A 54,917-nucleotide genomic window follows, 5' to 3' on the forward strand; every position below is an offset into this window, starting at 1 on the left:
CCGCGTGGGCCGCCGCGCCGCTCGCCCGCGCGCAGCTCGATGCGCGCCTCACCGAACTGCTCGCGATGCCGGACGGCGCGGCCGCGCCGTCCGAGGAGCAACTGAAGCGCGCGCTGCGGCAACTGCGCGCCGAGGCGTTCGGCGCGGTCGCGGAGCGCGACCTGCGCGGGCTGGCGGACGTCGCCGAGGTGACGGGCGCGATGACCGATCTCGCCGAAGTGGCCGTGCAGCGCTCGCTGGCGCTGCTGTCGGCCGAACTCGAGGCGCAGTACGGCGAGCCGCGCGGCGCCGACGGCCAACGCGTCGTGCTCGGTGTAGTCGGGATGGGCAAGCTCGGCGGCCGCGAGCTGAACGTGTCGTCGGACATCGACCTGATCTTCGTGTACGAGGACGACGGCGAGACGACCGGCGGCGCGCGCGCGCCGCTGTCCACGCAGGAATACTTCACGCGGCTCGGCCGGCGCCTGATCGGCGTGCTGTCCGAGGTCACCGCCGACGGCTACGTGTTTCGCGTCGACATGCGGCTGCGCCCGAACGGCGATTCGGGGCCGCTCGTGTGCAGCATCGGGATGCTCGAGGAATATTTCTACGTGCAGGGGCGCGAGTGGGAGCGCTATGCGTGGATCAAGGGGCGGCTCGTGTCGGAAGGCGACAGCGATGCGGCGCGGCGGCTGGAGTCGCAGCTCGAGTCGATCGTCAAGCCGTTCGTGTACCGCCGCTATCTCGATTTCGGCGTGATCGGCGCGATCCGTTCGCTGCACCAGCAGATTCGGCAGGAAGCCGCGCGCCGTGCGTCGATGCGCCCCGACAAGGCCGACGACATCAAGCTCGGCCGCGGCGGGATTCGCGAGATCGAGTTCAGCGCGCAGGTGTTCCAGCTGATCCGCGGCGGCCAGGATGCGGAATTCCGCGTGCGGCCGACGCTCGCGGTGCTGCGCCATGCGCAGGCGCGCGGGCTGATCGGCGAGGACGTGTGCGCACGCCTGACCGACGCTTACCAATTCCTGCGTACGCTCGAGCACCGGCTGCAGTACCGCAACGACGCGCAGACGCACGCGATGCCGGTCGAGCCCGACGAACGCGCGGCATTGGCCGCGTCGCTCGGCTTTGCCGACTATGCGGCGCTGATGACGGTGCTGGACGAGTACCGGAACTTCGTCGAGGCGCAGTTCGACCAGATCTTCGCGGACAAGGTGAACGGCGCGCCCTGCGGCGCAGGCGAAGAGACGGCCGCCGCGTGGATCTGGAGCGGCGCGCTCGCCGACGACGGCGAGGACGACGCGCTCGCGGCCCGCCTCGACGGCCTCGGCTTCGCCGATCCGGCGGCGGTGCTCGCGCGGCTGCGCGCGGTCTGGCAATCGTCGCGCTACACGGGCCTGCCGGAAAAGAGCCGGCACCGCTTCGACCGCGTTGCCCAACGCGCGCTGGAGGCCGCGCCGCGGATCGACGCCGCGCGCCGCGACGACACGATCGTGCGCCTGTTCGACCTGCTCGAGACGGTCAGCCGGCGGGGCGTCTATCTCGCGCTGCTGACCGAATATCCGGCCGCGCTCGACCGCGTGCTGTCGGTGCTCGGCGCGACGCGCTGGGGCGGCGGTTACCTGATCCGCCACCCGCAACTGCTCGACGAACTGCTCGACGACGAGGCGATCGCGAGCCCGTTCGACTGGCCCGCGTTCAAGGACGCGCTGCGCGCGCGCCTCGCGGCGGCCGACGGCCCCGAGCAACAGATGGACCTGCTGCGGCACGCGCAGCACGCGGAGGTGTTCCGGATCCTGCTGATCGATCTTGCCGGGCAACTGTCGGTCGAGCACGTGAGCGACCGGCTGTCCGAGCTGGCCGATGCGGTGCTCGACGTGACGATCGAGGTCGTCTGGTCGCAGCTCGCGAAGCGCCATCGCGACGTGCCGAAATTCGCGGTGATCGCGTACGGCAAGCTGGGCGGCAAGGAGCTCGGCTACGCCTCGGATCTCGACCTGATCTTCCTGTACGACGACCCCGACGAGCGCTCGGCGGACGTCTACACGACCTTCACGCGGCGGCTCATCACGTGGCTCACGACGGCGACCGGCGCGGGCGCGCTGTTCGACATCGACCTGCGGCTGCGGCCGAACGGCGAGGCCGGGCTGCTCGTCACCGATCTCGACGCGTTCCGCCGCTACCAGCTGCGCGAGGGCGACGCCGCGAACACCGCGTGGGTATGGGAGCACCAGGCGCTGACGCGCGCCCGCTACAGCGCGGGCGACGCGCAGATCGGCGCGGACTTCGAGGCGATCCGCCAGCAGGTGCTGACGACGCCGCGCGACGGCGGCGTGCTCGCGAAGGAGATCGTCGACATGCGCGGCAAGGTGTTTGCCGGTCACCCGAACCAGACCGAGCTGTTCGACCTGAAGCACGATCGCGGCGGGATGGTCGACATCGAGTTCATCGTCCAGTACTGGGTGCTGCTGCACGCGTCGAGCGACGCCGAGCTGATCCGCAACACCGGCAACATCGCGCTGCTGCGCGAGGTCGCGCGCTTCGGGCTGATGGGCGAGGACGAGGCCGAACGCGTCGGCGCGGCCTACCGCAAGTACCGGAAGCTGCAGCACAAGCTGCGACTCGACGGGATGGAGAAGGCGCGCGTCGATCCGGCCGTGGTGGCAGACGAGCGGGCGGCCGTGACGGCGCTGTGGACGCGTGTGTTCGGGGCGGTTGAAACGAACGTTTGAACGAGGGGCGGGGCGGGTTGCGGGCGCTCCGTCCGCAGGCGCTTTGCCGTGAAAGCCGAACGGTGCGAGCCCGTTCGGCGTGGACGGGACAGTGGGGCAGCCCGACGGCCGCGTCAGGCCGCCAGCATTTCCTTCGCGTGCTTGCGCGTCGTCGCCGTGATCTCGAGCCCACCGAGCATCCGCGCGACTTCCTCGATCCGGTTGGCGCGGTCGAGCGCGACGACCGTCGACACCGTGCCGCCGCGGTCGTCGGCGCCCTTCGCGACCTGGAAGTGGTGGTCGCCGCGCGCAGCGACCTGCGGCAGGTGCGTCACGCACAGCACCTGGCGGTCGCGCCCGAGCTGGTGCAGCAGGCGGCCGACCACTTCGGCGACGCCGCCGCCGATCCCCGTATCGACTTCGTCGAAGATCAGCGTCGGCGTCGGGCTCGCCGCGCTCGCGATCACGGCGAGCGCGAGGCTGATCCGCGCGAGCTCGCCACCCGACGCGACCTTCGCGAGCGGCCGCAGCGGCACGCCGGCGTGCCCGGCGACCCGGAACTCGACCTGCTCGAGCCCGTGCGGGCCGCCGTCGGCGAGCGGCACGAGCGCGACTTCGAAACTTCCGCCCGCCATCGACAGTTCCTGCATGCCGGCCGTGACGGCCGTGCCCAGTGCCTTGGCGGCCTGCGCGCGCGCCTTCGACAGGTGTTTCGCGTCGGCGAGATAGGCTTCCCGCGCCTTGGCCTGCGCCGCCTCGAGCGCGCCGAGATCGGCGGCCGCGTCGAGCGCGGCGAGCTGCGCGCGGCGAGCCGCATGTTCTTCGTGCAGCGTGTCGGGCGGCAGCCGGAACTTGCGGGCGGTCGAGTGCAGCGCATCGAGACGCGTTTCGACCTGCGCGAGCCGCTCGGGATCGAGATCGACGCGCTGCGCATAGTGCGATAGCGAATAGACGGCTTCCTGCAGCTGGATTTCGGCCGGTTCGAGCGACGCGAGCGCGTCGCCGAGCGCGGTGTCGTAGTCGGCGAGGCTGCGCAGCTTCGACACGATCGCGCCGAGCTGCGCGAGCATCGCGTCGTCGGACTCGGACAGCGCGTTGAGCGCGCCACGCACGCCTTCGATCAGGTTCGCCGAATGCGACAGGCGCTTGTGCTCGTTGCTGACTTCGTCCCATTCGCCGGCTTGCGGCGCGAGCTTGTCTAGCTCGGCGAGCTGCCACGCGAGCTTTTCGCGTTCGAGCTGCAGCTCGCGCTCGTGCGCCTTCGCGGCGTCGATCGCCTGCGTCGCGTCGCGCCAGACGCGCCACGCGCGCGCGACGTTCGCGGCATCGGCGACGAGCCCCGCGTGCGTGTCGAACAGCTCGCGCTGCGCATCGGGCCGCATCAGCAGCTGGTGCGCGTGCTGGCCGTGGATGTCGACGAGCATCTCGCCGAGTTCGCGCAGTTGCGCGAGCGTCGCGCTGGTGCCGTTGATGAACGCGCGCGAACGGCCGTTCGCGTCGATCACGCGGCGCAGCATCACGGTGTCCTCGGCGTCGAACGCGTGTTCGTCGAGCCAGCGCGCGACACGATCGTGCGGCGTGAATTCGGCCGTGATGTCGGCGCGGCCGCAGCCGGTGCGCACGACGCTCGCGTCGGCACGTTCGCCGAGCGCGAGGGCGAGGGCGTCGATCAGGATCGATTTCCCGGCGCCGGTTTCGCCGGAAAAGACGGAAAAGCCGCTGTCGAATTCGAGATCGAGCGCGGCCACGATGACGAAGTCGCGGATCGAGAGGTGGCGGAGCATGGTGTCGGGCGGTGGGGCGTCAGGACGCTGCGTCGTCGTCTTCGTTCGACGCGTGTTCGTTCCAGTGCAGCTTCTTGCGCAGCGTCGCGTAGTAGCTGTAGCCGATCGGGTGCAGGAACGGCACCGTGTGCTTCGAGCGGCGCACCTCGATCGTGTCGTTCAGTTCGAGCGAGGTGAACGACTGCATGTCGAAGTTCACGTTGACGTCGCGCCCGCCGACGATCTGGATCGCGATCTTCGAATCGTCGGGCAGCACGATCGGCCGGTTCGACAGCGCGTGCGGCGCGATCGGCACGAGCACGATGCCCTGAAGCTGCGGATGGAGGATCGGGCCGGCCGACGACAGCGCGTACGCGGTCGAGCCCGTCGGCGTGGCGACGATCAGGCCGTCCGAACGCTGGTTGTACATGTACCGGCCGTCGACCGACGCGCGCAGCTCGACCATCCCGGAGAAGCCGCTGCGGTTCACGACGACGTCGTTGAACGCGAGCGCGTGGTAGATCGGTTCGCCGTCGCGCACGATCCTGGCCTCGAGCAGCGAGCGCTCCTCGCGCTCGAACTTGCCCGCCAGCATCACGGGGACGAGCGCGTGCATGTCGGCCGCCGCGATGTCCGTGATGAAGCCGAGCCGCCCGTGGTTGATCCCGATCAGCGGTGTCCGGTACGGCGCAAGCTGGCGGCCGATGCCGAGCATCGTGCCGTCGCCGCCCAGCACGACCGCCACGTCCGCGCGCGCCCCGATTTCGGCCGGGGTGAGCGCCGGATAGCCGGCGATGCCGAACTCGCGCGCGGTATCGCCTTCGAAGACGACCTCGAAGCCCAGCTTCGCCAGGCTGGCAGCCAGGGTGGCGAGCGGCTCGGCGATGCCGGGCGTGTTGCTCCGGCCGACGAGCGCGACGGTGTTGAACTGATTACCGGTTTTCATGCCGGCATTACACCATAGCTCGTTGACGAAAAGAACCGGATGTGCGCGGACGGGGCCGGATCGGGCCGGCCCGCGCAACGGTGGCCGACGCCACTCGCCGCGGTCGCGTGGTTGCGCTAAAATTTTCCACCATGCTAGATCCTCGCGCACGAACCCTCCTGAAAACCCTGATCGAACGGTATATCGCCGACGGTCAGCCAGTCGGATCGCGCACGTTGTCCCGTTATTCCGGGCTCGAGCTGAGCCCGGCGACGATCCGCAACGTGATGTCCGACCTGGAGGAACTCGGCCTCGTGTCGAGCCCGCACACGTCGGCCGGCCGCGTGCCGACGCCGCGCGGCTACCGGCTGTTCGTCGACACGATGCTGACGGTCGAGGCGCCGATCGACGCCGAGGCCGTCGCGCGGCAGGTGCAGAACACGCTGCAGGCCGGCGAGCCGCAGCAGCGGGTGGTGGCCGCCGCCGCGAGCGTGCTGTCGAACCTGTCGCAGTTCGCGGGCGTCGTGCTGACGCCGCGCCGTAGCCACGTGTTCAAGCAGATCGAGTTCATGCGCCTGTCGGACAAGCGCATCCTGCTGATCATCGTCACGCCCGAGGGCGACGTGCAGAACCGGATGCTCGCGACGCCGCGCGACTATTCGCCGTCGCAGCTGACCGAGGCGTCCAACTACATCAACGCGCATTTCGCCGGCCTGTCGTTCGACGAGGTGCGCCGCCGCCTGCGCGACGAGATCGACCAGTTGCGCGGCGACATGACCACGCTGATGCATGCGGCCGTGACGGCCAGCACCGAGGTGCCCGATACCGAGGACACCGTGCTGATTTCCGGCGAGCGCAACCTGCTCGAGGTGGCGGATCTTTCCTCCGACATGGCGCGGCTGCGCAAGCTGTTCGACGTGTTCGACCAAAAGACGGGCCTCCTGCAACTGCTCGACGTGTCGAGCCACGCCCAGGGCGTGCAGATCTTCATCGGCGGCGAATCGACGCTCGTGCCGATCGAGGAAATGAGCGTCGTCACCGCGCCTTACGAGGTGAACGGGCAGATCGTCGGCACGCTCGGCGTGATCGGCCCGACCCGCATGGCGTACAACCGCGTGATACCGATCGTCGACATCACCGCGCGCCTGCTGTCGCTCACGCTGAGCCAGCAGTAGCCGGCAGTAGCCAGCGGTAACCAGCCCGATCCCGCCCCGTCATCGTGCCGCGGCGCCGCCTGCGCCGACAGTCGGCCGAACGGCACGGGGCGGCCCGCTATAATTGAGAGCCGTCCGGTCCCGTGCCCCGAGCACGTTCTTGCCCATGCGTTTCGATCTTGAGCCGCCTTCGAGCACCGCGGCCGCCCATCGTATCGGCGTGCTGCTGATCAATCTCGGCACGCCCGACGCCCCCACGCCGCGCGCGGTGCGGCGCTATCTGGCCGAATTCCTGTCGGATCCGCGGGTCGTCGAAATCCCGCAGGCCGTCTGGCAGGTGCTGCTGCGCACGCTGATCCTGCCGCTGCGCGGCCGCGCGTCCGCGAAGAAATACGCGGCCGTATGGATGCCCGAGGGCTCGCCGCTGCGCGTGCACACCGAGCGCCAGACCGACGGCGTGCGGCATCTGCTCGTGTCGAACGGCTATCACGTGCTGGTCGATTACGCGATGCGCTACGGCAGCCCGAACATTGCGCACGCGCTCGCGCAGTTCAAGCGCTCGGGTGTCGAGCGCGTGCTGCTGATGCCGATGTATCCGCAATACTCGGCATCGACCACGGCCACCGCGTTCGATGCCGCATTCGGCGCGCTCGCGCGCATGCGCAACCAGCCGGAGGTGCGCACGGTGCGGCACTACGCCGACCATCCGGCCTACATCCATGCGCTTGCCGAACAGGTGCGCCAGTACTGGGCGCAGCACGGCCGGCCCGACTTCGCGGCCGGCGACAAGCTCGTGCTGAGCTTTCACGGCGTGCCGAAGCGCACGCTCGACCTCGGCGACCCCTATCACGACCAGTGCCAGCAGACGGGCGCGCTGCTGATGGCCGCGCTCGGGCTGTCGACGACCGAATGCCGCGTCACCTTCCAGTCGCGCTTCGGCAAGGCCGAATGGCTGCAGCCGTATACCGCGCCGACGTTGCGCGAGTTCGGCGAGGCCGGCGTGCGGCGGGCCGACGTGTTCTGCCCTGGCTTCACGGCCGATTGCCTGGAGACGATCGAGGAGATCGGGATGGAAGTACGCGACGAATTCCTCGCCGGCGGCGGCAAGGCATTCCACCGCATTCCATGCCTGAACGGCGCGCCCGCGTGGCTCGGCGCGATCGGCGAGATCGTCGCCGAGAACCTGCAGGGCTGGCCCGTCAGGGCCGCGCAGCCCGAAGCGGTGAGCTGACATGGAACGAATCGCGCGCTCGCTTCATTCGCTGCGCCCCGGGGAGGCGGTCGGCCTCCTTGTGGCGGCCCGGCGGAGGCTGACGTGAAACGCCCCCCACGCTCTCTTTGTTCGCTGCCCCCCGAGGGGGCGGTCAGCCTCCTTGGGGCGGCCCGGCGGAGGCTGACATGAACTACAAGATTTCCACGCAACCGGGCGCGAAGCTGCGCATCGACAAATGGCTGTGGGCGGCCCGGTTCTTCAAGACGCGCTCGCTCGCGACCGATGCGGTCGACAAGGGGCACGTGAAGATCGGCGGCGCGGCGGTCAAGCCCGCGAAGGAGGTGCGCGTCGGCGACGAGGTCGAGATTGCGATCGACGGCATCGTCTGGCACATTGCCGTGCTGGGCGTGTGCGACGTGCGCGGACCGGCGAGCGTCGCGCAGACGCTTTACGAGGAAACGGAAGCGGGGCGGGCCGCGCGGCTCGCCGAACTGGAGCGGCGCCGCACGTATCGCGAGCCGGCGGCCGAACTGCACGGCCGGCCGACGAAGCGCGATCGGCGCATCATCGACAGATTTTCTGGTGGGAGCTGAACATCTGGTCGAAGGTCGCCCGCGCGCTTCCGTATTCGGTCGTGCGGTCGGTAACGGCTCCCGACAGGCAGATGGTGGTGGTGCCGGCAATGAGTACCAGCGCGACCAACGATATCGCAAAGGTCAGTTTCACGGTACTCCCCCTCGAAAGAAGGGTAAAAGCGGCGCCAGGTGGATGTAAGGCGACGGTCAGCTAGGGTAAACACGCTTTTCCGACGCTTGAGTGGAGTGTAGTGCAGCGGGCCTGTGCCAAGCTAGTAGTTGCCACGTAAGCGTTGTTACAGGCCGTTTCGCCCGATCTGGCGGACTATGCGAGGCCTGCACCGGCGGAGCGAGCGGTTGTTTCGCGGTATTGGAGAATGCCGGCGAATAACCGTCTTGAAATCGCAGTTTTCGTCCTTATTTGCACCAACGATGTGCGGTGCCGCCGGGTATACGATCCGGCGGTTGCCGATTTGGCTTCAACCTCTAATCGACTTTCAGCGACATGGAAAATACGCAAGAGAACCCGGCTACCCAATCGGCCGAAGACATCGGCAGCGAGAAGCAGGCGGCGCAAGGCGCTGCTCCCGCCGCCGAAGCAGCCGACGCGGCGCTCGCGGAGGCTCAAGCCAAGGTCGCCGAGCTGCAGGAGAGCTTCCTGCGGGCGAAGGCCGAGACCGAGAACGTGCGCCGCCGCGCGCAGGACGACGTCTCGAAGGCGCACAAGTTCGCGATCGAGAGCTTCGCGGAACACCTGCTGCCCGTGCTGGACAGCCTGGAAGCGGCCGTCAGCGATACGTCCGGCGACATCGCGAAGGTGCGCGAAGGCGTCGAACTGACGCTGCGCCAGCTGACGAGCGCGCTCGAGAAGGGCCGCGTCGTCGCGATCAACCCGGTCGGCGAGAAGTTCGATCCGCACCAGCACCAGGCGATTTCGATGGTGCCGGCCGAGCAGGAGCCGAACACCGTTGTCACGGTGCTGCAAAAGGGCTATACGATCGCCGACCGCGTGCTGCGTCCGGCGCTCGTCACCGTCGCGCAGCCGAAGTAAGGCTGCAGCGATGGTTCCCGCCGGCGTCGATCCGGCCGCGTTCGACGCGTTCGACATGCAGGCGCTGGCCGCCGACACGTTCGACGCGGGGATCGAAGGCGCCGGCGACGCGCTGGCGGTGGTGTTCTTCTGGGGCGTCGACTGCTTCAACTGCGAGATCGCGAAGAAGGCGATGCTCGCTCAGCCCGATGCAATTCGCGCGCTGGACCTGAAGTGGTTCCATTGCAACGTGTACGAACACCATCAGCTCGGGCGCCGCTTCGGGCTGCACGGCGTGCCGACGTGGTTCTTCTTCCACCGTGGCAAGCGCCTCGGCCGCGCGACGGGCTGGCATGGGCTCGCGCAGTTCCAGGCGGCAGTTTCGGCGGCGCGCGCGAAGATCGCGGCGGCGGGGCATGTTCCGGCGGCCGGCGATCCGGTAGCCGGCGGCGATTGAAAAAATTTAATATCCGCATCGCTTGTCGGGTCTTGAAAACGGACCGGACGGACGCATGTCGGGAACAGAGTTGAATTCTGGCGCGCGAAACCGCCAAAAAAAGCGGGGTTTCGCGCAGCAAACAGGCATTTCTGGAGATTAGGAAAAATGGGAAAGATCATCGGTATTGACCTCGGCACCACGAACTCGTGCGTTGCCATCATGGAAGGCAACCAGGTCAAGGTCATCGAGAACTCGGAAGGCGCGCGCACCACGCCGTCGATCATCGCGTACATGGACGACAACGAAGTGCTCGTCGGCGCGCCGGCCAAGCGTCAGTCGGTGACCAACCCGAAGAACACGCTGTTCGCGGTGAAGCGCCTGATCGGCCGCCGCTTCGAAGAGAAGGAAGTTCAGAAGGACATCGGCCTGATGCCGTACACCATCATCAAGGCCGACAACGGCGATGCATGGGTCGAGGCACATGGCGAAAAGCTCGCGCCGCCGCAGGTTTCGGCGGAAGTGCTGCGCAAGATGAAGAAGACGGCCGAAGACTACCTCGGCGAGCCGGTCACGGAAGCCGTGATCACGGTGCCGGCTTACTTCAACGACAGCCAGCGCCAGGCGACCAAGGATGCCGGCCGCATCGCGGGCCTCGAAGTCAAGCGGATCATCAACGAGCCGACAGCGGCCGCACTCGCGTTCGGTCTCGACAAGGCCGAGAAGGGCGACCGCAAGATCGCCGTGTATGACCTCGGCGGCGGCACGTTCGACGTGTCGATCATCGAGATCGCGGACGTCGACGGCGAAATGCAGTTCGAAGTGCTGTCGACCAACGGCGACACGTTCCTCGGCGGCGAGGACTTCGACCAGCGCATCATCGATTACATCATCGGCGAGTTCAAGAAGGAGCAGGGCGTCGACCTGTCGAAGGACGTGCTCGCGCTGCAACGCCTGAAGGAAGCCGCCGAAAAGGCGAAGATCGAGCTGTCGTCGAGCCAGCAGACCGAAATCAACCTGCCGTACATCACGGCGGACGCGTCGGGCCCGAAGCACTTGAACCTGAAGATCACCCGCGCGAAGCTGGAAGCGCTGGTGGAAGACCTCGTCGAGCGCACGATCGAGCCGTGCCGCATCGCGATCAAGGACGCGGGCGTCAAGGTGTCGGACATCGACGACGTGATCCTGGTCGGCGGCCAGACCCGCATGCCGAAGGTCCTGGAGAAGGTGAAGGAGTTCTTCGGCAAGGATCCGCGCCGTGACGTGAACCCGGACGAAGCCGTCGCGGTTGGCGCGGCGATCCAGGGCCAGGTCCTGTCGGGCGACCGCAAGGACGTGCTGCTGCTTGACGTGACCCCGCTGTCGCTCGGCATCGAGACGCTCGGCGGCGTGATGACGAAGATGATCAGCAAGAACACGACGATCCCGACGAAGCACGCGCAAGTGTATTCGACGGCGGACGACAACCAGGGCGCCGTGACGATCAAGGTGTTCCAGGGCGAACGCGAAATGGCGGCGGGCAACAAGCTGCTCGGCGAGTTCAACCTCGAAGGCATCCCGCCGGCACCGCGCGGCGTGCCGCAGATCGAAGTGACCTTCGACATCGACGCGAACGGCATCCTGCACGTCGGCGCGAAGGACAAGGCGACCGGCAAGGAAAACAAGATCACGATCAAGGCCAACTCGGGTCTGTCCGAGGCTGAAATCGACCAGATGATCAAGGACGCGGAAGCGAACGCAGCGGAAGACCACAAGCTGCGCGAGCTGGCCGATTCGCGCAACCAGGGCGACGCGCTGGTCCACAGCACGAAGAAGGCGCTCGCCGAGTACGGCGACAAGCTGGACGCGGGCGAGAAGGAAGCGATCGAAGCGTCGCTGAAGTCGCTCGAGGAAGCGCTGAAGGACACGTCGGCCGACAAGGCGGCGATCGACGCGAAGGTCGAGGAGCTCGGCAAGGTTTCGCAGAAGCTCGGCGAGAAGATGTACGCCGACATGCAGGCCCAGCAGGCGGGTGCCGCCGGCGCGGCGGGTGCAGCGGAAGGCGCGGCCCACGCAGGTGGCGCGCAGCAGGCTGCCGACGATGTCGTCGACGCCGAGTTCAAGGAAGTGAAGAAGGACTAAGCCGGGTTGCAACGGCACCGCACGCCGCGCGCTCGAACGCGCGCGGCGCGGCTGACAAGCGGCTGAAAAGCGGTCTGTCTTTCCTTCCGGATGGCCGGATCGACTCCACGCCTGGCGGGCTTCGCGGCCCTCCGGGCACATTTGTTTTTTGGCGGGTGCTGCGCGAGCCGTCCGCGGACGGGCGCAGCGCCAGACGAGTCGAGAGACTTTACTGCGGGCGAAAGGAGCCGCCGCGTGCGCGATGCGTGGCGGCACAGTGAATCGATATGGCGAAACGGGATTACTACGAGGTTCTGGGCGTCGCGAAGAATGCGAGCGACGACGAAATCAAGAAGGCGTATCGCAAGCTTGCGATGAAGCATCACCCTGACCGCAATCCGGACAACAAGGATGCGGAAGAGCATTTCAAGGAGGCGAAGGAAGCCTATGAAATGCTGTCGGACAGCCAGAAGCGGGCCGCGTACGACCAGTACGGCCACGCGGGCGTCGATCCGAACATGGGCGGTGCGGGCGCACAGGGTTTCGGCGGCTTCGCGGATGCGTTCGGCGACATCTTCGGCGACATCTTCGGCCAGGCCGCGGGCGGCGCCGCGCGCGGCGGCCGCGGCGGCCCGCAGGTGTACCGCGGCGCCGACCTGCGCTACAGCATGGAAATCACGCTCGAGCAGGCTGCGCACGGCTACGATACGCAGATCCGCGTGCCGAGCTGGGTGTCGTGCGAGGTCTGCCACGGGTCGGGCGCGAAGCCCGGCACGAAGCCGGAAACCTGCCCGACCTGTCACGGCCAGGGCACGGTGCGCATGTCGCAGGGCTTCTTCAGCATCCAGCAGACCTGCCCGAAGTGCCATGGCACGGGCACCTATATCCCCGAGCCGTGCGTGCACTGCCACGGGTCGGGCAAGGTGAAGGAAACCAAGACGCTCGAGGTGAAGATCCCGGCCGGGATCGACGACGGGATGCGGATCCGCTCGGCGGGCAACGGCGAGCCGGGCATCAACGGCGGGCCGCCGGGCGACCTGTACGTCGAGATCCACATCAAGCCGCACGCGGTGTTCGAGCGCGACGGCGACGATCTCCACTGCCAGATGCCGATCCCGTTTACGACCGCCGCGCTCGGCGGCGAGATCGAGGTGCCGACGCTGGCCGGCCGTGCGTCGTTCCCGGTGCCGGAAGGCACGCAGTCGGGCAAGACGTTCCGCCTGCGCGGCAAGGGCATCAAGGGGCTGCGTTCGAGTATCGCGGGCGATCTGTACGTGCACGTGCAGGTCGAGACGCCCGTGAAGCTGACCGACCACCAGCGCGATCTGCTCAAGCAGTTCGAGAAGTCGCTGGCCGAGGGCGGCGCGCGTCACAGCCCGCAGAGCAAGAGCTGGTTCGACCGTGTGAAGAGCTTCTTCGAGTAATGGCATGACTGAAGGCAACGAGAGCGCGTCGTTCGCGCTCTTGGACGATTGCGACTCGACCGCGTTCGCGCGGTCGAGTCGTTTGTATTCGGGATTCGTGCACGAACGCGTGTGCACGGATCCGGCGCGGCTCGACGAAATCGACGCGGCGGTTGCGCAGGACCTGCGCGACGGGCTGCATGCGGTGGTCGTCGGCGACTACGAATTCGGACGCAACCTGCAACGAGCGCAGCCGGGCGATGCCCCGCTGCGCTTTTTGCTATATGCGCGCTGCGAGCACCTGTCGTGCGACGAAGTCGACGCGTGGCTCGCGCAGCAGGACGGCGGCGGCTCGCCGTCGATCGCGGGCGTCGCGCATGTGACGAAGAGCGTGTCGCGCGACGCGTTCGACGCGGCGATCGCCGCGGTGCACGACGCGCTGCGCGCGGGCGATTCGTATCAGATCAACTACACGTACCGGCTGAATTTCGACGTATTCGGCACGCCGCTCGCGCTGTACCGGCGCCTGCGCGCGCGCCAGCCCGTGCGTTATGGCGCGCTGATCGCGCTGCCTGACGGCGCGTGGGTCGTGTCGTGCTCGCCGGAACTGTTCGTCGAGAAGCACGGCGACGTGCTGCGTGCACGGCCGATGAAGGGCACCGCGCCGCGTTCGGCCGATCCCCGCGACGATGCGGCAGCCGCCGCGTTCCTCGCGAGCGATCCGAAGAACCGCGCGGAAAACGTGATGATCGTCGACCTGTTGCGCAACGACGTGTCGCGGATCGCGCGCACCGGTACGGTCCGCGTGCCGGCGCTGTTCTCCGTCGAACCGTATGCGTCGGTGTGGCAGATGACGTCGACGGTCGAGGCCGGCTGGCGCGACGGCACGACGTTCGCGCAGATGCTGCGCGCGCTGTTTCCGTGCGGATCGATCACGGGTGCGCCGAAGCACATGACGATGCAGTTGATCGACGCGATCGAGTCGACGCCGCGCGGGCTCTATACGGGCGCGATCGGCTGGCTCGATGCGCCGCAGGAAGGCGCCGGTTCCGATGCGTGCGGCAATCGCGCGGCCGGTTGCGGCGATTTCTGCCTGTCGGTTGCGATCCGCACGCTGACGCTGGACGCGGCCGGCGAAGGTTCGGCAGGCGAAGGTGCGGCTGGAGAGGGCGCGGCCGCCACCGATACCGAAGAAGCACGAGATCCGGCAACGGCAACCGCCGATTGGCGCCGCGGCACGATGGGCGTCGGCGCGGGCATCGTGCTCGACAGCGTCGCGGCCGACGAATATGCGGAGTGCGAATTGAAAGCGCGATTCCTGACGGATGCCGATCCCGGCTTCCAGTTGTTCGAAACGACCGCCGCCACGCGTGCGGACGGTATCCGGCATCTCGATCGTCATCTCGTGCGGCTGCAGCGCAGCGCGGATGCGCTCGGCTTCCGCTTCGATGCCGATGCGTTGCGCCGCGAGATCGATGCGCGCTGCGCGGCGCTCGACGGCGACGGCCCTTACCGGATGAAGCTCTCGCTTGCGAAGGACGGCACGGTCGAGATCGTCGCGGCACCGCTCAAGCCGCTGCCGGCGGGGCCGGTCGGCGTGCTGCTGGCGTCCGCGCACGGTTTCGCGCCGACCCGCGCGAGCGATGCGCTGCTGCTGCACAAGACGACGCGCCGCGCCGAATACGACCGCGCATGGCAGGCGGCGGAGGCGCTCGGCGGTTTCGACATGCTGTTCGTCAACGAGCGCGGCGAGGTGACGGAAGGCGGGCGTTCGAACCTGTTCGTGAAGCTCGACGGCCAGTGGGTGACGCCGCCGCTGGCGTCCGGCGTGCTGCCGGGCGTGATGCGCGGCGTGCTGCTCGATGACCCTGCGTTCGGTGCGGCGGAGCGCGTCGTGACCTGCGACGATCTTGCGCGCGCGCAGGCGCTGCTGCTGGCCAACGCACTGCGCGGCGCGCTCGACGCGGTATTGAAATAACGAAGCGATGGATCGCGCACCGCGCCCATGCCGGTGCCGCGACGCTTTTCCTCGATGCAGCTACCGACAAAAAGCGCGGCGCCCCGCCAACGGGCCCGCGCTTTTTCATATCCGGGTGCCGGCGAACGCGCCGCCGGCCGTACACGTCAGAACGAATGTTCCGGACCGGGGAACGAACCGTCCTTCACCGCGCGCACGTACGCTTCGACGGCCGCCTGGATGTTCGGCTGACCCTGCATGAAATCCTTCACGAAGCGCGGCCGCTTGCCGGGGAAGATCCCGAGCATGTCGTGCAGCACGAGCACCTGCCCCGAGCAGTTCGCGCCCGCGCCGATGCCGATCGTCGGAACGCGCAGCATGTGCGTGACCTCGGCCCCGACGAGCGTCGGCACGGCCTCGAGCAGGACGACCTGCGCGCCGGCCGCTTCGACCGCGCGCGCGTCGCGCAGCAGTTGCGCAGCGCCAGCCTCGGTCTTGCCCTGCACCTTGAAGCCGCCGAACGCGTGCACCGATTGCGGCGTGAGGCCCACGTGCGCGCACACGGGCACCGCGCGCTCGACGAGGAAGCGGATCGTATCGGCGAGCCATTCGCCGCCTTCGAGCTTGATCATCTGCGCGCCCGCGCGCATCAGCTCGACGGCGCTCGCGAATGCTTCGGACGGCGTGCCGTACGTGCCGAACGGCAGGTCGGCCATGATCAGCGCGCGCGGCTGTGCGCGTGCGACACAGGCGGTGTGATACGCGATGTCGTCGAGCGTGACGGGCAGCGTGGTCGTATGGCCCTGCAGCACGTTGCCGAGCGAATCGCCGATCAGCAGCACGTCGGCGCCCGCGCGATCGAGCAGCGCGGCGAAGCTCGCGTCGTAGCACGTGAGCATCGCGATCTTCTCGCCGGCGTCGCGCATTGCCTGCAGCTTGGGCACCGTCACGGCAGGCCGGCTCGATTCCTGGAGATAGGTCATGGGAAATTCGGTTCGATGGGTGAAGAACGACAGGCGGGACGCGTCAGCGCGTCGTCTCGCCCTTGACGAAGAATTCCTTGCGGCCGCGCATCGTCTCGATGCGCTCGATCAGCAGCGCAAGATCTTCGGGGGAATCCAGCGGGTTCAGGTGTTCCGCGGCGACCGTCAGCACCGGCGTGCGGTCGTAGTGGTAGAAAAATTCGTTGTACGCGTCGACGAGCGAGCGCAGGTACGTGTCGCTGATCTGCAGTTCCATCGGCAGCCCGCGCTTCTGGATGCGCGAGAACAGCACTTCGGGGCTCGCCTGCAGGTAGACGACGAGGTCGGGCGACGGCGCCTGCGGCACGTCCACGTGCGTCGCGATCGACCGATAGAGCTGCCATTCGTCTTCCGGCAGGTTCAACCGCGCGAAGATGTCGTTCTTCTGCGGCATGAAATCGGCGACGACGGGGCGGCCCGTTTCCAGTGCGCCGACCAGTTCGCGCGCCTGCTGCGCGCGCTGCAGCGCGAACGACAGCTGCACGGGCAGCGCGTAGCGCGCGGTGTCGCGATAGAAGCGTTCGAGGAACGGATTGTCCTGCGGGCGTTCGAGCAGCGTCTGCATCGACCAGCGCTCGGCGAGCAGGCGCGCGAGCGTCGTCTTGCCGACGCCGATCGGGCCTTCGATCACGAGATAGCGGTGCGGGGCGCGCAGGTCGGGGGCGGTGACGGTCAGCGGAGTGGGGTTCATCGGCAGCGGTTCTTGTCGGTGTCGTCGCCGGCCGCGAGCGCCTTCTGCATCAGGCACTGGCAGGTCTGCACCTTTTCGACGCGCTGGTCCGCGACGGCGGCGAGGAACGCATCGGCGCGGCCGCGCGCGGGGATGTCGAGTGCCGGCTCGATCTCGACGAGCGGCACGAGCGCGAATGCGCGGTCGGTGAGGCGCGGGTGCGGGACGATCAGGTCGGGTTCGTCGATCGAGTCGGCGCCGAACAGCAGGATGTCGAGGTCGAGCGTGCGCGGCGCGTTGCGATACGGGCGCTCGCGCCCGAAGTGATGTTCGATCTTCTGGCAGAGCGCGAGCAGTTCGCGGGCAGACAGCGTCGTGTCGAGCTTGACGGCGCAGTTGTAGTAGTCGTCGCCGCCCGCTTCGAACGGCGCCGTGCGATACAGGCTCGATTTGCCGAGGATCGAGATGGTGCGCTGCTGTGCGAGGCACACCACCGCGTCCTTCAGGGTCTGGCGCGCATCGCCGAGATTCGCCCCCAGTCCGATATATGCAACCGTCATGGCATCACTTCCTACGTCGTTCGCCGGCGCGCGCGTCAGTCGTCGGAACCGCCCGCGGTGTCCGGTGCTTGCTCGGCGACACCTTCACCCGGCTTGCGGTTTCGCGCGCCGCCGCGGCGCCGCCGCTTGCGGGGCGACTTTTCCTTCGAGCCGCCCTGCGTGAGCAATGCCTCGCGGGCAGCCGCGTCGCCTTCGATGAAATCCGTCCACCACTGTCCGACATCCGCATCGAGCTCGCCGGATTCGCAGCGTAACAGGAGGAAATCATACCCCGCTCTAAACCTTTGGTGTTCCAGCAGCCGCATCGCGCTGCGGCCCGAGCGTTTCTCGAGGCGCAACTGCAGGCCCCAGATCTCGCGCATGTCGGCCGAATAGCGCTTGTGGATCGCGAGTTTCTCGGTCTGCATGTCGATCACGTCGTCCATCGCGCGATGGAGCGCCGGCACCGGGATCTCGCCTTCGGCCGTGTATTGCTCGAAGCGCTGGCGCATGTCGTGCCACAGCAGCGTCGCGAACAGGAAGCCGGGCGATACCGGCTTGCCGGCGCGCACGCGTGCATCGGTGTTGTTCAGCGCGAGCGTGATGAACTTTTCGCCCTGCGGCTGTTCGAGCACGACGTCGAGGAGCGGCAGTAGCCCGTGGTGCAGGCCTTCCTTGCGCAACTGCTTCAGGCACGCGAGCGCGTGGCCCGACAGCAGCAGCTTCAGCATTTCGTCGAACAGGCGCGCGGCCGGCACGTTGTTGATCAGGTCGGCCAGCGCGTTGATCGGCTCGCGCGTATGCGGCTCGATCTCGAAGCCGAGCTTCGCCGCGAAGCGCACGACGCGCAGCATCCGCACCGGATCCTCGCGGAAACGCGTGGCCGGATCGCCGATCATCCGCAGCAGGCGGGCGCGCATGTCGGCCATCCCGTCGTGGTAGTCGAGCACCGTCTGCGTCGACGGGTCGTAGTACATCGCGTTGATCGTGAAGTCGCGGCGCGCGGCATCTTCGTGCTGCTCGCCCCACACGTTGTCGCGCAGCACGCGGCCGCTCGCGTCGACCGCGTGCGTGCGGCGATCGAGTTCGTCGCGCTTCAGGCGCCGCGGCGGCTCGGCCGACGGGGCAGCCTCGGGCGGCGCGTCGACCAGCGCGCGGAACGTCGATACCTCGATCAGTTCCTGGCCGAACTGCACGTGGACGATCTGGAAGCGGCGGCCGATCAGGCGCGCGCGGCGGAACAGGCGCTGCACCTCGGTCGGCGTCGCGTCGGTCGCGACGTCGAAGTCCTTCGGCGCGATGCCGAACAGCAGGTCGCGAACCGCACCGCCGACGATGAACGCGCGAAAGCCTGCCTGCTGCAGCGTATCGGTCACGCGCACGGCATTCCTCGAGATCAGCGACGGATCGATCTGGTGCACGCTGGCCGGCACGACGGTCGGCTCATGGTTGCTGCGCGGTTTCTTCGCGCCGCCGCGTGCGCTTTTCGCGGGGCGCGGGGCAGCAGGGGCCGCTTCGTCGGCCGGAGCCGCTTCGGGGGGCGTTTGCTGGGCTTCGTCCTGGCCGAGCAGCTTGCGGATGAATTTTTTGATCACGACGTTCAGAATAAATCGAGGATACGCCAGCCGCGGGTGCTTGCATGCGCACGCAGCGTGTCGTCAGGGTTGGTCGCGATCGGGTCGGTGACTTTCTCGAGCAGCGGGATGTCGTTGTGCGAGTCGCTGTAGAAGTAGCTGTGCGCGAAGTCGTCCCAGTGCTTGCCGAGCGAGGCGAGCCATGCTTCGGTACGCACGATCTTGCCTTCGCGATAGCTCGGCGTGCCGGTCGGCCGGCCCGTGTACGGCGAATCGGGATGCCCGTCGGTCGTTTCGACTTCGCACGCGATCAGCGTATCGACGCCGAACGCGGTCGCGATCGGGCGCGTGATGAATTCGTTGGTCGCCGTCACGACGCAGCACCGGTCGCCCGCATCGAGATGCTTGCGCACGAGTTCGAGCGCGGCGGGCGTCATCGCGGGCCGGATCACCTCGTGCATGTACTGCTCGTGCCATTCGGCGAGCTGCGCGCGCGAATATTTCGCGAGCGGCGTGAGCATCGCCGTGAGGTACGCATGGATGTCGAGCTTGCCGGCCTTGTAGTCGGCGAAGAACTGATCGTTCTGACGCGAGAAGCTTTCCGCGTCGACGATGCCGAGCTTCACCATGAAGCGACCCCATTCGTGGTCGCTATCGGTCGGGATCAGCGTGTGATCGAGGTCAAAGAGTGCCAGATTAGTCATGGAAGCGCATTTTACTCGAAGCGGTTCGGGCCCGTGCCCGGTGGTGTGATGTCGTCGCCGGGACGCGCAAGCATGCGGCGCAGCAGCGGCAGCGTGACGGCGCGTTTCTGCTCGAGCGAGAAGCGGTCGAGCGCGTCGAGCAGCGCCATCAGGCTCGGCATGTCGCGGCGGAAATGGGTCAGCAGGTAGGCGGCGATGTCGTCGGTGAGCGCGATCCCGCGCTCCTTCGCCGCGAGCTTGAGCACGGCGATCTTGCCGGCGTCGGACGGCGGCGACAGGTGGAACACGAGCCCCCAGCCGAGGCGCGTGCGCAGATCCTCGCGCACATCGAGCGCGAGCGGCGCCGCGGGGCCCGCCGCGACGAACGCGCTCGACGGATGCGCGCGGACTTCGTTGAACAGGTTGAACAGCGCGACCTGCTGCGTGTCGGTCATCCGGTCGCAGTCGTCGATCGCGTAGATGCCGATGCGCGGGTCGAACGTGAACGCGCCGAGCGGGCTCTGCGGCGTCAGGTAGCGCGCATAGCCGTACGACGCGTCGCTCACGAGCGCCTGCAGCAGGTGGCTGCGGCCGCTGCCGGGCTCGCCCCAGATGTAGAACGACCGGTCCGGCACGGGGCCCGCCGCGAGCGCGAGGTCGAGCTTCTGCAGCCGCGTGACGAGCTCGTCGTTCTCCTCGCTCATGATGAAGTTGTCGAACGTGGCGGGCGGCGGCGTGCCGAGATCGAGCGTCAGTTGACGGGACACAGTCACAATGCGGGTCGGTTGAAAATACGCGCGCCGTACGCCGGGCACGCGCCGGGGACCGCGGCTCCGTGGGCTGCACGCGCGACCGCACGCACGGCGGCGCGCCGGTTTCGGCGCGGCTCGCTGGGCGATGAAAACGGGGACGTGTTGACCAAGATGCAATCCCTGACGATTCGGTGCGGGGAATTCCGGCCAACGGGCCGGCTTCGGGTAAAATCGCATTTTACCGACCTTCTCGCATTCCCCCATGAATCCTCCGAAATCCGCTCCCGACGCTCAGGGTCTGTCCTATCGCGACGCAGGCGTCGACATCGACGCTGGCGACGCGCTCATCGACAAGATCAAGCCTTTTGCGAAGAAAACCCTGCGCGACGGCGTGCTCGGCGGCATTGGCGGGTTCGGCGCGCTGTTCGAAGTGCCGAAGAAGTATCGCGAGCCCGTGCTCGTGTCGGGCACCGACGGCGTGGGCACCAAGCTCAAGCTGGCGTTTCATCTGAACAAACACGACACGGTCGGCCAGGATCTGGTCGCGATGAGCGTGAACGACATCCTCGTGCAGGGCGCCGAGCCGCTGTTCTTCCTCGACTACTTCGCGTGCGGCAAGCTCGACGTCGATACGGCCGCAACGGTCGTCAAGGGCATCGCGCAGGGTTGCGAGCTGTCGGGCTGCGCGCTGATCGGCGGCGAAACGGCCGAAATGCCGGGCATGTACCCGGACGGCGAATACGACCTGGCCGGCTTCGCGGTCGGTGCGGTCGAGAAGAGCAAGATCATCGACGGCAGCACGATCGCCGAAGGCGACGTGGTGCTGGGCCTCGCATCGAGCGGCATCCACTCGAACGGCTTCTCGCTTGTGCGCAAGATCATCGAGCGCGCGAACCCCGACCTGTCGGCCGATTTCCACGGCCGCTCGCTCGCCGACGCGCTGATGGCGCCGACCCGCATCTACGTGAAGCCGCTGCTCGCGCTGATGCAGAAGCTGTCGGTGAAGGGCATGGCGCACATCACGGGCGGCGGCCTCGTCGAGAACATTCCGCGCGTGCTGCGCGAAGGCCTCACCGCCGAGCTCGACCAGAACGCGTGGCCGCTGCCGCCGCTGTTCAAGTGGCTGCAGGAGCACGGCGGCGTCGCCGACGCGGAAATGCACCGCGTGTTCAACTGCGGGATCGGCATGGCCGTGATCGTCGCGGCGGCCGATGCCGACGCGGCGATCGCCGACCTGAGCGCCGCCGGCGAACAGGTGTGGAAGATCGGCACCGTGCGTGCGACCCGCGAAGGCGAGGCGCAGACGGTCGTGGTCTGACGCACCGCCAGCAGCAGATGCAGCAGGGAAAGCCGCCCGGAGTCGATCCGGGCGGCTTTTTTTTCGGGCGCCGCGCGCGGCGCCGATGAAGGAGGGACGACGATGACCGAAGACGAACATGCGATCCGCGAGCTCGTGGAAAACTGGTTCGTGTCGAGCCGGCGCGGCGATCTGGCGACCGTGCTCGACCTGATCGCCGACGACGCGATCTTCATGGTGGCCGGCAAGCCGCCGTTCGACAAGGCGGCGTTCGCGGCCGCGTCGCGTGAAGCGAACGCGGGTGCGGAGCATGCACCGAAGGTCGACGGCCGCTACCGGATCGACGAGCTGCGCGTGATCGGCGACTGGGCGTACATGCGCAATTTCCTCGAGATCGACGTGACGCCGCCGGGCGGCGAAACGATCCGCCGCTCGGGCCATACGCTGACGATCTTCCGCAAGGCCGGCGGCCGCTGGCAGCTTGTGCGCGATGCGAATCTCGTGACGCTCGCGCACTGAGCGCGGCGATGCGTATGGCGGCGCCTGCCGCCGCTCAGGCGGACGGCCGCGGTGCGCCCGCCGGCCGCGTGCCGGCCAGCAACGGCGGCACGAGCAGATAGAGCAGCGCGGCCGCGGCCCACACGAGCCCCGGCCACGTCGCGCGCGTCGCCGCATAGGTCGCGGTGACGACCAGCGGGCCCGCCACGCCGATCAGGCTGGCCACGCTCGCGAGCGTGCCCTGCAGTTCGCCCTGGCGCGCATCGTCGACCTGCCGCGCGAGCATCGCCTGCAGCGCCGGCAGCGTCATGCCGCCCGCCGCGAACAGCGGCAGCAGCGCGAACGGCACCCATGCGGCGGTCGCGAACGCGATCACCGCGAGCCCGAGCGCGTCGCCCGCGAGCCCCAGCGCGAGCGCGCGACGCTCGCCGAGCCGCGCGATCAGCGGCCCGATCGCGAACGCCTGCGCGAGCGCATGGCACGCGCCGTAGCCCGCGAGCGACAGCCCCGCGATCGGCGTCGACCAGCCGAAATGTTCCTGGCCGTACAGGATCCACAGCGTCGCGGGCGCCTGCGACACCAGCGCGACGATCACGTAGATGCCGATCAGCGGCACGAGCGCGGGTGCGCCGCTCAGCCGGCGCAGGCTCGCGAACGGGTTGAGCGCGGCGACCGTGCGGCCTGCGCGGGCCGAGCGCGGCCGCGATTCCGGCAGCGCTCGCCACACGAGCAGGAGATTCAGCGCATTGAGCAGCGCGGCCGCGACGAACGGCGCGCGCAGGTGCAGCGCGCCGAGCAGCCCGCCGATCAGCGGGCCCGCGATGAAGCCGATGCCCATCATCGCGCCGAGCTGGCCGAAGCGCCGTGCGCGGTCGGGTTCGGCCGTGACGTCGGTGACGTACGCGGTCGCGACCGCCACGTTCGCACCCGTGATGCCCGCGATCAGCCGCCCCGCGTAAAGCCACGCAAGCGTCGGTGCGAGCGCCATCAGCAGGTAGTCGAGCGCGGCACCCGCGAGCGACGCGAGCAGCACGGGCCGGCGGCCGAAGCGGTCGCTCAGCGCGCCGAGCAGCGGCGCGCACAGGAACTGCGCGAACGCGTACAGCGCGAGCAATACGCCGTAGTGCGTGTCGGTGCTGCCCGCGCCGGCGAGCGAGCGCAGCAGGCCGGGCAGGATCGGCATCACGATCCCGACGCCGATCGCGTCGAGCAGGACCGTGGCCAGGATGGCAATCAAGGACGGATTCAAGCGGGTGACTCTATCGGTGATAGAGTGGCGATTATTCCATAGTTCCCCTATCGGTGATAGAGATGAAGGACACAGGGGCGCGATTGACGCGCGACACGGTATTGCGCGCGGCGCTCGAACTGCTTGATGAAGTCGGTATCGACGGGCTGTCCACGCGGCGGCTCGCCGAGCGGCTCGGCGTGCAGTCGCCGACGCTTTACTGGCATTTCAGGAACAAGGCCGAGCTGCTCGACGCGATGGCCGAAGCGATCATGCTCGAGCGCCACGGCGCGTCGCTGCCGCGGCCGGGCGAAGCGTGGGATGCATGGCTTGCCGGCAACGCGCGCAGTTTCCGCCACGCGCTGCTCGCTTATCGTGACGGCGCGCGCCTGCATGCCGGTACGCGGCCGCACGCGCTGCATTTCGGTTCAGTCGAACGCAAGGTCGCGCTGCTCTGCGATGCGGGCTTCGCGCCGGATGAAGCGGTCGACGTGATGTATGCGCTCGGCCGCTTCGTGGTCGGATGGGTGCTGGAAGAACAGGCGAAGCCGGACAGCGAAGCCGATGCGCCGCTGCCGGACGCGGCCGGGTATCCGCTGCTCGCGAAGGGCTGGGCCGCGCTGCGCGAGCGCGGCGGCGACGAAGCGTTCGAGCGCGGCGTCGCGCTGATCGTCGATGGCGCCCGCGCGCATCTGGCAGCGCGCCGGCGAGGCTGACGCGGGCTGCCGGCGGCGCGGTCAGCCCGGCGCGCGGCCGTCGAGTACGCGTTCGAGCGCGTCGAGCGCGCGGGCCGTCGAGTCCGGCGCGATGCAGTCGACGACGATCCGTTCCGGCATCGCGCGCAGCCAGGTGAGCTGGCGCTTGCACAGCTGGCGCGTCGCGAAGATGCCCTTGTCGCGCATCGTCCGGTAGTCGGTGTCGCCGTCGAGGAATTCCCACGCCTGCCGATAGCCGACGCAGCGCATCGACGGCAGGTCGGGATGGAGATCGTCGCGACGGCGCAGCCGTTCGACTTCGTCGATGAAGCCCGCGTCGAGCATTGCGTCGAAGCGCTGCGCGATGCGTGCGTGCAGTACCGCGCGATCCGACGGTTCGAGCGCGACCGGCACGAAGCGGTACGCGGCGGCCGCATCGTCCGCGCGCCGCGGCGCGGCAAGCAGCGCCGACATCGGCTGCCCGCTCAGCATGAAGATTTCAAGCGCACGCTGGATCCGCTGCGAATCGTTCGGCGCGAGCCGCGCGGCCGTGTCGGGATCGACCTGCGCGAGCCGCGCATGCAGCGCGGGCCAGCCGTCGCGCGCGGCGTCGGCGTCGAGCTGCGCACGCACGTCCGGATCGGCGCCCGGCAGGTCGTTGAGCCCCTGCGTCAGCGCCTTGTAGTACAGCATCGTGCCGCCCGCGAGCAGCGGCGTGCGGCCGCGCGCGGCGATCTCGCCGATCAGGCGCAGCGCATCCGCGCGGAATTCCGCAGCCGAATACGCATCGGCCGGATCGATGATGTCGATCAGGTGATGCGGCACGCTCGCGCGTTCTTCGCGAGTCGGCTTCGCGGTGCCGATATCCATGTCGCGGTAGACGAGCGCCGAATCGACACTGACGATCTCGATCGGGCGGCGCGCGGCGAGTGCCAGCGCCGCGGCCGTCTTGCCCGAAGCGGTGGGGCCGAGCAGGCAGGCGATCGTCGTCGGGGTGGACTGCGAAGACGCGCTCATTGCCCGCGCATGAAGAGGCGGTCGAGATCGTTCAGCGTGAGCTGATACCACGTCGGCCGGCCGTGATTGCACTGGTCCGCGCGCTCGGTCGCCTCCATCTGGCGCAGCAGCGCGTTCATCTCGTCGAGCGTCAGGCGCCGGTTCGCGCGCACCGCGTGGTGGCACGCGAGCGTGCCGAGCAGTTCGTGCTGACGCTCGGTGAGCACGCGCGAGCCGCCGAACGCGTGCAGGTCGGCGAGCACCGCGCGCGCGAGCGACTGCAGGTCGGCATCCTTCAGCAGCGCCGGCACCGCGCGGATCGCGAGCGTCGTCGGCGACAGCACCGCGAGATCGAAGCCGAGCGATTCGAGCGTGTCGCGCTCTTCCTCGACCGTGCCGATCTCGACCGGCGTGGCCGTCATCGACACCGGCAGCAGCAGCGACTGCACGGCGACCGAGCGATCGGCGAGCGCGTTCTTGAACTGTTCGTACAGGATCCGCTCGTGGGCCGCATGCATGTCGACGATCACGAGCCCGTGCGCGTTCTGCGCGAGCACGTAGATGCCGTGGATCTGGCCGAGCGCGAAGCCGAGCGGCTGCTCGTCGTGCGCGGTGGCGGCGATCGGCGACGCGGTGAAGCCCGGCAGCGGCGCACCCGGCGCGTCGGCCGAATCGCGGGCGACGGTGGTCGTGCCGTCCAGCGTGCCCGCGCCGCTGTCCTTGCGGCCGAACAGCGCATCGTAGAGCGCGAGCGGCTGCGCAACGGGCAGCGTGCCCTGCGTCATCCGCGCCTGGCGCATCCAGGTGTTGCCCGCCGACGATGACGACGGCGACGAGAAGCCGCTGCCGCCGGTGGCCGGGCCGTGGCCCTGGCCGAGCGGCGTGTCCAGGAACGAGGCGGGCCCGCGCGGCGCGGGTTCGATATGCGCGGCGTGACCGCCCGCGGTGGTTTCCGGCGACGCGCCCGCGTGGCGCGCGAGCGCGCGCTGGACCGCGTGGAACACGTACTGGTGGATCGAGCGCGAATCGCGGAAGCGCACCTCGATCTTCGACGGATGCACGTTCACGTCGACGGCTTCGGGCGGCAGGTCGAGGAACAGCACGTACGACGGGTAGCGGTCGCCGTGCAGCACGTCCTCGTAGGCCGCGCGCACCGCGTGCGTCAGCAGCTTGTCGCGCACGAAGCGGCCGTTGACGAAGAAATACTGCTGGTCGGCGCGCCCGCGGCTCGCGGTCGGCAGGCCTGCGCAGCCGTAGACGGCGAGCGGGCCGGCCTGTTCGTCGAGCGGCAGGTGCGCGGTCGCGAAGCTGTCGCCGAGGATCTTCGCGACGCGCTGCGCGGGCTCGGTCGCATTCCAGTGCTCGACGGCCTTGCCGTTGTGCAGTACCGAGATCGCGACGTCCGGCCGCGCGAGCGCCGCGCGGCGGATCATTTCCAGGCAGTGGCCGAATTCGGTCTGCTCGCTTTTCAGGAACTTGCGCCGCGCGGGCGTGTTGAAGTACAGCTCGCGCACCTCGATCGTCGTACCGGTCGAGCCGGCGGCGGGCGACAGCACGCCGGTCTGCGCATCGATCTTCATCGCGTGCGCGGCATCGGTTGTCCGGCTCGTGATCGACATCTCGGCGACCGACGCGATCGACGCCAGCGCTTCGCCGCGGAACCCGAGCGTCGCGACCGCCTCGAGCTCCTCGAGCGAGCGGATCTTGCTGGTGGCATGGCGCATCAGCGCGAGCGCCAGCTCGTCGGGCGGAATCCCGCAACCGTCGTCGGTGATCGAGATGCGCTTGACGCCGCCTTCTTCCAGCACGATGCGCAGCGTCGTCGCGCCGGCATCCATCGCGTTCTCGAGCAGCTCCTTGACGACCGACGCCGGGCGTTCGACGACCTCGCCCGCGGCGATCTGGCTGATCAGCTGGTCGGGCAGGGGCTGGATCGCGCGCAGCGGGCGCGGAGCGGGGGCGGGCGCGGCGCCCGCGGCCGTTTCGGTGATATCGGACATGGCCGAATTATAGCGAGGCGGCGGATGCGTGCCGGGGCGACCGGCGGTTACGTTTTTTCACGGAGCCTTAAGGTAGTTTCGGTATGATGGCTCCGTCGCGCGCGCCGCCTTGGCCGGCGGGTGCTTCCGCCTTTTCCGACCGTTCCGGTCCTTTCGCCCTTTCGCCTTCGAGGAATCGCATTTGGATACGCTGCTTCATTTCGTCAACCTTGTCCTGCATATCGACGCATTCCTCGGCGATTTCATCCGGCAGTACGGCGCATGGGTCTATCTCGTTCTGTTCCTGATCGTGTTCTGCGAGACGGGGCTCGTCGTGTTCCCGTTCCTGCCCGGCGATTCGCTGCTGTTCATCGGCGGCGCGTTCGCGGCGACAGGCGAAATGAACGTCGGCGCGCTGATCGTGCTGCTGCTCGTCGCGGCGATCTCCGGCAACACCGTGAACTACCTGATCGGCCGCTGGGTCGGCCCGAAGGTATTCAATACCCATATCCCGGTGCTCGAGCGCTTCCTCGATCGCGCCGCGCTGCAGAAGACCCACTCGTTCTACGACAAGCACGGCGGCAAGACGATCGTGCTCGCGCGCTTCATCCCGGTCGTGCGTACGTTCGCGCCGTTCGTTGCGGGTGCGTCGTCGATGAGCGCCACGCGTTTCCAGCTCTTCAACGTGATCGGCGCGCTGGTCTGGGTGCTGCTGCTCGTGCTGCTCGGCTATTTCTTCGGCAACATCCCGTTCGTCCGCCAGTACCTGAACGTGATCGTGCTGGTGGGCATCGGCGCGGCGATCGTGCCGGTCGCGCTCGGCGCGGTATGGAAGCTCGTGCGCGGGCGGCAGTCGGACAAAGCGCGGGGGACGGGCGGGCGCTGAGCGGGCGCGCTTCAGCTCCTGTTCCGAGCAATAAAAAAGCGTGGCGGCTGCCACGCTTCAGACTGCTGACGAACCCCACGTTTTTCGAAGCGTGGGGTTTTGTCTTTCTGGAATCTGGGTTACAGACTCGCCGCGAACGAGCAGTCGAATCTGTTGGGCAAACGGTTCACCAGACGCAGCTTTTTTCGTCCGGCGCCGCCGTTACGCGTTGCGATGCGAGAGCGGCGTTTCGGGCGTCGGGTATTGCGCGTCGCGGAACGTCTCGATGATCACGCGGTTGGTATCGCAGTACACCTGCCAGTAGTTCTCGGGTGCCGTGGACGGGCGCACGAACAGCAGCGGGCCTTCCGGCGTGAACTGCAGCACGCCGACGTCCGGCGCCGGGTCGGTCAGCACGTTCGGGATCTGCTGGATCGACGTCTTCAGGCGGTTGATCGCGTCGACCGCGTCGACGCCGTTCGCTATCTTCGCGGTCAGGTCGACGCGGCGGTGCGACGTTGCGCTGTAGTTCGCGATGTTGTCCGAGAAGATCTTGTTGTTGCCGACGATCGTCACGATGTTGTCGGCGGTGATGATCGTCGTGCCGAACAGGCCGAGCTCCTTCACCGTGCCCGTGACGCCGCCTGCGCTGATCACGTCGCCGATCTTGAACGGGCGCAGCACCTGCATGAACACGCCGGCGGCGAAGTGCGCGAGCAGGCCGCCCCAGGCCGTGCCGATCGCGAGGCCGAGGCCGGCGAGCAGCGCGGCGAACGAGGTCGTCTGCACGCCGAAGATCTGCAGGATCGCGAGGATCAGCAGGATCGTCAGCAGCACGCCGACGACGGAGGTCAGGTAGTCGGTGAGCGTCGGGTCGACCTTGCCGCTGCGGCGTACGACCTTGCCGAGCAGGCGCGTGCCGATGCGGATCGCCCAGCGGCCGATGAACCACAATACGAGCGCGGCGAGGAGGTTGAGGCCGAAGTCGAGGCCGCGGGTCATCAGGAATTGCTGGGCGGTGGCGAGATCGGGCATGGAGTCTCCGGGAGTGGGAAGGGAAGGGGGAAGATCGAACGTAAGGGGGCTCGATCAATGGGCCCTTTATAGCCGACGCAGCGCCATGAGACAACGGGCCTGGTGGTTGGCGCGTTGGTCAACGCTTGCCTGACGCCTCGATCCGCAACGATTCTCTTTATCTCTCTATTTGCGGTTCGCGTACCGCGCCTGCGGCCGCTACTTTTGCCGCGGTCCGAACGGCCGCTGCTGCACGTCCGCCCCGTGCGCGACGATTGCCATGCCCTCCGGCACTTCCTCCCACGCGCCGCGCAGGTCGACGAGCGGTTCGGACACGACCATGAACGCGTCGTCGCCGACTTCGGCGATGCGCGGGTCATGCGGATACAGCTCGTGCAGGTGCTTGAACGACGTGCTGTGGAACAGCGAACGCGATTGCCGTTCGCTCGAGTAGCGCACCGCGATGATCCGTTCGCCGTCGGTCGCGCAGACCGTCATGTTGAGCGGGTCGGCCACGCGATGCCGCGCGGCGGTTTCCTCGACCACGCCGGCCATCCGTTCGAGCGCCTGCAGCGCCGTCTGCTCGAGGCCGTACGTTAGCGCGAGGCGGAACATCAGCTCGGAATCGGTCGAGCCTTCGAGCGTCGGGAACAGTGCTGGATCGACCTTCATCGTCAGGTCGCGGCGCAGCTTGTGGAAGCCGCGGATCAGCCCGTTGTGCGCGAACAGCCAGCGGCCGTGGCGGAACGGGTGACAGTTGGTTTCCTGCACGGGCGTTTCGGTCGCCGCGCGGATATGCGCGATGAACATCCGCGAGCGGATCGCGCGCGCGGCTTCGCGCAGGTTGCGGTCGTTCCACGCGGGATGCACGGAGCGATAGCGGAACGGCAGTTCGTCGGGGTGCCCGTACCAGCCGATGCCGAAACCGTCGCCATTGGTGGTCGTGGCGCCGAGCTCCGAATGCAGGCTCTGGTCGATCAGCGAATGCTTCGCGCGGAACAGCACGGTCTCGAGATGGATCGGATTGCCCGTATAGGCGAGCCAGCGGCACATGGAGCGCTCCCTCACGATGAATCGTTCGCGCATGGTAGCCGACTTCGCCGCGCGGCCGCGTCTGCGGCCTGCCGGCACGGTTGTCCGTGCGAGCGCGCTGCATACTCATACGTAACGCATCCGCATCCGCGATGCGCAACCGCCCGGCCAGGCGGCCGGGCGTCACGCAGCGAGGCGGCCCGCGACGGCGCCGCCGCATCCGTCACGCTCAGTCGCCGAGCGCGTCCATCACGCGCGCCGAATAGACGAGCGCGGCGCCCGCATTCAGCGCAATCGCGACGCCGAGCGCTTCCGCCACTTCCTCCCTAGTCGCGCCATGCTTTGTCGCTTCGGCCGTGTGAACGGCGATACAGCCGTCGCAGCGCGTCGTGACGGCCACCGCGAGCGCGATCAGCTCGCGCGTTTTCGCGTCGAGATGGCCCGTCTTGGCGCCTGCCCCTGCCAGCGCCTGGTAGCCGGCCAGCGTATCGGGCGACAGCTTGGCGATATCGCCGATGCGCGTCGAGAGTTCCTTCCGGTATTCGTTCCAGTTCAGCATGATGCGTCCTTTCGAGTAGAGGTGAGGAGGGCGGCGGGCGCCGCGATCTCGGGCGATGCAGGGCTATTCTGATCGTTCGCGCTGAGGGTTTCGATACGCTAGAGTGTCAATTTTTAGCGCGATCGTCTCATGGATGCATTGAGTCAACTGTTGTCGCTGGGCCGCAGCCATGTCGAACTCGACGTGCGCTGCCTGCTCGACGGGCCGTTCGCGATGCCGCACGACCCGTTGCCGCCCGGCGAGGCGGCGTTCCACCTGCTGCTGGCCGGCACGTGCCGGCTGCGTACCGCCGACGGGCGCACGCTGCAGCTCGCCGACGGCGATTTCGTGCTGCTGCCCGCGGGCGGCGCGCACGACCTGCTCGACGCGGGGGCCGGCCGGTCGCGGCCGGTCGCGCCGCTGCGCGAACCGGACGCCGCCGGCGGCGCGGTGGTCCCGGTCAAGTCGAATCTCGATCCGGCCGAACCGGGCAGTGCGAGCGTGGACCTGCTGTGCGGACGGTTCGTCTATGCGCGCGGCGCGGGCGAACTGCTGATGCGCACGCTGCCGCAGGTGCTGCACGTCGGGTTGCGCGAGGCGTCGGGGTTTGCCCCGCTGCAATTGCTGACGAGCGTGCTGCGCAGTGAGGCATCGAATGTGCAGCCGGGCGCCGGCGCGATCGTGAATGCGCTCGGCCAGGCGCTGCTCGCGTATGCGTTGCGCGCGTACGGCCGCGACGCGCGCGTGCCGTCCGGCTGGCTCGCGCTCGCGGCCGATGCGCGGCTCGGCCCGTCGGTCCAGGCCGTGCTGCAGGCGCCGGAGCAGCCGTGGACGGTCGAGTCGCTCGGCGACGCAGCGGCGATGTCGCGCGCGACCTATGCACGGCATTTCCGCGAGAAAGCCGGGATGAGTGTCGGCGCGTTCGTCGCGCAGATCCGGATGATGCACGCGTGCGCGCTGCTGCAGGATACGCAGCGTGGGCAGGCGGAGATCGGCCAGGCGATCGGTTACCAATCCGAGGCGGCCTTCGGCAAGGCGTTTCGTGCGGTGCTCGGCACGACGCCCGGGCGCTGGCGGCGCGCACAGCGCGGCATGTAAGACTGCAAGCGCGGCCGTCTTGGCGCGCGCCAAAGCTGCTACCATGCGCGAAACGCAGTTCAACGAAAACGATTTCGAACAAGAAGAAAGAGAGGGCAAAGCAATGAACCAGACCACCATCCAGCAGCCGTCGTTCGCATTCGTGGCCGCGTCGTGGGCCGCACTGATCGCAGGTTTCGCGGCATTCCTGATCGGGCTTTGGAACGCCGGCATGCAGCTCAACGAGAAGGGCTACTACTTCACCGTGCTGGTGTTCGGCCTCTATGCGGCGATCTCGCTGCAGAAAAGCGTTCGCGACCGCGCGGAAGGCATCCCCGTCACCGGCATCTACTACGGCCTCAGCTGGATCGCGCTGCTGCTGTCGATCGCGCTGCTGGTCGTCGGCCTCTTCAACGCAACGCTGCAGCTGAGCGAGAAGGGCTTCTACGCGATGTCGTTCGTGCTCGCGCTGTTCGGCGCGGTGGCCGTGCAGAAGAACACGCGCGACCTGCAGAGCGCGAAGCCGCGTTATACCGACGCCGATTCCGCGCAGTCCGTCCAGGAGTAACGTCATCGCGGGACGGGCGCCCGGCCAGGGTCGCCCGTTGCGCGATGACGTCCGCGGCGCTCAGCAGGCTTCGCATCCTGTCATCTCATCGATGCCGTTGCGCATGACGATGGAGATATTCGGGATGACAGACATCACCGAACCCGCATTTCGCGCGAGCGCGGCGGCCCCGGCATCGCACTGCCGTCGAACAGCCTGAAGCGTCTCGTGCCGGCGCTGTCGAAGCAGACCGTGCCGCCTGCGGCACTCGCGCAACGGATCGCCGCGCGCGACGGCCTGCCTGCCGATGCGTGCGCGCAGATCGTTGCGCGGGCAAAGGGAGCGCGACACGGCAACACGCAGACGCAAAAAAGCCTCCACGCGGGAGGCTTTAATTGCACTATCAAAGATAGTTGGTAGGGTGGGAGGGACTCGAACCCTCGACTCTCTGATTAAAAGTCAGATACTCTAACCAACTGAGTTACCACCCCACGTTCTTCAAACCTGCTGGTTCGTTGCGCCAACAACTTGGCGAACGACCCAAAGAGCAAAAGATTATAGCGACGGATTTTCGGTGAGTCAACAATCCGCCACGATAATTATTTGATCGTTTCGAGCTTGCCCTGCGCCGTCTGCGCCGCGTTCGACCCGGCGTACTGCGACACCACCTGCTCGAACGTCTTCTTCGCGGCCGCCTTCTGGCCTTGTTCGAGCTGGTTCGTACCGATCGCCACGAGGGCGTCGGCCGCGCGCGGGTGTTGCGGGTACTTGCTGACGATCCCTTGCCATGTCGCCGTCGAACCGCGGTAGTCGCGCAGCGCGTATTGCGCGTTGCCGAGCCAGTACTGCGCGGTCGGCTGGTGGGGGCTCTGCGGATACTTCGCGATGAAGCTGCGGAACGAAGCCGCCGCCGCCTTGAAGTTGCCGTTGCGGAACTGCTGCTGCGCCGCGTTGAGCGCATCCGTTTCACCCGGCTGCACGGTGCCTTCGACACCGTCGATCGTCGCCTGCTGCGGCTCGAACTTCTTGAGCCGCGCGTCGAGATCCTGGTAGTACTCCTTCTGCTGCCGCTCGAGCGTCGTCAGCCGGTTCGTCAGGTCCTCGTTCTCGCCGCGCAGCGTCGCGACCTGCTGGTTCAGCTGGTCGAGACGGCCGGATTGATCGAGGATCGTACGCTGGGCGGCGGACAACTGGCTCGCCAGGTTGTCGGTCTTGCTGCGCAGGTCGAGCACGGCGCGGCGCGCTTCGTTGTCGTCGAACACGCCGGCGTGCGCCGGCGCGGCCGACCACGCCGCGCCGGCGACGCAGAATGCTGCGGCAACGCGCAGCCAGGATACACGATGCGTCATACGGCGATTCTTCCGTTACTTACTGTTGGTAGACGAGGTCGGCGCGACGGTTCTGCGCCCACGACGCTTCGTCGTGACCCGTTGCCTGCGGCTTTTCCTTGCCGAGGCTCACGGCTTCCATCTGCGAATCGTTCACGCCGAGCAGCGCCATCGCGCGGCGGACGGCTTCCGCACGCTTCTGGCCCAGCGCGAGGTTGTACTCGCTCGTGCCGCGTTCGTCGGTGTTGCCCTGGATCAGCACGTGGCGCTGCGGATGGCTCTTCAGGTACTGAGCGTGCTGCTGCATCAGCGGCTGGTACTCGTCCTTCACCGAATAGCTGTCGAAGTCGAAGTAGATGCTGCGCTTCGCGAGCGGGCTGTTCGGGTCGTTCAGCGGATCGACGTTCACTTGCGCGACGTTGTCGGCGCTCGGTTGCGTGCTGACTGCACCCGCGTTTGCCTTGTCGTCGAGCTTCACGCCCGATTTGCACGCTGCGAGCGCGCTGATCATCATCACGGCCAGAGCCAGACGAGCTTTATTCGACATCATGGTTACTCTCCTTGTGGTCATTGCATGAAGGGCCCCCAGGACGGCTCACGAACGGAGCCGCCCTGGACGGACAGGATCTGTGGCGGCGCGCTGCCGTCGGAGGGCACTGCAGCCAGAACGTTGCGACCACCCGACTGGGTAGCGTACAGAAGGTACTGGCCGTTTGCCGCGAAGCTCGGCGATTCGTCGTGATTCGTATTCGTGATGGCGTTCGCCGCTCCGGATTGCAGATCCTGAACGTACAGCTTGAAGCCCCCACCGGTGCGGGAGATGTAGGCGAGCAGCTTGCCGTCCGGGCTCACACGCGGGCTCGTGTTGTAGCTGCCGGTAAAGGTCACGCGCTGCGCGGCACCGGCGCTTTCGCCCTGTGCCGGCATCCGGTAGATCTGCGGCGCGCCGCCGCGATCGCTCGTGAAGTAGATCCAGCGGCCGTCCGGCGAGTAGTACGGCTCGGTGTCGATCGAGCTGCTCTGCGTGAGACGGCGCAGGCCGCCGCCGTTCGCATTGACCGTATAGATTTGCGTGTTGCCGGTCAGCGACAGCGCGACGGCGAGCGTGTTGCTGTCCGGCGACCATGCCGGTGCGCTGTTGTTGCCCTTCTGGTCCGAGACCATGTAGCGGCGGCCGGTCGGCAGGTCATGGATGTAGACGATCGGCTTCTTGCGCTCGAACGACACGTACGCGACCTTCGTGCCGCTCGGCGACCAGGCCGGCGAGATGATCGGCTCGGTGCTCGACAGTGCGATGCGCGCGTTCTGGCCGTCCGAATCCGAGATCTGCAGCTGGTAGCGATTACCGGTCTTGATCACGTACGACAGGCGCGTGGCGAACACGCCGCGCACGCCGAGCAGCTTCTGGTAGATGTAGTCGGCAATCTTGTGGCCGGCCGTGCGCAGCGTGGTGTCGGTGGCCGTCAGCGACAGGCCGCCGAGGCTTTGCTGCTTCACGGTGTCGTACAGGATGAAGTTGACCTTGTACTGGCCGTTCGCGTCGCGGTTCACGCTGCCGGCGACGAACGCATTCGCGCCCTTGGCCTTCCATGCGCCGAGATCGACCGAGGCGGTCTCGGGCACGGGCGTGCTGCCCGCGTCGATGTTGGTGAATTTGCCGCTGCGGGCGAGGTCGGCGCGGACGATCGACGTGACCTGCTGCGGCAGGCCCGCCTCGTTCGCGAAATTCGCTGTGGCAATGGGGAACTGGGTCGAACCGACACCGGTGATCAGCACGTTGACCTGGGCGTTAGCGGCGCTGCCCGCCGCAATCAGACACGAGGCCACGAGTGCCCTGAAACCTAGTTTTGTCATCAAACTCATGCTTCTTGCTTCCCGTATGACTTGGATCGCTGCGCAACCGCAGAGAGACAGTAAAAATACCCGATTCGTTCCCGTCCGACAGCGACGCCCGGAGTGTAAGCGTATTTCCTTTCACTCCGCCGCCTTGAAGGTAATCGTAATGTCCGACGGGGTACGACCGTTAGAATCGGGCGGCAACGGGACCGATGCCTGGATCGCATTGACCACGGCTTGATCCCACCCCGAATTCCCGCTGGAGCGGGAGACCGATGCGCTCAATACGTCACCGGACGGCGTGCACCGAATCTTGACGACGGTGGTCAGGCCTGCTCGCTCGCCGCCCCAAACGATGTTCGGCTTGACGCGGCGGCGCACCTTGTCGGCATAGCCGGGCGATGCGGCATTGCCGCCGGAGCCCGTACCCGTGCCGCTCTTCGCGAGGCCTTCGCCGCCACCTTCGCCGGCGCCGGACAGGCCCTGCATCTGCGCGAGACGCGCGCTGCGTTCGCGGTCGAGCTTCGCCTTCGCCGCCGCATCGGCCTTTGCGCGCGCCGTGGCTTCGGCCTTCGCCTTGGCCTGGGCTTCCGCCTTCGCCTTCGCGGCCGCGTCGGACTTCGCCTTCGCCGCCTGCTGCGCTTCGAGCTGCGCCTGCTTCTGCTGCTGGAGTTTCTGCTGTTCGAGCTTCTGCTGCTCGGCGAGCTGCTGTTGCTTGAGCTTGTCGGCCTGCTTCTGCCTGTCGCGTTCCGCGGCCTTCTGCGCGGCGAGCGCGGCAGCCTGCTGCGCCGCAAGTTGCGCGCGCCGGGCGTCCTCTTCCTGCTTGGCCTTCAGTTGCTGCGCGCGGCGCTGCTGCTCGAGCAGCGCTTCGCGCGCGGCCGCTTCCTGCTGCCGCTTCTTCTGCTGCAGCGCGATGTCGGCCTGCTCGTCGCGCACCGGGGGAGGGGGCGGCGCGACCTTCGCGGGCGGCGTCACGACAGGCCGCGGCGCGGCGACGTCGGGCACTTCGGTCCACAGCTCGGCTTCGGCGCCGGCCGGCGTGCTGTTCTGCCACTGCACGCCGTGATAGAGAAACAGCGCGAGCAGCACGTGCATCAGCGCGGCGAGCGCGAATGCACGCCAGGTGCCGCGCTCGCGAGGTGGCCGAGGCGGATAGCCGGTGCTGCGCAGGGATTGCTGCCGGTTCATTGCGATTTGACGAGGAGGCCGACGCGCTTGACGCCGCGCGTCTTCAGATCCGACATCACGGTCATGACCGCATCGTACTGCACGGTCTTGTCGGCCGCGATCACGACCGGCTGGTCGGGATGATCGGCCTGCCGGGCCGAGATGAAGCTGTCGAGCTCGGCCTTCGTCATCGTGTCTTCCCGGGTCGCGCCCGAGTCGCCCTTGTATTTGACGCTCATCGTGCGGTCGGCCTTGATGTTGACGACGACGGGCGGCGTCTGCTCCTGCGGCGCGGCGTTGCCGACGGTCGGCAGGTTGATGATCGACGGGGCGACGAGCGGTGCGGTGACCATGAAGATCACGAGCAGCACCAGCATTACGTCGATGTACGGCACGACGTTGATGTCGGCCATTGCGCGGCGCGAGCGGCCGCCGCGCATGCTGGATCGGATGGGACTTCCTGCCATGGCGAGCTCCTTACTGGGCCTGACGCTGCAGGATGTTCGAGAACTCTTCGATGAAGGTCTCGAAGCGGATCGCGAGGCGGTCGATGTCGTGCGCGTAGCGGTTGTACGCGACCACCGCCGGAATCGCGGCGAACAGGCCGATCGCGGTGGCGACGAGCGCCTCGGCGATGCCCGGCGCGACGTTCGCGAGCGTGGCCTGCTGCACGTTCGCGAGGCCGCGGAACGAGTTCATGATCCCCCAGACCGTGCCGAACAGGCCGATGTACGGGCTGACCGAACCGACCGATGCGAGGAACGCGAGGTTCGCTTCGAGCACGTCCATTTCACGCTGGAACGACGCGCGCATCGCGCGGCGTGCACCGTCGAGCACGAGGCCCGGATCGCTGAGGCGCTTTTCCTTCGCCTTCAGGAATTCGCGCATACCCGATTCGAAGATCCGCTCGAGCGCGCCGATCGTGTGGCGGTTGTTGGCCGCACTCTGGTACAGCGCCTGCAGGTCGCCGCCCGACCAGAAATCCCTCTCGAAGCGTTCGGTCTGCGCGCGTGCGCGGCGGATCGCAAACCACTTGCGGAAGATGAAGGTCCACGACATCAGCGACAGCAGCAGCAGCAGCCCCATCACGGCCTGGGCCAGCACGCTCGCGTTGAGGACGAGGGAAATGATCGACAGGTCTTGAGAAGTGTTCATAGAGGTTTGAGTAACGTCCCTTCGGGGCGCCCGGTATGCGTGCGGCGCGGCGCGCCGGCCAAGCCTGGCGCCGAACCTTGCTTAGTATCGAATCAGGAAGGCAAGTTCATGGGCTTTGTCTAAACGGCGCTCATGCGAGCTTCGTTGACAATACAGTCTGCCCGGCGTCGATGACGGGCCCGCGTTGCAGCGCGTCGAGCACGGCCGGCGGGATGGCCGCGGGCCGGATACCGTTACGGTCGACGCAGCCGAGGCGGATATGTCCGGCCACGAGCAGCGTGTCGCCACACCAGGCTTCCTGCGTGAATTCCACCGATGCGCGGCCGATGCGTCCGGGCCGGCTCGTGATCGCCAGCGTGTCGTCGAGTCGCGCCGGTGCGCGGTAGTCGAGCGAGGTGCTGCGGACGATGAAGATCGCGCCGGTATCGTCGGCGAGCCGACGCTGGTCGACGCCGCATGCGCGAAGCCACTCGGTGCGGGCGCGCTCGAAGAACTTCAGGTAGTTGGCATAGAAGACGATGCCGCCTGCATCGGTATCCTCGTAGTACACGCGCACCGGCCAGGTAAAGCCGGAACGCCCTTCCGGGGAGCGGGTAGGCTGAGTCATGGCGCGCATTCTACCGGAACGCAGGAACCGGATTCGTAACCGTTTCGTAACGGAATGTAGTACGACGCGGCATACCGCGGGCCGGCCGCGGCTGCGCGCGATGGGTCAGCCGCGATGGATCGTGAGGCCGGCCGGCGCCTGGGCGACCGGCATCATCTCGATCGTGTTGATGTTCACGTGTGCCGGGCGCGTCGCGATCCAGTAGATCGTGTCGGCGATGTCCTCGGACGTGAGCGGCTGGACGTTCTGGTACACGTTCGCCGCCTTCGCGTCGTCGCCGCGGAAGCGGACGTTCGAGAATTCCGTGCCGCCGCACAGGCCCGGCTCGATGTCGGTCACGCGCAACGGCGTGCCGATCAGGTCGGCGCGCAGGTTCAGGCTGAATTGTCGGACAAAAGCCTTGGTTGCGCCGTATACGTTCCCGCCCGGATACGGATAGGTTCCGGCAACCGAACCGAGATTGAAGATATGGCCGCGGCCGCGCTCGATCATGCCGGGCAGCAGCGCGTGCGTGACGGTCACCAGGCCCGAGCAGTTCGTGTCGATCATGGTCTGCCATTCGTCGAGGCTGGCCTTGTGGGCCGGCTCGACGCCAAGCGCGAGGCCGGCGTTGTTGACCAGCACGTCGAGCGCCGCGAATTCGGCGGGAAGGGCGCCCGGCACGGCTTCGACGGCCGCGCGGTCGCGCACGTCGAGCTCGAGCGGCAGAAGGGCATCGCCGAGCTCGGCGGCGAGCGCATCGAGACGATCCTTGCGACGCGCGGTCGCGACGACGCGGTGGCCTCCTTTGACGAAGGCACGGGCGATGGCGGCGCCGAAGCCGGCGGACGCGCCTGTGACGAACACGATCATTGCTGCTCCTGGTCGATAACAAAGTAGCGGGTGATATCCCGCAAGCCTACTGAGATTGCCGCACCGCGGCAAGGCGGCAAAGCGTTTCGGCACGGGCGCGTAGAGTCTGGCCCCAATTGCTCCCGGCGCGCTGCCGTGCGGTTGCCTATTCATGACGCATCCAATACACTAACGCGCTCATCACCCCTGCGTGACTGGCGATAGAACCCTTCGGGTTCAAGGTGGAGCATCCCACCGTGAAGCGCGGGGCGCCGTTTTTGCCGTTCGCCTGGGCAGCCGTTGTGCGCCGTCGCGTGCATTGCCGGTGGCTGTCCTGCCTCGCGTCATCCGGATTCTTCCGCCACGTCGAGCTGGTCCCGCCAGCAGCGCATCGTACTCGGCCACCCCGGTCAACCTGTACACACTTAACGGAAACCGTATGTTTGACAGAGCCCAAAGCACCATCGCGAACGTCGATCCCGAAGTCTTTGCAGCGATCGAGCATGAAAACCGCCGCCAGGAAGATCACATCGAGCTGATCGCGTCGGAAAACTACACGAGCCCGGCCGTGATGGCCGCGCAGGGCTCGCAGCTCACGAACAAGTACGCGGAAGGTTATCCGGGCAAGCGCTACTACGGCGGCTGCGAGTACGTCGACGTGGTCGAGCAGTTGGCGATCGACCGCGTGAAGCAGCTGTTCGGCGCGGAAGCGGCGAACGTGCAGCCGAACTCGGGTTCGCAGGCGAACCAGGGCGTGTTCTTCGCGATGCTCAAGCCGGGCGACACGATCATGGGCATGAGCCTCGCGCACGGCGGCCACCTGACGCACGGCTCGCCGGTGAACATGTCGGGCAAGTGGTTCAACGTCGTGAGCTACGGCCTGAACGAGAACGAAGACATCGACTACGAAGCGGCCGAGAAGCTCGCGCAGGAACACAAGCCGAAGCTGATCATCGCGGGCGCGTCGGCGTTCTCGCTGAAGATCGATTTCGAACGCCTGGCGAAGATCGCGAAGTCGGTGGGCGCGTACCTGATGGTCGACATGGCGCACTACGCGGGCCTGATCGCGGCCGGCGTGTACCCGAACCCGGTGCCGCACGCTGATTTCGTCACGACGACGACGCACAAGAGCCTGCGCGGCCCGCGCGGCGGCGTGATCCTGATGAAGTCCGAGTACGAGAAGCCGATCAACTCGGCGATCTTCCCGGGCATCCAGGGCGGCCCGCTGATGCACGTGATCGCGGCGAAGGCGGTGGCGTTCAAGGAAGCGCTGTCGCCGGAGTTCAAGGCGTACCAGGAAAAGGTGGTCGAGAACGCGCGCGTGCTGGCTGAAACGCTGGTGAAGCGCGGGCTGCGGATCGTGTCGGGCCGCACGGAAAGCCACGTGATGCTGGTCGACCTGCGTGCGAAGAACATCACGGGCAAGGCAGCGGAAGCGGCGCTCGGCGCGGCGCACATCACGGTGAACAAGAACGCGATCCCGAACGACCCGGAAAAGCCGTTCGTGACGAGTGGCGTGCGCCTGGGTTCGCCGGCGATGACGACGCGCGGCTTCGGGCCGGCGGAAGCGGAGCAGGTGGGCAACCTGATCGCCGACGTGCTGGAGAACCCGGAAGATGCAGCGACGATCGAGCGCGTGCGTGCGCAGGTCGCCGAGCTGACCAAGCGTTTCCCGGTCTATCGCTGATCGACGATGCGCTGCCCGTTCTGCCGGCATGACGACACGCAGGTCGTTGATTCGCGCGTGTCCGAAGATGGCGCCGCGATTCGGCGGCGCCGTCGCTGCTCGGCTTGCGACAAGCGCTTCACGACGTACGAGCGGGTCGAGCTGTCCCTGCCGTTCGTCGTGAAGAAGGACGGCAGCCGCACGGAATTCGACCGCCGCAAGATCGTCGCCAGCATGCAACTCGCGCTGCGCAAGCGGCCGGTTGCCGCCGACGCGATCGATGCGGCGGTCGCCCGCATCGAATATCAACTGCTCGCGACAGGCGAGCGTGAAGTGCGTAGCGAGAAGCTCGGCGAACTCGTGATGAACGAGTTGCGCGGCCTCGATACGATTGCCTATGTCCGCTTCGCATCGGTGTATCGCCGGTTCGAGGACGTTTCTGAATTTGCCGACGTGATCGAAGAGTTCCGTCGCGCCTCTCCCGCCAAGACCCCGCGTAAGCGCTGACGCGCTGCGTCCGTTCATCGTCTTCTCCGTTGGTTCAGTTCGCGCCGATTGTGTCGGTCGCGATCGCATGTCGCCAGTCAGCCGTTCGGCAAATGGCGTGCGTCCGCACGTGTCGCTACAGTCGTCGCATCACCTTGGCGGAGGACGACTGCGATGGGACTGCGTTACCCATTCTTGAAAAGCGTGGTGCGACGCTCGGGCGGGTTCACGCTCGTCGAGCTGATGGTCGTTATCGCGCTGGCGGCCGGGCTTGCACTCTATGCGGCACCCGCGTTCGACCAGTGGCGCATGCGCGAACGCGTGGATGCGCGCTCGCTTGCGTTGCTCGGGGCGCTGTCGTTTGCGCGTACCGAGGCGACGCGTCTCGGCGTGCGCGTCACGCTGTGCCGGGCCGGGAACGACGGTGTTTGCCTGCGTGCCGGCGAGCGGTGCGATTCGGCCGAATGGTCGTGCGACTGGCTCGTCAGCGGGCAATTCGACGGGCAGTCGCGCGTGCTGCGGCGCTATCCGCGCGATGCCGAAGTGGCCGTCGCGGGCGCCGCGCACGATCTGGCTTTCGCGCCGCCGGTCGGCCAGGCGATCGGCGGAATCCGGCGTTTCGAATTGCGTCCGCGCCGCGACCCGTCCGGAGCCGACGACGCACGCGCTTCGCGTTGCGTGCGGATTGCGGCGGGCGGCCGTGCGCGCATTGTCACCGGCCGTTGCGGCGCGGCGTGATGACCATGCGCAACGCAATGCACGGCACGTCGCTGATCGAGGCGATGCTGGCCGTCGCGCTGCTCGCGACCGTGATGCTGGCGGTGGCCGGCAGCCAGCTCGCGATGGCGCGCACGCAGCGGGCGACGATCTGGCGTGAAGGCGCGCTGTGGCTGGCCGATGCGCGTGTCGAGCGCCCGCGCGCCGGCGCAGGAGCCGACGACGGTCTCGCGGCGCTGGCGGCTGCATCGTTGCCCGGCGGTGCGATGACGCTCGACGACGGGCCGGCCGGCGTCCGGTACGCGATTGTCGGCTGGAGAGGCGGCAATGCAGCGGTTTCGCCGCGATGCGAAGTTGCAGGTGCGTCGGCGCAGCCGCCGTCTTGCGTCCGGATTCCGTTTCGGGAGGCTGGTGCAGATGAACGCTGACCGCCGCATGCGTGCGCATATGCTGCTCGAAGTGCTGATCGCGATGACCGTCGGCCTCCTCGTGCTCGTGGCGGCCGGTGCGCTGTACCACGCGCAGCGCGTTGCGCAGCGGCGCGCGGAAGACGGGTTCCGGATGCGCGATGCAGCCGGCACCGCGCTGATGCTGATCGGCCAGCAACTCCAGATGGCAGGATTCCGGCCGCTCGATGCAGAACGCGCGTCATCGTTGCCGCCGGTGTTCGGTTGTTCGATGGCGCGCGTGCGCGGCGACGGTGCGCAGGTACGGTGCGAGCCTGCGAGCGCTTCGTCGGACGCACTGCTGATCCGATATGTCGGCGATGCCGTGTCGACGTGGCCGACGGCGAGCGGCCAGGTGTCGGATTGTCTCGGGCAGGGTGCCGGCGTGTCCGGCGAACGGGCACCGGTGGAGAACCGCTTCGATGCGCACGTCAGTCCGTCGACCGGCGAGCCCGAACTGTACTGCGAAGGAAACGGCCGTCCAGGCACGCCACAGCCGGTCGTGTCGGGCATCGATCAGTTGCGTGCGCGCTATCTTCGTCGCGGCGGCATGCAGTTCGTCGATGCCGATGCAATGCGTGTCGACGACTGGCGCGATGTCGTGGCCGTGCATGTCTGCGTGCGTGCGCGCGGCGAACCGATGCGCGAGCCGGCCCGCCACGTCGACTGCGACGGTCGAGCTGCGGTTGCACAGGACGGCCGTGCACGTTTGACGCTGCATCGTGTCGTCGCGTTGAGGAATGCAGCGATCGCATTCGACGATACGTTGCGCGACGCAACGCACGCACGCGAGGTGTTGCGATGAGCGAAGCAGGAGGGTACTCGCGGGAGATATCGCGATGCGTTGCGGCAGGCAACCTGCCCGGGCACATTGTGGCGAACGGTGACGAACTGCGGCAGGCCGTGCGCACGGGAGCCGTGGCAACGAACCGGCGCGAGCCGCGCATACGTTTCCGGTCGGCCGGTCGCGATTGGCGTCGCGACGCGGGCCTCGCATTGCCCGCAGTGATCGCGGTCGGTGCCGCCATTGCAGCACTGACAGGCACTTGGTTCGAATCCGCGCTGACGGAATCGCGCCGCACGCGTGCGTTGTCGGATCGGCTGATTGCATTCCATGCGGCCGATGCCGCGCTTGCGGCGTGCACCGCGCGATTGCTCCGTGGCTCGGCACCCTACGTGAACGAAGGCGAATCGCACACGGAGCCCGACGCGTGGCGGCGCATGCCGGCGATGGCGGCCGCCGAAGCGTTCGCGCCGTTCGCCGGATGGCCGATGGCCGCGCAGCCGCCGCGATGCCTGATCGAGGCGTGGCGCGGAGCAGGGCCGGCCGGTGGCCGCGCTTACGTCGTCACCGCGCGTGGCGTCGGCGCGCACGTGTCGAGTGCCGTCTGGCTGCAACACCAGGTCGCAATACGCGACGGCCGCATCGTTGCGCTGCGCTGGCGGCGCGTCGCGGCAGTGCTTCGATGAACGGTCGCGCGTCCGTGTACCGATCGGCGGGATTCACGCTGATCGAGCTGATGATCGTGCTCGCGATCGTCGCGGTGCTGGCCGGATGGGGCATCCCGTCGTATCGCGAGCATGTCGTGCGCGTTCATCACGCGTCGGCGGTGTCCGCGCTGTATCGGGCGGCCCAATATCTCGAAACGCTGGACGGCGCACCGCCGCCGGCATTGCCGGACGCGCTCGCGCAGGCGCCGCCGGACGGGCGGGCCGTTTATCGATTGACGCTCAGGCGGCCGGACGGCGACGACTCGCCGGTCACCTACGAGCTGGAAGCAAGCCCGCTCGACACGGGCCCGATGCACGACGATGCGTGCGGCGCCTTCACGCTGCGTTCGGACGGGACGAAGGGCAATGCGCGAAGGGATGGCGCCGACGAACAGGGTGCTGCTTGTTGGGGCGTGCGTTGAATTCGCACGAAGGGCGCGCAACGGCGCATGGCCGTGCGCGCTGGTCGCCGAGTATCAGTCGTCGTGTGCGTCGAGCTCGCGCTCGTCGCGCGACTGCTTCCAGATCCGGTAGACCTCCCATGCGGCGAAGCCGAGCGTGCCCCACTTCAGCGCGGGGCCCGCGCTCGCGCGCAGCAGCGAGCGAACGGGTTTCGCCAGCACGAGCGACGCGAGCGAACTCAGCATCGGATACTGGTTGACGAGGTGGCCGAGGCTCGCGTTCAGGTTTTTTGCGGACTGGCTGAACTTGCTGCCGGAAAGGCCGGGGATGAATACCTTGAGCCAGCTGAAGCGCGTGACGGCCTGGCGCATTTCGCCGGCGGCCGCCGCGAGCTCGAGCCGCTCGACTTCGGATCGCAGGATCAGCAATTCCTTGCGGAGCGCGCGATGCTGCGATGCGCTCCAGTTCGATCGCGACGAATGGGGGCGGTGTGCATTGCCCGTGACGTTCTGGCTCATGGCGCGTCGGCGAAGTAGGTGGGAAGGGGGAACACGACTGCGTTCACGGCTTGCCGCGGAACAGTTCGCGGTCTTTATCGAGTTCGGCGAGCGTCGCCTCGAACACGGTCGGTGCATCGCGCAGGCCCGAGCGCGCCTTCAGCGCGCACACGATGCCGCCTGCGGCATACAGCGCGGTGATCGCTGCGAGCGATTGCCAGCGATAGGTATCCCAGAACGCGATCGCGACGAGCACGGTCAGGCTCATGAGCGCCATCGTCGCGAGCATCATTGCGGCGAGCCCGAGGAACAGCACGCCCATCAGGCGTTCCTTCTCTTCGGCAAGCTCGATGCCCACCAGTTCGAGGCGCGTTTGCAGAAGCCCGATCGCGGAGCCGACGAGGCGGCGCAGCGGTCCTTGGCCGGATGGCTGCGAGGTGGTGTCTGTCGTCATGGGTGAGGTGCTTGCGCGTGCAGTGAGCAGCTAGGACAAAGCCGGCCGGCGGCAACCGCCGGTCGGCTTCGACGCCCGCAGGCCGCGCGACGCGGCCCACGGGACGGAACGGCGCAGCGCGCGTTACTTGCGGTTGATCAGCAGACCGATCAGCACGCCGACGCCGGCTGCAACGCCGATCGACGTCCACGGATGCTCGTGCACGTAATCGTCGGTCGCGCGAGCGGCCTTCTTGCCTTTCTCGACGACCACGACCTGGACGTCGGCGGCCTTGTCCTTGGCCTGCTTCAGGCGCGACATGGCTTTCTCGCGCAACTCGGCCGCACGGTCGCCCGTGCTGCTGGCGGCTTGCTTGAGCAGGTCTTCGGCGTCCGCGAGAACGGTTTTGATATCCGACATCAGTTTCTCCTTGTTGATTTCCGACATTGCAACTCCCTTCGTGCTGTCATGCTGCAGGTTCACATCGTAGCGAAACGCCTGCCTGCTGGCGAGCCGGGAAGACGCACGGCGGCAGTGCAAGATCGCATGGTAAACGATTTGTAAGTATCGGCAGGGCGGCAAACGGGTGAAAAGTTTCCCACGTGGCCGGCCGTCTTGCCGCAACACCGCGTAAAAATGACAAAAAAGTATGAATATCAAACGGAATAATCGTTCGCGCGGCCCATTGCTTCCCGTAAGCTGATGGACTGTCCCGCGCCATACGGCGCGCGGTTTCAACCAGCATCGTTCGAGGAGGGAACATCATGAGTCTGCGTCTTGGCGACATCGCACCGGATTTCGAGCAGGAATCGAGCCTGGGCCCGATCAAGTTTCACGAGTGGCTCGGCGACAGCTGGGGCGTCCTGTTCTCCCACCCGGCCGACTACACGCCGGTGTGCACGACTGAACTCGGGCTGACCTCGAAGCTGAAGGGCGAATTCGAGAAGCGCAACGTGAAGGTGATCGCGCTGTCGGTCGACGGCGTCGAATCGCACAAGGGCTGGATCAACGACATCAACGAAACGCAGTCGACGGTCGTCGGCTTCCCGATCATTGCCGATGCGGACCGCAAGGTTTCGCAGCTGTACGACATGATCCATCCGAACGCGAACGAAACGCTGACGGTGCGCTCGCTGTTCGTGATCGACCCGAACAAGAAGGTGCGGCTCACCATCACCTATCCGGCCAGCACGGGCCGCAACTTCGACGAAGTGCTGCGCGTGATCGACTCGCTGCAACTGACCGACAACTACAAGGTCGCGACGCCCGGCAACTGGAAGGATGGCGACGATGTCGTGATCGTGCCGTCGCTGCAGGATCCGGAAGAGCTGAAGAAGCGTTTCCCGAAGGGCTTCAACGCGGTGCGTCCGTATCTGCGCCTCACGCCGCAGCCGAACAAGTAAGCATCGGCGCGTGAACGCGGTACCGGGCCGGCGGCCCGGTTCGCGGATCCGATATCGGATGCGGCCCGCCCGGCAGTCATGCCGGGCGGGCCGTATCTTTTTGCGCGTACGCGGCATCGCTGCCGGGCGCGCCGCATCCGGACGATCAGAAGAATGCCTGGATGCCTGTCTGCGCGCGGCCGAGGATCAGCGCGTGGATGTCGTGCGTGCCTTCGTACGTGTTGACCACTTCGAGGTTCACGAGGTGGCGCGCGACGCCGAATTCGTCGGAGATGCCGTTGCCGCCGAGCATGTCGCGCGCGAGCCGCGCGATGTCGAGCGACTTGCCGCACGAATTGCGCTTCATGATCGACGTGATCTCGACGGCCGCCGTGCCTTCGTCCTTCATCCGGCCGAGGCGCAGCACGCCTTGCAGGCCGAGCGTGATTTCGGTCTGCATGTCGGCGAGCTTCTTCTGGATCAACTGGTTCGCGGCGAGCGGCCGGCCGAACTGCTGGCGATCGAGCACGTACTGGCGCGCGGTGTGCCAGCACGATTCGGCGGCGCCGAGCGCGCCCCATGCGATCCCGTAGCGCGCCGAGTTCAGGCATGTGAACGGGCCGCGCAGGCCGCTCACGTTCGGCATCAGGTTCTCTTCTGGTACGAACACCTCGTCGAGGACGATCTCGCCGGTGATCGACGCGCGCAGCCCGACCTTGCCGTGGATCACGGGCGCGGACAGGCCTTTCCAGCCCTTCTCGAGGATGAAGCCGCGGATCGCGTCCTTGCCGTTCTCTTCGAGCTTCGCCCACACGACGAACACGTCGGCGATCGGCGAATTCGTGATCCACATCTTCGCGCCGGACAGCGAGTAGCCGCCGGGCACCTTCTTCGCGCGCGTGACCATGCTGCCCGGATCGGAGCCGTGGTTCGGCTCGGTCAGCCCGAAGCAGCCGATCCATTCGCCGGTCGCGAGCTTCGGCAGGTATTTCTGCTTCTGCGCGTCCGAGCCGAATTCGTGAATCGGCACCATCACGAGCGACGACTGCACGGACATCATCGACCGGTAGCCCGAATCGACGCGCTCGACTTCGCGCGCGATCAGCCCGTAGCTCACGTAATTGAGGCCGGGGCCGCCGTATTCCTCCGGAATCGTCGGGCCGAGCAGGCCGACTTCACCCATCTCGCGGAAGATGGCTGCGTCGGTGCGCTCGTGGCGGAACGCTTCGGTGACGCGCGGCGCGAGCTTGTCCTGCGCGTAAGCCTGCGCGGCATCGCGCACCATCCGCTCTTCCTCGGTCAGTTGCTGGTCGAGCAGCAGCGGATCGTCCCAATGAAAAGTTGCAGCACTCATCGTCTCATCTCCTGTCGGTCCGCGTTAGCGCTTCAGCGCTTACGCGGACCCCATGCTTTGCGGTCGTCCCCGGTTTGGCCGGGCTCATGCCAAATGATCGCTTGACTGAAGTTCCGCTGTGCGGAACAATGTTTTGCAAATCGAACCCAGTGTAGCATCAGATGACACTTTCAACCATCGACGAAACCACGATCGACGAACGCAAGTTCGTCGTCGCGCTCGCGCGCGGGCTCGACCTGCTGCGCGCATTCCGGCCCGGCGAGACGATGCTCGGCAACCGTGACTTCGCGGAGCGCACGGGGCTGCCGAAGGCGACCGTGAACCGGCTCGCCTATACGCTGACCGTGCTCGGCTATCTGCGCTACGACGAGACGCTCGGAAAGTATGCGCTCGACGCCGGCGTGCTGTCGCTCGGCTACGCGCTGCTGTCGGGCTCGGGGACGATCGACCTCGCGCGGCCGCACATGCAGGCGCTCGCGCGCGAGATCGGTGCCGCCGTATCGCTCGGCTGCCGCGACGGGCTCGACATGATCTATCTGGAGACGATCCGCAGCGAGACCGCGCTGACGCTCGGGCTCGCGCCCGGTTCGCGGTTGTCGATGCTGACGAGTTCGATGGGGCGCGCGTACCTGGCCGTGCAGCCGGAGGACGTGCGCCGCGCGCTTTATGCGGAACTGCATCGCGCGGCCGGCGGCGCGGCCGACGCCGATGCGCTCGTCGCCGCCGCGCGGCATGCGGTGGCCGAGTTCTCGGCGGGCGGTTGCTGCTATTCGTTTCGCGCGTGGCATATGGACGTGAACGCGGCGGCCGTGCCGTTTCGCGAGCCGCGCGAGGGGCGCTGGCTGATCCTGAGCTGCAGCGGCCCCGCATCGTCGATGGACGAGGACGTGTTCCGTACGCAGGTCGGGCCGAAGCTGAAGGCGCTCGCGCAGCGGCTCGGGCAGACGGCGTGAGCAACGCGGCGCGCGGCTAGCGCCGTCGCGCCGCAGCGGTTTCGTCTCCGGTGTCGGTGAGAGCCGATGACGGCGCTGCCGCCGTCTCTTGTGCTGCGGTCGAACCGCGCTCATCATCGTTCGCCGGCTTCCCGACGACGAGGTTCGCAATGTCCCACCCAGAAACGATGGAAGGCGGATGCGCGTGCGGCGCGATCCGCTACCGTATCGCCCACGTTCCGACCGACGCCGGCTTTTGCCACTGCCGGCTCTGTCAGCGCACGACCGGCGCGGCGGTCGTCGCATCGGCATCGGTGCCGATCGACGCGTTCGAATACCTGCAGGGCGAGCCGACCGTCTACGCGTCGAGCGCGTGGGGCGAGCGGCGCTTCTGCGGCCGTTGCGGCGCGCAGCTCGAATACCGGCTTGGCGACGCGCCGAAAACGGTCGAAATCAATTATGCGACGCTCGACGAGCCGTCGCGGCTGCGTCCGGCGTGGCACGTCTGGTATGGGGATCGTTTCCCGGGCATCGAGATCGACGACGATCTGCCCAAGTACGACGATGGCGGACGAGCGTAAGCGGTAACCATCGGCACCGACGGGCAGGCGTCGGGCAGCGGGTCGCGCCAGGCGACCCGATCGCTCCATCCCGCAAGCAGCACGACACCCGCATCCGGCATGCGGCGCGCCGCTCTCCGCGCGCGCCTGCCGCCCCATCCGTTCAGGCCGTCACGACCTTCGCAAACGCGGGCCCCTGCATGAACCGCACGTCGTGCTGGCGCAGCAGCTCGCACTGCGCCTCGTCGACGACGCCGTCGAAGATCAGCGGAATCCGCACGCGCTGCGCATACGCGACGAGCGCCTTGACCATCCCGTCGCGCAACGCGATGCCCGCATCCATCTTGATGTAGTCGGGCCGCGCCATCTCCGATTCGACCGCGAGGATGCGGCCCGGATCGGGCAGCTTGTCCGCGACCTTGAAGCCGTGATGCTGGTAGCTGCGCGTCAGGTAGCCGAGGAAGGTCTTGTGCGCGACCGCGACCGCCGGCAGCTCGATCACGATCCGCTCGGTCGGCAGCCCGAAGCGCTGCAGCACCGACGAGAAATGCTTGCCGTGGTCGTACTTCACGCTCTTGAGCAGCCGTTCGTGCACGCGCAGGAACAGCAGCCCGTGGCGCTGCGCGCCGAAGAAGTTGATCGCGTGCAGCGCGCGCGACAGGCGGTCGATCGCGACGAGCGTCTGGTCGTCGACGGCCGAGTCGACCGGATCGTGCGCGGCGCCCGTGACGACCGTGACAGCCTGGAAGCCGAGTTCGTCGCCGTAGCGCTCGATCGCGTCGGTGAACGACGTCGATTGCGGCGCGCCGGGCATCGTCACGTCGTAGATCGGTTCGTAGGCGCTGCCGAGCGTGCGCTCGGGCAGATTCGCGCTCGCGGTGCCGCCTTCGGCAAGCGCGAGGTGATCCCGCAGATACGGCAGTTGCCCGGCACGGGCGACCAGCTCGGGAATGGTGGGCGGAATCATCGGCGTAAGAAGGAAAAACGGCGGCCGAACGGGCCGCCTCGTATCTGGATATTAGCAGTGCGCGCCACGCTCGGCTCGGCGTTTCGCTCATATGGTTATCCCGTTCTGGAACCGGCGGCTAGGGTTTACGTTTATTTCACTATTCGTAATTGGTTTTACTATTCGTAAATCCAGGATTTGTCGCCGATCAAGAAATGCGGCATTCGGGCGTCGCTCGACGGCGCCGTTCGCGAATCAACAGGAAGCAAGGAGCGAGACGTGGCGGTTGACAGGAAAGGCGGGCGGGAGCGCCGGCAGGTGACGGGCGCAATGACGGGCGCGCCGGCGCGCGCACGGCAGGGTTGAGGCGCGGATGGCGACCATGAGCATCGATTACCAGACGCTGAAGTTCGAGTACCGTCCGCGCGCGCATGACGCGGCCGTTCACCCGGTGATCGTCGTCGGCGCGGGCCCGGTGGGCCTGTCGGCCGCGATCGACCTCGCGCAGCAGGGCGTGCCCGTCGTGCTGCTCGACGACGACGACACGCTGTCCACCGGCTCGCGCGCGATCTGCTTCGCGAAACGCACGCTCGAGATCTTCGACCGGCTCGGCTGCGGCGAGCGCTTCGTCGACAAGGGCGTGAGCTGGCACGTCGGCAAGGTGTTCCTGCAGGACGAACAGCTTTACGCATTCGACCTGCTGCCCGAGGAAGGGCATGCGCGCCCCGCGTTCATCAATCTGCAGCAGTACTACGTCGAAGGCTATCTGGCCGATCGTGCGTTCGAGCTGCCGAACCTCGACATCCGCTGGAAGCACAAGGTGACGGGCGTCGAGCAGTCGGACGAGCATGCGGTGCTGACGATCGAGACGCCGGACGGCGTCGCGACGCTGCGTGCGCAATACGTGATCGCGGCCGACGGCTCGCGCAGCCCGATGCGCACGATGATGGGCCTCGAAAGCCACGGCCGTACGTTCAAGGACCGCTTCCTGATCGCCGACGTGAAGATGAAGGCGGAGTTTCCGACCGAGCGCTGGTTCTGGTTCGATCCGCCGTTCCACCCGAACCAGTCGGTGCTGCTGCACCGCCAGCCCGACAACGTATGGCGCATCGACTTCCAGCTCGGCTGGGACGCCGATCCCGTCGCCGAGAAGCAGCCGGAGCGCGTGATCCCGCGCGTGCGCGCGCTGCTCGGGCCGGACGCCGAGTTCGAGCTCGAATGGGTGAGCGTCTATACGTTCCGCTGCCAGCGGATGGAGTCGTTCCGTCACGGCCGCGTGCTGTTCGCGGGCGACTCCGCGCACGGCGTGTCGCCGTTCGGCGCGCGCGGCGCGAACAGCGGCGTGCAGGACGCGGACAACCTCGCATGGAAGCTGAAGCTCGTGCTCGACGGCCGCGCGGCCGACCGTCTGCTCGATACGTACGCGAGCGAACGCGAGTTCGCGGCCGACGAGAACATCCGCAACTCGACGCGCTCGACCGATTTCATCACGCCGAAAAGCCCGGTGTCGCGCGTGTTCCGCGACGCGACGCTGAAGCTCGCGCGCGATTGCGAATTCGCGCGCAAGCTCGTGAACAGCGGCCGCCTGTCGGTGCCGGCCGTGCTGGCCGGTTCGCCGCTGAACACGCCGGATCGCGGCGGCGACGCATTCGCATGCGCGATGCGGCCGGGTGCGGCGGCAGCCGATGCACCGGTGCGTGTGCAGGGTGCGGCGGGCTGGCTGCTGCAGCACTTGCGCGGCGGCTTCACCGGCGTGCTGTTCGGGTTGCCGGGCGACGCGGCCGCGCTCGCGCAGGCCGTCGACGGCCTCGCGCTGCCGGTGCGGCCGGTGCTCGTCGTGCCCGCCGGGCACGCGCAGCCGGTGGCCGGCATCGACGTCGTGGAGGACGTCGGCGGTTTCGCCGCGCAACGCTATGACGCGAAGCCCGGCACGTTCTACCTGCTGCGTCCCGACCAGCATGTCTGCGCACGCATGCGCACGCTCGACCGTCAGGCGCTTGCCGACGCACTGGCGCGCGCGACCTGCGCACGCTGAATACCGCAATGGACACGATAACGACACCGGAGACCCCGTCATGCCCTCACTCGACACCCACCCGCGCCTGGCCGATCCGGACGCGTTCTACGAAGCGCTGATCGACATGCATCGCGACCTGTCCGACGCCGACAGCCAGCTCGTCAACGCGAAGCTGATCCTGCTGCTCGCGAACCAGATCGGCGACGCCGACGTGCTGCGCGAAGCGATGGCGCTCGCGCGCCAGGGCGTGACGCCGCCCGTGCATCCGGCCGCCGAGGTCGCGCAATGAGCGCGGCGCCGGCCGACGCGCGCGTGCTCGAAGTAGAGCGCGTGATCGACGAGACCCATCGCCCGGGCTTTCACTGGATGCTGCTCGTGTTGTGCGGGCTGTGCCTCGTGATCGACGGTTTCGATGCGCAGGCGATGGGCTACGTCGCGCCGAGCGTGATCGCCGAATGGGGCGTGCCGAAGCAGGCGCTCGGCCCGGTGTTCAGCGCGAGCCTGTTCGGGATGCTGCTCGGCGCGCTCGGGCTGTCGGTGCTGGCCGACCGGATCGGGCGGCGCCCGGTGCTGATCGGCTCGACGCTGTTCTTCGCGGTGACGATGCTCGCGACGCCGTTCGCGGGCTCGATTCCCGTGCTGATGGCGCTGCGCTTCGTCACGGGCCTCGGCCTCGGCTGCATCATGCCGAACGCGATGGCGCTGGTCGGCGAGTTCAGTCCGGCCGCGCATCGCGTGAAGCGGATGATGATGGTGTCGTGCGGCTTCACGCTTGGCGCTGCGATCGGCGGCTTCATCAGCGCCGCGCTGATTCCGGCGCTCGGCTGGCGTTCGGTGTTCTTCGTCGGCGGCGCGGTGCCGCTCGTGCTCGCGATCGCGATGATCGCGCGGCTGCCCGAGTCGCTGCAGTTCCTGGTGCTGAAAGGGCGCGTCGCGCAGGCGCGCGACTGGCTCGCGCGCTTCGCGCCGCAGGCCGGCATCGATGCGGACACGCGCCTCGTCGTACGCGAGCGGGCCGCGACCGGCGCGCCGGTGGCCGAGCTGTTCAGCCACGGCCGCCTGCCGGTCACGCTGCTGCTGTGGGCGATCAGCTTCATGAACCTGATCGATCTGTACTTCCTGTCGAACTGGCTGCCGACCGTGATGCGCGAAGCGGGTTATTCGCCGGGCACGGCGGTGATCGTCGGTACGGTGCTGCAGACGGGCGGCGTGATCGGCACGCTGTCGCTCGGCTGGTTCATCGAACGCTACGGCTTCGTGCGCGTGCTGTTCGCCTGCTTCGCGTGCGCGGCCGTGTCGGTGGGGCTGATCGGCTCGGTCGCGCATGCGCTGCCGTGGCTGCTGGTCGTCGTGTTCGCGGGCGGGTTCTGCGTGGTCGGCGGGCAGCCGGCCGTGAACGCGCTCGCGGGCCAGTATTACCCGACGTCGCTGCGCTCGACGGGCATCGGCTGGAGCCTCGGCATCGGCCGGATCGGCTCGGTGCTCGGGCCGCTCGTCGGCGGACAACTGATTGCGCTCAACTGGTCGAACGATGCGCTGTTCCACGCTGCCGCGGTGCCCGTGCTGTGCTCGGCGCTGTTCGTCCTCGGATTGGCCGGTGTGACGCGGCGAAACGGTGCGCACGCGCCGAACGCCGCGATGAATTGATGGAGAAAGGAAACGATGACGCTTGACCTGTCGAAACCGGCGACCGCCGGCTACCTGAGCGGTTTCGCGAACGAATTCGCGACCGAGGCGCTGCCCGGCGCGCTGCCGCACGGCCGCAACTCGCCGCAGCGCGCGCCGTACGGGCTGTATGCGGAGCAGCTGTCGGGCACCGCGTTTACCGCGCCACGCGGCCACAACCGCCGCTCGTGGCTGTACCGCATCCGCCCGGCCGCCGTGCACCGGCCGTTCGAGCCATGCGCGGGCCCGCAGCGGCTCGTGTCGGAATTCGGCGACTCGGCCGACGTGCCGCCGACGCCGCCGAACCAGCTGCGCTGGGATCCGCTGCCGATGCCGGTCGAGCCGACCGATTTCGTCGACGCTCTGGTGACGATGGCCGGCAACGGCTCGGCGGCCGCGATGAACGGCTGCGCGATCCACCTGTACGCGGCGAACCGCTCGATGCAGGACCGCTTCTTCTACAGCGCGGACGGCGAACTGCTGATCGTGCCGCAGCAGGGGCGGCTGTTCATCGCGACCGAATTCGGCCGGCTCGACGTCGAGCCGTTCGAGATCGCGGTGATCCCGCGCGGCGTGCGCTTTTCCGTCGCGCTGCCGGACGGCGAAGCGCGCGGCTACATCTGCGAAAACTTCGGTGCGCAGCTGCGCCTGCCGGATCTCGGCCCGATCGGCTCGAACGGTCTCGCGAACCCACGCGACTTCCTGACGCCGCAGGCCGCGTACGAGGATCGCGAAGGCGCGTTCGAG

Annotated in this window: 58 protein-coding genes, 1 tRNA gene and 1 riboswitch (1 of these 60 running past the window's edge); of the genes, 29 read left to right on the plus strand and 30 right to left on the minus strand. The window is 67.6% G+C overall.

What is annotated here, in order from left to right:
• Positions 1–2,711 (plus strand): bifunctional [glutamate--ammonia ligase]-adenylyl-L-tyrosine phosphorylase/[glutamate--ammonia-ligase] adenylyltransferase (glnE, locus tag ACPUER_RS14085; RefSeq protein ID WP_425131399.1); only part of this gene is annotated, 2,711 nt, incomplete at its 5' end.
• 113 nt (positions 2,712–2,824) lie between these two features.
• Here the strand turns inward: glnE and recN are convergent.
• Positions 2,825–4,474, minus strand: a complete 1,650-nt coding sequence (recN, locus tag ACPUER_RS14090) for a DNA repair protein RecN (RefSeq protein WP_425131400.1) — start codon at positions 4,472–4,474, stop codon at positions 2,825–2,827.
• Between the two features lie 19 nt (positions 4,475–4,493).
• Positions 4,494–5,399, minus strand: coding sequence for an NAD kinase (locus tag ACPUER_RS14095; protein WP_175962468.1), 906 nt, complete (start codon positions 5,397–5,399; stop codon positions 4,494–4,496).
• 131 nt (positions 5,400–5,530) lie between these two features.
• On the opposite strand from ACPUER_RS14095, the gene hrcA reads away from it, so the two are divergent.
• The 3 genes from hrcA (at position 5,531) to ACPUER_RS14110 (ending at position 8,338) form a co-directional block, all read left to right on the plus strand.
• Positions 5,531–6,553 carry a heat-inducible transcriptional repressor HrcA gene (hrcA, locus tag ACPUER_RS14100; RefSeq protein WP_011544637.1) on the plus strand — a complete coding sequence of 341 codons (1,023 nt, stop codon included), beginning with the start codon at positions 5,531–5,533 and terminating at the stop codon, positions 6,551–6,553.
• A 145-nt stretch (positions 6,554–6,698) separates the two neighbouring features.
• Entirely contained in the window at positions 6,699–7,763 is a 1,065-nt protein-coding gene (hemH, locus tag ACPUER_RS14105; protein WP_105389819.1) for a ferrochelatase, read from the plus strand.
• 167 nt (positions 7,764–7,930) lie between these two features.
• Positions 7,931–8,338 (plus strand): RNA-binding S4 domain-containing protein, encoded by a 408-nt coding sequence (locus ACPUER_RS14110; protein WP_175962469.1) that lies wholly within the window; start codon positions 7,931–7,933, stop codon positions 8,336–8,338.
• Here the strand turns inward: ACPUER_RS14110 and ACPUER_RS14115 are convergent.
• Positions 8,310–8,471, minus strand: a complete 162-nt coding sequence (locus ACPUER_RS14115) for a hypothetical protein (protein ID WP_175962470.1) — start codon at positions 8,469–8,471, stop codon at positions 8,310–8,312. The genes ACPUER_RS14110 and ACPUER_RS14115 overlap by 29 nt on opposite strands.
• Positions 8,472–8,825: 354 nt before the next feature.
• Here ACPUER_RS14115 and grpE point away from each other — a divergent pair, with 354 nt between their 5' ends.
• The 5 genes from grpE (at position 8,826) to ACPUER_RS14140 (ending at position 15,267) form a co-directional block, all read left to right on the plus strand.
• The gene (gene grpE / locus ACPUER_RS14120) at positions 8,826–9,371 is read left to right on the plus strand and encodes a nucleotide exchange factor GrpE (RefSeq protein ID WP_047899866.1); all 546 of its coding nucleotides are present in this window, start codon (positions 8,826–8,828) and stop codon (positions 9,369–9,371) included.
• A gap of 10 nt (positions 9,372–9,381) precedes the next feature.
• A complete protein-coding gene (locus ACPUER_RS14125; protein ID WP_425131401.1) occupies positions 9,382–9,807 on the plus strand; it encodes a thioredoxin family protein in 426 nt (141 codons plus the stop codon).
• Positions 9,808–9,954: 147 nt separating this feature from the next.
• The gene (gene dnaK, locus ACPUER_RS14130; protein ID WP_175962472.1) at positions 9,955–11,907 is read left to right on the plus strand and encodes a molecular chaperone DnaK; all 1,953 of its coding nucleotides are present in this window, start codon (positions 9,955–9,957) and stop codon (positions 11,905–11,907) included.
• A 266-nt stretch (positions 11,908–12,173) separates the two neighbouring features.
• Positions 12,174–13,310, plus strand: a complete 1,137-nt coding sequence (gene dnaJ, locus ACPUER_RS14135) for a molecular chaperone DnaJ (RefSeq protein ID WP_072436267.1) — start codon at positions 12,174–12,176, stop codon at positions 13,308–13,310.
• 4 nt (positions 13,311–13,314) lie between these two features.
• A complete protein-coding gene (locus tag ACPUER_RS14140) occupies positions 13,315–15,267 on the plus strand; it encodes a chorismate-binding protein (protein ID WP_425131402.1) in 1,953 nt (650 codons plus the stop codon).
• Positions 15,268–15,413: 146 nt separating this feature from the next.
• Here ACPUER_RS14140 and panB read toward each other — a convergent pair whose 3' ends face one another.
• From panB to hda, 6 genes are read right to left on the minus strand one after another with little or no spacing between them, the layout of a single operon-like run.
• Positions 15,414–16,229, minus strand: coding sequence for a 3-methyl-2-oxobutanoate hydroxymethyltransferase (gene panB / locus ACPUER_RS14145; RefSeq protein ID WP_425131403.1), 816 nt, complete (start codon positions 16,227–16,229; stop codon positions 15,414–15,416).
• A gap of 43 nt (positions 16,230–16,272) precedes the next feature.
• Entirely contained in the window at positions 16,273–16,959 is a 687-nt protein-coding gene (locus ACPUER_RS14150; RefSeq protein WP_072436264.1) for a deoxynucleoside kinase, read from the minus strand.
• The gene (gene folK, locus ACPUER_RS14155) at positions 16,956–17,498 is read right to left on the minus strand and encodes a 2-amino-4-hydroxy-6-hydroxymethyldihydropteridine diphosphokinase (RefSeq protein WP_034182800.1); all 543 of its coding nucleotides are present in this window, start codon (positions 17,496–17,498) and stop codon (positions 16,956–16,958) included. The genes ACPUER_RS14150 and folK overlap by 4 nt, the downstream gene beginning before the upstream one ends.
• A 35-nt stretch (positions 17,499–17,533) precedes the next feature.
• On the minus strand, positions 17,534–19,072 hold the full coding sequence (gene pcnB, locus ACPUER_RS14160; RefSeq protein WP_425131404.1) for a polynucleotide adenylyltransferase PcnB: 1,539 nt from the start codon (positions 19,070–19,072) through the stop codon (positions 17,534–17,536).
• A 5-nt stretch (positions 19,073–19,077) separates the two neighbouring features.
• Entirely contained in the window at positions 19,078–19,755 is a 678-nt protein-coding gene (locus ACPUER_RS14165; protein ID WP_425131405.1) for an HAD family hydrolase, read from the minus strand.
• An 11-nt stretch (positions 19,756–19,766) separates the two neighbouring features.
• Positions 19,767–20,507 (minus strand): DnaA regulatory inactivator Hda, encoded by a 741-nt coding sequence (hda, locus tag ACPUER_RS14170; protein ID WP_279388899.1) that lies wholly within the window; start codon positions 20,505–20,507, stop codon positions 19,767–19,769.
• 241 nt (positions 20,508–20,748) lie between these two features.
• Here hda and purM point away from each other — a divergent pair, with 241 nt between their 5' ends.
• Positions 20,749–21,804, plus strand: a complete 1,056-nt coding sequence (gene purM / locus ACPUER_RS14175; protein WP_175962477.1) for a phosphoribosylformylglycinamidine cyclo-ligase — start codon at positions 20,749–20,751, stop codon at positions 21,802–21,804.
• A gap of 102 nt (positions 21,805–21,906) precedes the next feature.
• Positions 21,907–22,302 carry a YybH family protein gene (locus ACPUER_RS14180; RefSeq protein ID WP_425131406.1) on the plus strand — a complete coding sequence of 132 codons (396 nt, stop codon included), beginning with the start codon at positions 21,907–21,909 and terminating at the stop codon, positions 22,300–22,302.
• 34 nt (positions 22,303–22,336) lie between these two features.
• Here ACPUER_RS14180 and tet(64) read toward each other — a convergent pair whose 3' ends face one another.
• Complete coding sequence (gene tet(64), locus ACPUER_RS14185; RefSeq protein WP_310138117.1) at positions 22,337–23,530, minus strand: tetracycline efflux MFS transporter Tet(64); 1,194 nt, start codon at positions 23,528–23,530, stop codon at positions 22,337–22,339.
• Between the two features lie 62 nt (positions 23,531–23,592).
• Between tet(64) and tetR the strand changes: the two genes are divergently transcribed.
• Entirely contained in the window at positions 23,593–24,225 is a 633-nt protein-coding gene (tetR, locus tag ACPUER_RS14190) for a tetracycline resistance transcriptional repressor TetR (RefSeq protein WP_425131407.1), read from the plus strand.
• A 21-nt stretch (positions 24,226–24,246) separates the two neighbouring features.
• Here tetR and miaA read toward each other — a convergent pair whose 3' ends face one another.
• Positions 24,247–25,221 carry a tRNA (adenosine(37)-N6)-dimethylallyltransferase MiaA gene (gene miaA, locus ACPUER_RS14195; RefSeq protein ID WP_175962480.1) on the minus strand — a complete coding sequence of 325 codons (975 nt, stop codon included), beginning with the start codon at positions 25,219–25,221 and terminating at the stop codon, positions 24,247–24,249.
• The gene (gene mutL, locus ACPUER_RS14200) at positions 25,218–27,200 is read right to left on the minus strand and encodes a DNA mismatch repair endonuclease MutL (protein ID WP_425131408.1); all 1,983 of its coding nucleotides are present in this window, start codon (positions 27,198–27,200) and stop codon (positions 25,218–25,220) included. Before mutL ends, miaA begins: the two co-directional genes overlap by 4 nt.
• A 181-nt stretch (positions 27,201–27,381) precedes the next feature.
• Here mutL and ACPUER_RS14205 point away from each other — a divergent pair, with 181 nt between their 5' ends.
• On the plus strand, positions 27,382–28,065 hold the full coding sequence (locus ACPUER_RS14205) for a DedA family protein (protein WP_072436255.1): 684 nt from the start codon (positions 27,382–27,384) through the stop codon (positions 28,063–28,065).
• Between the two features lie 201 nt (positions 28,066–28,266).
• Here ACPUER_RS14205 and ACPUER_RS14210 read toward each other — a convergent pair whose 3' ends face one another.
• The 3 genes from ACPUER_RS14210 to ACPUER_RS14220 all read right to left on the minus strand — a co-directional run bounded on the left by ACPUER_RS14210 (position 28,267) and on the right by ACPUER_RS14220 (position 30,649).
• A complete protein-coding gene (locus ACPUER_RS14210) occupies positions 28,267–29,079 on the minus strand; it encodes a mechanosensitive ion channel family protein (protein WP_425131409.1) in 813 nt (270 codons plus the stop codon).
• Positions 29,080–29,277: 198 nt separating this feature from the next.
• Positions 29,278–30,111, minus strand: coding sequence for a class II glutamine amidotransferase (locus tag ACPUER_RS14215; RefSeq protein WP_425131410.1), 834 nt, complete (start codon positions 30,109–30,111; stop codon positions 29,278–29,280).
• Between the two features lie 208 nt (positions 30,112–30,319).
• A complete protein-coding gene (locus ACPUER_RS14220) occupies positions 30,320–30,649 on the minus strand; it encodes a carboxymuconolactone decarboxylase family protein (protein WP_034182812.1) in 330 nt (109 codons plus the stop codon).
• 129 nt (positions 30,650–30,778) lie between these two features.
• Between ACPUER_RS14220 and ACPUER_RS14225 the strand changes: the two genes are divergently transcribed.
• Positions 30,779–31,726: an AraC family transcriptional regulator gene (locus ACPUER_RS14225; protein ID WP_310138103.1), complete on the plus strand. Its 948-nt coding sequence runs from the start codon at positions 30,779–30,781 to the stop codon at positions 31,724–31,726.
• A gap of 103 nt (positions 31,727–31,829) precedes the next feature.
• Positions 31,830–32,273, plus strand: coding sequence for an inner membrane protein YiaA (yiaA, locus tag ACPUER_RS14230; protein ID WP_425131411.1), 444 nt, complete (start codon positions 31,830–31,832; stop codon positions 32,271–32,273).
• Positions 32,274–32,333: 60 nt separating this feature from the next.
• Here yiaA and ACPUER_RS14235 read toward each other — a convergent pair whose 3' ends face one another.
• The 10 genes from ACPUER_RS14235 to ACPUER_RS14280 form a co-directional block, all read right to left on the minus strand.
• Entirely contained in the window at positions 32,334–32,621 is a 288-nt protein-coding gene (locus ACPUER_RS14235) for a hypothetical protein (RefSeq protein WP_425131412.1), read from the minus strand.
• Between the two features lie 45 nt (positions 32,622–32,666).
• A tRNA-Lys gene (locus tag ACPUER_RS14240) sits at positions 32,667–32,743 on the minus strand.
• 108 nt (positions 32,744–32,851) lie between these two features.
• Positions 32,852–33,601, minus strand: coding sequence for a tol-pal system protein YbgF (ybgF, locus tag ACPUER_RS14245; RefSeq protein ID WP_175962490.1), 750 nt, complete (start codon positions 33,599–33,601; stop codon positions 32,852–32,854).
• A gap of 19 nt (positions 33,602–33,620) precedes the next feature.
• Entirely contained in the window at positions 33,621–34,130 is a 510-nt protein-coding gene (pal, locus tag ACPUER_RS14250) for a peptidoglycan-associated lipoprotein Pal (RefSeq protein ID WP_034182820.1), read from the minus strand.
• 17 nt (positions 34,131–34,147) lie between these two features.
• On the minus strand, positions 34,148–35,443 hold the full coding sequence (gene tolB / locus ACPUER_RS14255) for a Tol-Pal system beta propeller repeat protein TolB (RefSeq protein WP_034182821.1): 1,296 nt from the start codon (positions 35,441–35,443) through the stop codon (positions 34,148–34,150).
• A gap of 111 nt (positions 35,444–35,554) precedes the next feature.
• Positions 35,555–36,604, minus strand: coding sequence for a cell envelope integrity protein TolA (gene tolA / locus ACPUER_RS14260; RefSeq protein ID WP_175962492.1), 1,050 nt, complete (start codon positions 36,602–36,604; stop codon positions 35,555–35,557).
• Positions 36,601–37,050, minus strand: coding sequence for a protein TolR (tolR, locus tag ACPUER_RS14265; RefSeq protein WP_425131413.1), 450 nt, complete (start codon positions 37,048–37,050; stop codon positions 36,601–36,603). The genes tolA and tolR overlap by 4 nt, the downstream gene beginning before the upstream one ends.
• Before the next feature lie 10 nt (positions 37,051–37,060).
• Entirely contained in the window at positions 37,061–37,738 is a 678-nt protein-coding gene (gene tolQ / locus ACPUER_RS14270; protein WP_034182824.1) for a protein TolQ, read from the minus strand.
• Between the two features lie 130 nt (positions 37,739–37,868).
• Complete coding sequence (ybgC, locus tag ACPUER_RS14275; protein ID WP_175962494.1) at positions 37,869–38,354, minus strand: tol-pal system-associated acyl-CoA thioesterase; 486 nt, start codon at positions 38,352–38,354, stop codon at positions 37,869–37,871.
• 96 nt (positions 38,355–38,450) lie between these two features.
• Entirely contained in the window at positions 38,451–39,197 is a 747-nt protein-coding gene (locus ACPUER_RS14280; RefSeq protein ID WP_175962495.1) for an SDR family NAD(P)-dependent oxidoreductase, read from the minus strand.
• Positions 39,198–39,377: 180 nt separating this feature from the next.
• Positions 39,378–39,478: riboswitch (ZMP/ZTP riboswitch) on the plus strand.
• 137 nt (positions 39,479–39,615) lie between these two features.
• Here ACPUER_RS14280 and glyA point away from each other — a divergent pair.
• From glyA to ACPUER_RS14315, 7 genes are all read left to right on the plus strand, one after another.
• On the plus strand, positions 39,616–40,863 hold the full coding sequence (gene glyA / locus ACPUER_RS14285) for a serine hydroxymethyltransferase (RefSeq protein WP_072436238.1): 1,248 nt from the start codon (positions 39,616–39,618) through the stop codon (positions 40,861–40,863).
• Positions 40,864–40,869: 6 nt separating this feature from the next.
• Entirely contained in the window at positions 40,870–41,349 is a 480-nt protein-coding gene (gene nrdR, locus ACPUER_RS14290; RefSeq protein ID WP_006476792.1) for a transcriptional regulator NrdR, read from the plus strand.
• Positions 41,350–41,502: 153 nt separating this feature from the next.
• Positions 41,503–42,066 carry a GspH/FimT family pseudopilin gene (locus tag ACPUER_RS14295; RefSeq protein WP_425131414.1) on the plus strand — a complete coding sequence of 188 codons (564 nt, stop codon included), beginning with the start codon at positions 41,503–41,505 and terminating at the stop codon, positions 42,064–42,066.
• A 5-nt stretch (positions 42,067–42,071) separates the two neighbouring features.
• Positions 42,072–42,473 carry a type IV pilus modification PilV family protein gene (locus ACPUER_RS14300; protein WP_425131415.1) on the plus strand — a complete coding sequence of 134 codons (402 nt, stop codon included), beginning with the start codon at positions 42,072–42,074 and terminating at the stop codon, positions 42,471–42,473.
• Positions 42,463–43,296, plus strand: a complete 834-nt coding sequence (locus tag ACPUER_RS14305; protein WP_425131416.1) for a PilW family protein — start codon at positions 42,463–42,465, stop codon at positions 43,294–43,296. The genes ACPUER_RS14300 and ACPUER_RS14305 overlap by 11 nt, the downstream gene beginning before the upstream one ends.
• 191 nt (positions 43,297–43,487) lie before the next feature.
• The gene (locus ACPUER_RS14310; RefSeq protein WP_425131417.1) at positions 43,488–43,961 is read left to right on the plus strand and encodes a hypothetical protein; all 474 of its coding nucleotides are present in this window, start codon (positions 43,488–43,490) and stop codon (positions 43,959–43,961) included.
• Positions 43,958–44,404, plus strand: a complete 447-nt coding sequence (locus ACPUER_RS14315) for a prepilin-type N-terminal cleavage/methylation domain-containing protein (RefSeq protein WP_310138071.1) — start codon at positions 43,958–43,960, stop codon at positions 44,402–44,404. Before ACPUER_RS14310 ends, ACPUER_RS14315 begins: the two co-directional genes overlap by 4 nt.
• Positions 44,405–44,458: 54 nt before the next feature.
• On the opposite strand, the gene ACPUER_RS14320 is transcribed toward ACPUER_RS14315, so the two are convergent.
• From ACPUER_RS14320 to ACPUER_RS14330, 3 genes are all read right to left on the minus strand, one after another.
• Positions 44,459–44,902, minus strand: a complete 444-nt coding sequence (locus tag ACPUER_RS14320) for a DUF3318 domain-containing protein (RefSeq protein WP_072436234.1) — start codon at positions 44,900–44,902, stop codon at positions 44,459–44,461.
• Between the two features lie 43 nt (positions 44,903–44,945).
• A complete protein-coding gene (locus tag ACPUER_RS14325; RefSeq protein WP_034182832.1) occupies positions 44,946–45,335 on the minus strand; it encodes a phage holin family protein in 390 nt (129 codons plus the stop codon).
• 123 nt (positions 45,336–45,458) lie between these two features.
• Positions 45,459–45,761, minus strand: coding sequence for a DUF883 family protein (locus tag ACPUER_RS14330; protein ID WP_026044969.1), 303 nt, complete (start codon positions 45,759–45,761; stop codon positions 45,459–45,461).
• A gap of 317 nt (positions 45,762–46,078) precedes the next feature.
• On the opposite strand from ACPUER_RS14330, the gene ACPUER_RS14335 reads away from it, so the two are divergent.
• The gene (locus tag ACPUER_RS14335) at positions 46,079–46,717 is read left to right on the plus strand and encodes a peroxiredoxin (RefSeq protein WP_034182833.1); all 639 of its coding nucleotides are present in this window, start codon (positions 46,079–46,081) and stop codon (positions 46,715–46,717) included.
• A gap of 145 nt (positions 46,718–46,862) precedes the next feature.
• On the opposite strand, the gene ACPUER_RS14340 is transcribed toward ACPUER_RS14335, so the two are convergent.
• Positions 46,863–48,050 (minus strand): acyl-CoA dehydrogenase, encoded by a 1,188-nt coding sequence (locus ACPUER_RS14340; RefSeq protein ID WP_310138038.1) that lies wholly within the window; start codon positions 48,048–48,050, stop codon positions 46,863–46,865.
• A gap of 161 nt (positions 48,051–48,211) precedes the next feature.
• Here ACPUER_RS14340 and ACPUER_RS14345 point away from each other — a divergent pair, with 161 nt between their 5' ends.
• Complete coding sequence (locus ACPUER_RS14345) at positions 48,212–49,003, plus strand: IclR family transcriptional regulator (protein ID WP_204425877.1); 792 nt, start codon at positions 48,212–48,214, stop codon at positions 49,001–49,003.
• Positions 49,004–49,152: 149 nt separating this feature from the next.
• Positions 49,153–49,563, plus strand: a complete 411-nt coding sequence (locus tag ACPUER_RS14350; RefSeq protein WP_072436230.1) for a GFA family protein — start codon at positions 49,153–49,155, stop codon at positions 49,561–49,563.
• Between the two features lie 142 nt (positions 49,564–49,705).
• Here the strand turns inward: ACPUER_RS14350 and ACPUER_RS14355 are convergent, their stop codons facing one another.
• The gene (locus tag ACPUER_RS14355; protein WP_310138031.1) at positions 49,706–50,509 is read right to left on the minus strand and encodes an EAL domain-containing protein; all 804 of its coding nucleotides are present in this window, start codon (positions 50,507–50,509) and stop codon (positions 49,706–49,708) included.
• 361 nt (positions 50,510–50,870) lie between these two features.
• Between ACPUER_RS14355 and ACPUER_RS14360 the strand changes: the two genes are divergently transcribed.
• The 4 genes in view from ACPUER_RS14360 to hmgA are tightly spaced (at most 40 nt apart) and all read left to right on the plus strand, a layout consistent with a single transcriptional unit that may run on beyond the window.
• Complete coding sequence (locus ACPUER_RS14360; RefSeq protein ID WP_425131418.1) at positions 50,871–52,523, plus strand: FAD-dependent oxidoreductase; 1,653 nt, start codon at positions 50,871–50,873, stop codon at positions 52,521–52,523.
• Positions 52,524–52,563: 40 nt separating this feature from the next.
• The gene (locus tag ACPUER_RS14365) at positions 52,564–52,794 is read left to right on the plus strand and encodes a DUF2783 domain-containing protein (protein ID WP_310138025.1); all 231 of its coding nucleotides are present in this window, start codon (positions 52,564–52,566) and stop codon (positions 52,792–52,794) included.
• Positions 52,791–54,152: an MFS transporter gene (locus ACPUER_RS14370; protein ID WP_425131419.1), complete on the plus strand. Its 1,362-nt coding sequence runs from the start codon at positions 52,791–52,793 to the stop codon at positions 54,150–54,152. Before ACPUER_RS14365 ends, ACPUER_RS14370 begins: the two co-directional genes overlap by 4 nt.
• 15 nt (positions 54,153–54,167) lie before the next feature.
• Positions 54,168–54,917 carry the 5' portion of a homogentisate 1,2-dioxygenase gene (hmgA, locus tag ACPUER_RS14375; RefSeq protein WP_425131420.1) on the plus strand. The gene runs 585 nt beyond the window's last position, so 750 of the gene's 1,335 nt are visible here — the first part of the coding sequence; it begins with the start codon at positions 54,168–54,170; its stop codon lies beyond the right edge, outside the window.

Origin of the sequence: Burkholderia sp. DN3021 (assembly GCF_049805555.1) — a bacterium.
GTDB lineage: Bacteria > Pseudomonadota > Gammaproteobacteria > Burkholderiales > Burkholderiaceae > Burkholderia > Burkholderia pyrrocinia_C.

Coding starts and splice junctions, on each gene's coding strand:
- ACPUER_RS14140 (WP_425131402.1), top strand. CDS start 13,315: ATGACTGAAGGCAACGAGAGCGCGTCGTTCGCGCTCTTGGACGATTGC.
- ACPUER_RS14325 (WP_034182832.1), bottom strand. CDS start 45,335: ATGACGACAGACACCACCTCGCAGCCATCCGGCCAAGGACCGCTGCGC.
- ACPUER_RS14210 (WP_425131409.1), bottom strand. CDS start 29,079: ATGCCCGATCTCGCCACCGCCCAGCAATTCCTGATGACCCGCGGCCTC.
- ybgF (WP_175962490.1), bottom strand. CDS start 33,601: ATGACGCATCGTGTATCCTGGCTGCGCGTTGCCGCAGCATTCTGCGTC.
- ACPUER_RS14280 (WP_175962495.1), bottom strand. CDS start 39,197: ATGATCGTGTTCGTCACAGGCGCGTCCGCCGGCTTCGGCGCCGCCATC.
- ACPUER_RS14165 (WP_425131405.1), bottom strand. CDS start 19,755: ATGACTAATCTGGCACTCTTTGACCTCGATCACACGCTGATCCCGACC.
- pal (WP_034182820.1), bottom strand. CDS start 34,130: ATGATGTCGAATAAAGCTCGTCTGGCTCTGGCCGTGATGATGATCAGC.
- purM (WP_175962477.1), top strand. CDS start 20,749: ATGAATCCTCCGAAATCCGCTCCCGACGCTCAGGGTCTGTCCTATCGC.
- ACPUER_RS14305 (WP_425131416.1), top strand. CDS start 42,463: ATGAACGCTGACCGCCGCATGCGTGCGCATATGCTGCTCGAAGTGCTG.
- ACPUER_RS14335 (WP_034182833.1), top strand. CDS start 46,079: ATGAGTCTGCGTCTTGGCGACATCGCACCGGATTTCGAGCAGGAATCG.
- ACPUER_RS14330 (WP_026044969.1), bottom strand. CDS start 45,761: ATGTCGGAAATCAACAAGGAGAAACTGATGTCGGATATCAAAACCGTT.
- panB (WP_425131403.1), bottom strand. CDS start 16,229: ATGACCTATCTCCAGGAATCGAGCCGGCCTGCCGTGACGGTGCCCAAG.
- ACPUER_RS14150 (WP_072436264.1), bottom strand. CDS start 16,959: ATGAACCCCACTCCGCTGACCGTCACCGCCCCCGACCTGCGCGCCCCG.
- ACPUER_RS14295 (WP_425131414.1), top strand. CDS start 41,503: ATGGGACTGCGTTACCCATTCTTGAAAAGCGTGGTGCGACGCTCGGGC.
- ACPUER_RS14370 (WP_425131419.1), top strand. CDS start 52,791: ATGAGCGCGGCGCCGGCCGACGCGCGCGTGCTCGAAGTAGAGCGCGTG.
- ybgC (WP_175962494.1), bottom strand. CDS start 38,354: ATGCGCGCCATGACTCAGCCTACCCGCTCCCCGGAAGGGCGTTCCGGC.
- glyA (WP_072436238.1), top strand. CDS start 39,616: ATGTTTGACAGAGCCCAAAGCACCATCGCGAACGTCGATCCCGAAGTC.
- tolR (WP_425131413.1), bottom strand. CDS start 37,050: ATGGCAGGAAGTCCCATCCGATCCAGCATGCGCGGCGGCCGCTCGCGC.
- dnaJ (WP_072436267.1), top strand. CDS start 12,174: ATGGCGAAACGGGATTACTACGAGGTTCTGGGCGTCGCGAAGAATGCG.
- ACPUER_RS14355 (WP_310138031.1), bottom strand. CDS start 50,509: ATGATTCCGCCCACCATTCCCGAGCTGGTCGCCCGTGCCGGGCAACTG.
- ACPUER_RS14320 (WP_072436234.1), bottom strand. CDS start 44,902: ATGAGCCAGAACGTCACGGGCAATGCACACCGCCCCCATTCGTCGCGA.
- folK (WP_034182800.1), bottom strand. CDS start 17,498: ATGACGGTTGCATATATCGGACTGGGGGCGAATCTCGGCGATGCGCGC.
- tolB (WP_034182821.1), bottom strand. CDS start 35,443: ATGAGTTTGATGACAAAACTAGGTTTCAGGGCACTCGTGGCCTCGTGT.
- yiaA (WP_425131411.1), top strand. CDS start 31,830: ATGAACCAGACCACCATCCAGCAGCCGTCGTTCGCATTCGTGGCCGCG.
- ACPUER_RS14300 (WP_425131415.1), top strand. CDS start 42,072: ATGCGCAACGCAATGCACGGCACGTCGCTGATCGAGGCGATGCTGGCC.
- ACPUER_RS14215 (WP_425131410.1), bottom strand. CDS start 30,111: ATGTGCCGCTGGCTCGCCTATACGGGCAATCCGATCCATCTCGAGACC.
- ACPUER_RS14225 (WP_310138103.1), top strand. CDS start 30,779: ATGGATGCATTGAGTCAACTGTTGTCGCTGGGCCGCAGCCATGTCGAA.
- hemH (WP_105389819.1), top strand. CDS start 6,699: ATGCGTTTCGATCTTGAGCCGCCTTCGAGCACCGCGGCCGCCCATCGT.
- dnaK (WP_175962472.1), top strand. CDS start 9,955: ATGGGAAAGATCATCGGTATTGACCTCGGCACCACGAACTCGTGCGTT.
- ACPUER_RS14220 (WP_034182812.1), bottom strand. CDS start 30,649: ATGCTGAACTGGAACGAATACCGGAAGGAACTCTCGACGCGCATCGGC.
- ACPUER_RS14345 (WP_204425877.1), top strand. CDS start 48,212: ATGACACTTTCAACCATCGACGAAACCACGATCGACGAACGCAAGTTC.
- ACPUER_RS14095 (WP_175962468.1), bottom strand. CDS start 5,399: ATGAAAACCGGTAATCAGTTCAACACCGTCGCGCTCGTCGGCCGGAGC.
- ACPUER_RS14125 (WP_425131401.1), top strand. CDS start 9,382: ATGGTTCCCGCCGGCGTCGATCCGGCCGCGTTCGACGCGTTCGACATG.
- nrdR (WP_006476792.1), top strand. CDS start 40,870: ATGCGCTGCCCGTTCTGCCGGCATGACGACACGCAGGTCGTTGATTCG.
- ACPUER_RS14110 (WP_175962469.1), top strand. CDS start 7,931: ATGAACTACAAGATTTCCACGCAACCGGGCGCGAAGCTGCGCATCGAC.
- tetR (WP_425131407.1), top strand. CDS start 23,593: ATGAAGGACACAGGGGCGCGATTGACGCGCGACACGGTATTGCGCGCG.
- tolQ (WP_034182824.1), bottom strand. CDS start 37,738: ATGAACACTTCTCAAGACCTGTCGATCATTTCCCTCGTCCTCAACGCG.
- miaA (WP_175962480.1), bottom strand. CDS start 25,221: ATGAGCGCGTCTTCGCAGTCCACCCCGACGACGATCGCCTGCCTGCTC.
- tolA (WP_175962492.1), bottom strand. CDS start 36,604: ATGAACCGGCAGCAATCCCTGCGCAGCACCGGCTATCCGCCTCGGCCA.
- ACPUER_RS14350 (WP_072436230.1), top strand. CDS start 49,153: ATGTCCCACCCAGAAACGATGGAAGGCGGATGCGCGTGCGGCGCGATC.
- ACPUER_RS14360 (WP_425131418.1), top strand. CDS start 50,871: ATGAGCATCGATTACCAGACGCTGAAGTTCGAGTACCGTCCGCGCGCG.
- grpE (WP_047899866.1), top strand. CDS start 8,826: ATGGAAAATACGCAAGAGAACCCGGCTACCCAATCGGCCGAAGACATC.
- mutL (WP_425131408.1), bottom strand. CDS start 27,200: ATGTCCGATATCACCGAAACGGCCGCGGGCGCCGCGCCCGCCCCCGCT.
- ACPUER_RS14315 (WP_310138071.1), top strand. CDS start 43,958: ATGAACGGTCGCGCGTCCGTGTACCGATCGGCGGGATTCACGCTGATC.
- ACPUER_RS14180 (WP_425131406.1), top strand. CDS start 21,907: ATGACCGAAGACGAACATGCGATCCGCGAGCTCGTGGAAAACTGGTTC.
- recN (WP_425131400.1), bottom strand. CDS start 4,474: ATGCTCCGCCACCTCTCGATCCGCGACTTCGTCATCGTGGCCGCGCTC.
- ACPUER_RS14365 (WP_310138025.1), top strand. CDS start 52,564: ATGCCCTCACTCGACACCCACCCGCGCCTGGCCGATCCGGACGCGTTC.
- ACPUER_RS14340 (WP_310138038.1), bottom strand. CDS start 48,050: ATGAGTGCTGCAACTTTTCATTGGGACGATCCGCTGCTGCTCGACCAG.
- hrcA (WP_011544637.1), top strand. CDS start 5,531: ATGCTAGATCCTCGCGCACGAACCCTCCTGAAAACCCTGATCGAACGG.